The sequence below is a fragment of the Pseudomonas sp. HMSC057H01 genome, from assembly GCF_001836405.1.
Taxonomy (GTDB): Bacteria; Pseudomonadota; Gammaproteobacteria; order Pseudomonadales; family Pseudomonadaceae; genus Pseudomonas; species Pseudomonas aeruginosa.
The window spans coordinates 652,865-707,967 of record NZ_KV828512.1 but is presented as its reverse complement, the minus strand read 5'-3'; the positions used below and the strand labels follow the sequence as shown (position 1 = coordinate 707,967).

Below are 55,103 nucleotides of genomic sequence, written 5' to 3'. Positions count from 1 at the left end.
CTGGTGGCGGGGATCAAGATCCAGACGGTGTTCTGACCGTCGCGTTGCCTGCTCCGGTGTTGTGCCTGGGCCCGCCCGAGCGTTTCGGGCGGGCCGTTTTTTTCCGGCGACCGCTCTTCCCGGCTGCCTGTTACAAACCGACTACGCTTTTCCTGTGCCGATCATTTGGGGCTTGCGTGCGAAATGTAGTAAAACTACACGGATGCACGCCCGGGCTTTCCGGGAAGGGGAGAGGGTAGGACAATCGGACATGCTTGAGCATCCGCTGCAGCGTTTCTTTCATTCCATGCGGGCCAAGCGACCGTTCGACTGGGTACGCTTCCAACGTCGCGATCTGCTGTTGATCGACCATCCGCTGTGCCAGGCCGTATTCAGTCGGCAAGGAGCGCAGCTCCTGCATTTCCAGCCGCAGGGCGAACGCCCGTTGCTGTGGTGCGCCAGCGAATGGCCGGCCCTCAGCAGTGCGCCGGTGCGCGGCGGCATCCCGGTCTGCTGGCCGTGGTTCGGCAGCCATCCGAACGGCAGCGAATGGCCGCAGCAGGGCTGGGCGCGGCAACGCGAATGGCGCCTGCTGGATGCCTACGCCGACGAAAGCAAGGTGGTGGTGAGCTGGCAACTGGACCTGGAGGACTGGCACGTGCGCCTCGATGCGCGCCTTGGCCAGCGCCTGGAGCTGGAGCTGTGCAGCTACCATGAGGAAGACGACGATTGCCTGTTCAGCTTCGCCCTGCAGCCCTACTGGCGGGTCGGCGCGCTGAGCCGGGTGGTGGTGCACGGCATGGAGCTGGAGTCGGCTCGCGGCCAGCGCGGCGCTTCGCGGATTCCGGGAACCTGGATACCGCGCGGCGCGGTCAAGCAGGTGCTCTACCATCCCGGATCGCTGGTGCTGGAGGACGGCGGCTGGAACCGCCGCTTGCGGATCGACAAGAACGTCAGCGCCGGCAGCGTGATCTGGCACCCCGGCAGCCGCCCGGTGGAGCAGGTCGAGCCGGGCGAAGCGGAACGCTTCCTCTGTATCGGCGCCGCTGGCTACCGCCCGGGTGGGCTGATCCTGGCGCCCGGCGAACGCATGCGCCTGAGTCTCGCCGCCGGCCTGCAATAGGCAGGCGGTCAGTTGTCCTCGTCGAGGGGATAGCGGGTCGGCACCAGGCTTTCCTTGATCCGCCGCAGGTGCGGCTGGAAGTCCACGCCGCGGCGCAGGGTCACTCCGGTGGCCAGTACGTCGAGCACGGTGAGCTGGACGATCCGCGAAGTCATCGGCATGTAGATGTCGGTGTCTTCCGGCAACGGGATGTCCAGGCACAGGGTGCTGGCCCTGGCCAGCGGCGAGCCGGCGGCGGTCAGGCCGAGCACCGAGGCGCCGTTCTCCCGCGCAAGGTGCGCCACCTCCACCAGCTCGCGGGTGCGTCCGGTATAGGAAATCACCACGAACAGGTCGCCGGTATGCGCCACCGAGGCGATCATCCGTTGCATCAGCACGTCGGCCTGGGCGCTCACCGCCAGGTTGAAGCGGAAGAACTTGTGCTGCGCGTCGAGCGCTACCGAGGCCGAGGCGCCGAGACCGAAGAAGTGGATCTGCCGGGCCTGGATCAACAGGTCCACGGCGCGGTCGATGACGCGTGGGTCGAGCAGCTTGTGGGCGCTGTCGAGGGAGGCGATGGTGTTGCTGAAGATCTTCCGTGTATAGGCTTCCGGCCCGTCGTCCTCGGCTACCGCCTGGGTCACGAAGGCAGCGCCGCTAGCCAGGCTCTGGGCCAGCTGGATCTTCAGTTCCGGATAGCCGCTCATGCCGAAGGAGCGACAGAAGCGGTTCACCGTCGGTTCGCTGACCGCTGCCGCCTGGGCCAGGGCGGCGATGCTGAAGCGGGTGGCCTGCTGCGGGTTCTGCAGGATGACCTCGGCGACTTTGCGCTCCGCCTTGTTCAGTTCGTCCAGGCGGCTCTGGATCTGCTCCAGCAGGTTTTTCATCCGGGTTCCTCGTGTTCTGTCGGCCCGGCGGGGAAGGGCCGGCGGCGGCGCCTATCCTAACGTCAGGCCGGCATGCGACCAACAGCGTGGCGGGCTGGGAAAAATATGTTGTTTAATTACTACATATTTGTCTTAATTGCGCAGTGGATGGCTCAATATCACTCAATATTTGGTTGGTAACAACAAATGCCTGATGTCCGCGTTCTGCCTTGCACGTTAGCGCTGTTCGGTGCGCTGGGCGATCTCGCCTTGCGCAAGCTGTTCCCGGCGCTCTACCAACTCGATCGCGAGAACCTGCTGCACCGCGATACCCGCGTCCTGGCCCTGGCCCGTGACGAAGGCGCTCCCGCCGAACACCTGGCGACGCTGGAGCAGCGCCTGCGCCTGGCAGTGCCGGCGAAGGAGTGGGACGACGCGGTCTGGCAGCGTTTCCGCGAACGCCTCGACTACCTGAGCATGGACTTCCTCGACCCGCAGGCCTATGTCGGCTTGCGCGAGGCGGTGGATGACGAACTGCCGCTGGTCGCCTACTTCGCCACGCCGGCCTCGGTGTTCGGCGGCATCTGCGAGAACCTCGCCGCCGCCGGTCTCGCCGAGCGCACCCGGGTGGTGCTGGAGAAGCCCATCGGTCATGACCTGGAGTCGTCCCGCGAGGTCAACGAGGCAGTCGCCCGGTTCTTCCCGGAAAGCCGCATCTACCGGATCGACCATTACCTGGGCAAGGAGACGGTGCAGAACCTGATCGCCCTGCGCTTCGCCAACAGCCTCTTCGAGACCCAGTGGAACCAGAACCACATCTCCCACGTGGAGATCACCGTGGCCGAGAAGGTCGGCATCGAAGGCCGCTGGGGCTACTTCGACCAGGCCGGGCAACTGCGCGACATGGTGCAGAACCACCTGCTGCAACTGCTCTGCCTGATCGCCATGGATCCGCCCAGCGACCTTTCGGCGGACAGCATTCGCGACGAGAAGGTCAAGGTGCTCCGCGCCCTCGAGCCGATTCCCGCCGAACAACTGGCTTCGCGCGTGGTGCGTGGGCAGTACACCGCCGGTTTCAGCGACGGCAAGGCAGTGCCGGGCTACCTGGAGGAGGAACATGCGAATCGCGACAGCGACGCGGAAACCTTCGTCGCCCTGCGCGTGGATATCCGCAACTGGCGCTGGTCGGGCGTGCCGTTCTACCTGCGCACCGGCAAGCGCATGCCGCAGAAGCTGTCGCAGATCGTCATCCACTTCAAGGAGCCGCCGCACTACATCTTCGCTCCCGAGCAGCGTTCGCTGATCAGCAACCGGCTGATCATCCGCCTGCAGCCGGACGAAGGTATCTCCCTGCAAGTGATGACCAAGGACCAGGGCCTGGGCAAGGGCATGCAATTGCGTACCGGCCCGCTGCAACTGAGTTTTTCCGAGACCTACCACGCGGCGCGGATTCCCGATGCCTACGAGCGTCTGCTGCTGGAGGTCACCCAGGGCAACCAGTACCTGTTCGTGCGCAAGGACGAGGTGGAGTTCGCCTGGAAGTGGTGCGACCAACTGATCGCTGGCTGGGAACGCCTGAGCGAAGCGCCCAAGCCGTATCCGGCGGGGAGTTGGGGGCCGGTGGCCTCGGTGGCCCTGGTGGCCCGCGATGGGAGGAGTTGGTATGGCGATTTCTGAGTTGAAGCTGCCGGCCGGCGTCGGCCTGCAGGTCTGGGGCAGCGCCGCCGAGCAGGCCCGCGGCCTGGCCGCCGAGGTCGCCGGCCGGTTGCGCTCGGCGCTGGCCGAGCAGGGCCAGGCGCTGCTGGTGGTGTCCGGTGGGCGCAGTCCGGTGGCCTTCCTCGAAGCCTTGAGCGAGGAGCCGCTGGACTGGTCGCGGATCACCCTCAGCCTGGCCGACGAGCGCTGGGTGCCGGAGTCGCATGCCGATAGCAACGCCGGCCTGGTTCGCCGCCACCTGCTCCGTGGCGAGGCGGCGAAGGCGCGCTTCATCGGCCTCTACCAGCCGGCGGCGAGCCTGGAGGAAGCGGCCGAGCTGGCCGACCACCACCTGCACGAGCTGCCGTTGCCGATCGACGTGCTGGTCCTTGGCATGGGCGACGACGGCCATACCGCCTCGCTGTTCCCGAACAGCCCTGGCCTGGACCTGGCGATGGATCCCCAGGGCACGCGCCGTTGCCTGCCGATGTGGGCGCCGAGCGTGCCGCACCAGCGCCTGACCCTACCGCGCGCCGTGCTGGCGGCGGCGAAGGTGCAGCTGCTGGCGATCCAGGGCCAGTCCAAGCTGGCCACCCTGAACACCGCGCTGGCGGTCGAGGACGAACGGCGGATGCCGGTTCGCGCCTTCCTCCGCGCGCCGCTGACGATCCATTGGTACCCCTGAGTGGCGGAGCTGTAGCCATGCACAACCTTGAACAGAAGACCGCCCGCATCGACACGCTGTGCCGGGAGGCGCGCATCCTCCCGGTGATCACCATCGACCGCGAGGCGGACATCCTGCCGATGGCCGATGCCCTCGCCGCCGGCGGCCTGACCGCCCTGGAGATCACCCTGCGCACGGCACACGGGCTGACCGCCATCCGTCGCCTCAGCGAGGAGCGCCCGCACCTGCGCATCGGCGCCGGCACCGTGCTCGACCCGCAGACCTTCGCCGCCGCGGAAAAGGCCGGGGCGAGCTTCGTGGTCACCCCGGGATGCACTGACGAGTTGCTGCGCTTCGCCCTGGACAGCGAAGTCCCGCTGTTGCCCGGCGTGGCCAGCGCTTCCGAGATCATGCTCGCCTACCGCCATGGCTACCGCCGCTTCAAGCTGTTTCCCGCCGAGGTCAGCGGCGGCCCGGCGGCGCTGAAGGCGTTCTCGGGACCATTCCCCGATATCCGCTTCTGCCCCACCGGAGGCGTCAGCCTGAACAATCTCGCCGACTACCTGGCGGTACCCAACGTGATGTGCGTCGGCGGCACCTGGATGCTGCCCAAGGCCGTGGTCGACCGCGGCGACTGGGCCCAGGTCGAGCGCCTCAGCCGCGAAGCCCTGGAGCGCTTCGCCGAGCACCGCAGACACTGAGACTGCCCGCCTGGGCATGCCCGGCTTCGGCCGGGTTTTTTTATGCCGTCCGGATTATCCGGGGCATGGAACGGCTGACGTCATCGGCGTTATTCGCCGATGCGCCGGCGTTCCCGCAGATAGTCGCCGAGCCGGCTCTGCAGGTAGGGTACGGCCATGGCATGCGCGAGGTAGGCGTCCACCTCCATCAATCGCCAGTATTGTCCTTCGTCGCCGAAGCGGATGGCCTCGAATTCGCGGTCCTCCAGGCGCGCCACCAGGAAGTAGGCGAAGGGCGCGCTGCCGCTGGTGCTCGGATACTGTCGCTGCCATTCGATACGAGGTTCTTCCAGGCGGATGGAGAACTCTTCCTCGAGTTCGCGCAGGGCGCATTCGGCAGGCGTCTCCAGGCCCTCGCGGCCGCCGCCGGGAAAGTCCCAGTAGCCGGGGAAGGGAATGCCGGGTTTTTCGTCGCGTTTGTAGACGACCAAGTGGTCGCCATAGAACAGCGCCAGCTTGGCGCCGCTGAAGGGAGGGACATCGTGCACCGGGGCCTCCGGGTGGCGGGGTGGGTGAACCCGGCCTAGTCTAGCGGGATTGTCCGGGTTTCCGCCCGGGGACGGTGCTTTGTCCTGACGAAGCGCGTATGATGCGCGCCCTTCGATTCGTTGCCAGCCACACCGGGAGGTGCCCAGATGAACGATACCCCAGAGAATCCCCACGTACCGGTCGGGGAAAAACTGCAGAAAGTCCTCGCCCGTCTCGGCGTCGGTTCCCGGCGCGACGTAGAAGTGTGGATCGCCGAAGGTCGGGTCAACGTCAATGGCAGCGTGGCCAGCCTCGGCCAGCGGGTCGACAGCCACGATGCGATCACCGTCGATGGCCACCTGATCCGCCGCGAAGAGGCCGCCGAGAGTGTCCGTCGCGTGCTGATCTACAACAAGCCGGAAGGCGAGGTCTGCACCCGCGACGATCCGGAAGGCCGCCCGACCATCTTCGACCGCCTGCCGCGCCTGCGCACCGGTCGCTGGATCAATGTCGGTCGCCTGGACATCAATACCACCGGCCTGCTGCTGTTCACCACCGATGGCGAACTGGCCAACCGCCTGATGCATCCTTCCTATGAGATGGACCGTGAATACGCGGTACGGGTGCGCGGCGAGGTCACCGAAGAGATGATCGAGCGCCTGCTCAACGGCGTGATGCTCGAGGACGGCCCGGCCAAGTTCAGCGATATCCAGCAGGCGCCGGGCGGCGAAGGCTTCAACCACTGGTACCACTGCGTAGTGATGGAGGGCCGCAACCGCGAGGTGCGCCGGTTGTGGGAATCCCAGGGATTGGTGGTCAGCCGCCTGAAGCGAGTGCGTTTCGGCCCGGTGTTCCTGACCTCCGAGCTGACCATGGGCCGCTACCGCGAAATGGACCAGCGCGAAATCGACATCCTCAGCGAGGAAGTCGGCCTCAAGCCGGTGGCGCTGCCGGGCATGACCACCAAGGCGCGCGAGAAGGCCGAACGCCAGCAGCGCAAGCAGGCCCGTCCGCTGGCGCGCAGCGAGCGTCCGGAAGCCGGGCGCAAGCGTGCGCCAAGGCGCGAGGACGGCGAGAATGCCGCTCGTCGCGCGCCGGCTTCGCGTCCCGCGCGCGGTCCGCAGCCGAGCGCCGAGCGCAAGGGGCGCGAGCAGGGCACTCCGGTTGCCGAGCGGCCCCGCGAGAGCAACCGCAAGCCGCGCCCGAGCAAGCCGCGCGACGAGCGTCCGGCCAGCGCGCCGGGCGACAAGCCGGCGGCCCGCAAGCCGCAGGTCAAGCGGCGGCCGAAACCGGCCGGCGACGGTATGCGTCCGGGCTTCCGCCGCTGAGCGGAAAGCGCCCTGGAAAGGCCCCTTCGGGGGCCTTTTTCATGCCTGGGAATCGGTGTCTAATGGTCGCCCGCACACAAGGAGGTGGTGAAATGCACAGGATCCTGGCTATCGCGCTCTGCATGCTATGGAGCGTCGCCGGGCTGGCCGAGGATGCGGCGATGCCGGCGCAGAGCTGTGCAAGCCTTGGCGAGGCGACGGCCGGCCCCGAGGACAACTTCCGTCCGCCGCTGGAGGGCGAGGTGATCGACAAGGGGCGCGCCTATTTCCACAGCGCGCCGCGTGCCGACTGTGTCACCGGGGTCTTCGTGATTCCCGGCGACTTCGTTACTGTCTACAAGCCGAGCGGCGAGTGGCTGAACGTCATGTACCTGGCTCGAGGCGGCAAGGAAACCAGCGGCTGGCTGCTGGAGAAGCGCGTCCGCTTGCGCCAGGCCTATGGCGCCCCGGACGAGCCGGCGCAGCCATAAGAGGCAGGACCTTGGCGGAAACCGTGACTGCGCCGGTGAGAGCCGTTGCTACTGCCGTCGCCCGATGCGCCCGCTCCGCGCTTCGGGGTGTGCGAGTCGGCAAGCCTCAGGCGCAGCGCAGGCGGTTGCGGCCGTCGCGCTTGGCTTCGTAGAGCGCCTCGTCGACCCGTCGCAGCAGGTCGTCGCTGCCTTCGCCGGGCCGCAGGTCGGCGCAACCGAGGCTGATCGACAGCTTCAGCGGTTCGCCGGCGTGCCGGTAGTCCAGTTCCTCCACCGCCTGGCGCAGGCGTTCGCCGACCATGCAGGCAGCCTGCAGCGGCGTGCTGGACAGCAGGACGAGGAATTCCTCGCCGCCGAAGCGGAACACCATGTCGACATTGCGCAGGTGGTCCTTGATGGTTTCCGCCACGGCCTTGAGGGCTTCGTCGCCGACGGCGTGACCGTAGTGGTCGTTGACCCGCTTGAAGTGGTCGATATCGAGCATCAGCACCGAGAGCGGTTGCAGGTTGCGCCGGGCCAGTTCCAGTTCGCGGCCGAGCGCCTGGTCCATGGCGATGCGGTTGCCGGTGCCGGTCAGGGCGTCGCGCAGGGCGGTCTGGATCGCGGCGCGATAGAGCAGGGCGTTGCGCAGCGGGAACAGCAGGGTGCCGAGCAGGCTCTCCAGTTGCCGTTGTTCGTCTTCGCCGAGGCGCTGGCGGCGACGGAAGATCAGTTCGCCGAGGTAGTCGCTGTCATGGCTCAGGCGATAGCTCACCGAATGCTTGGCGCTGCTGCCGAACTCCAGGCGCAGGTCGGAGCCCGGATGGCGGTAGCCAAGGGCGTCCAGCGGGATCAGTTGGCGGACTTCCTCGAAGAACAGGCCGAGAATCCGCTCCGCCTCCAGGCTGCTCTGCAACTGTAGGGTCAGTTGCTGGCGCAACTCCGTCAGGTTGCTGGCGCGCGGCCCGCTGGCGTTGCCGCCGGGCTGGGGGCCGCGCTTCTGCTTGGCGGCGTCGAAATCGATGGTATTGGACTGCTTGGGAGGAGCCATGCGCGGAACCTCTGGCGCGAAAGACGGCGACAGTAGGGCTAAGGCGAGTTTCGTGCCAGCCAACTGAAGAACGGAGAAATCAGAGGCACAGACAGGTTTTCCTAGGAATGGTTTCCACATTCTGTAGGAATTTCGGAGAGATTTCGACGGAATAATGGCGTTTTGCTGGCGAGTGGCCGAGGCGCTCGTCGGAAAGCTGGCGCTCCGCTAGCGGAGCGCCGCCATGGTTCAACTGAAGGCGTTGATGAACCAGGTGATCGCCGGGATGGCGACGAGATCGATCAGTACCGCGCCGCACAGGGGCACGATGATGAAGGCCTTGTGCGAGAACACCCGATAGTGCTCGCAGACCGCGCCCATGTTGGCCACCGCGTTGGGCGTGGCGCCCAGGCCGTGGCCGAGGAAGCCGGCGCAGAGCACCGCCGCGTCGTAGTTGCGGCCGAGCAGGCGGAACAGCGCGAAGATCGTCAGCAGCAACAGCACCGCGACCTGGATGAACAGTACGCCGAGCAGCGGCAGGCCGAGGTTCTCCAGCTCCCAGAACTTCAGGCTCATCATCGCCATGGTCAGGAAGATGCCCAGGCAGACGTCGCCCAGGGTACCGACGGCGTGGTCCGGAATGCGCAGCCAGCCGAGCCGGTCGTCGAGGTTGCGCAGGACGATGGCGATGAACATCGCCCCGACATAACTGGGCAGCACCAGGCCCAGGCGTTCCTGGAGCGCGTCGCCGAGCCAGAAGCCGAGCACCATCACCAGCAGCACGCAGGTCAGCAGGCGCAGCAGGAGATTGCCGTCCAGCGTGGCCGCCGCATGCTGGCGTCGCTCCTGCTGGCCGAGGGCTTCCAGCCGGTTGTCGCTTTCCGCCTGCACCGGCAGGCGGTTGCGTTCGATCAGCCAGCGCGCCACCGGGCTGCCGAGCAGCCCGCCAGCGACCATGCCGAAGGTGGCCGAGGCCAGCGCCACGGTGGTCGCGCCCTGGGCACCGAGCCCTTCCGCAACCGGGCCGAAGGCCGCCGCCGCGCCGAAGCCGCCTTCCAGCGACACCGCGCCGGCCATGATCCCGAGCAACGGGTCGAGGCCGAGCAGTCCGGCGCTGCCGACGCCGATCAGGTTCTGCAGTATCGCCAGCGCCCAGCAGGCCGACAGGTAGACCAGCAGGGTCTTGCCGCCCTTGCGCAGCAGGCCGAGGCTGCCACCGAGGCCGACGGTGGTGAAGAACGCCACCATCAGGGGCGTCTGCATGCTGGTGTCGAGGCCGATGTCGAGCCAGCCGCGATCCCTGAGCAGCCAGACCAGGAAGGCGAAGCCGAAGCCGGCGATCACCGGCGACGGTACGCACAGACGTGTCAGCCAGCGGCTGCGCTTCTTCAATTGGCTGCCGAGGGCGAGCAGGAGCAGGGCGAGGGCGGTGGTGGACAGGGCGTCCAGGTGCAATGTCGGCATGGCGGGGCTCTATTGTTGTTGTGTGGGCGAAAGGGCGATCAGTTGACCAGGCTGTCGACCAGGCGCGCGGCGATCCGGGCGGTGCGCTGGTCGCTATCGAGTTGCGGGTTGAGTTCGGCGATGTCGGCCAGGCGCAGCTTGCCGCTGGCCTTGGCGCGGCGGACCAGGTGCTCCACCACCGACATCTCCACGCCGTGCGCCGAGGGCGCGCTGACGCCGGGCGCCTGGGCGGCCGGGAGCACGTCGAGGCAAACGGTCAGGTAGAGGTGGTCGACGGATTGCAGGAAGCTGTCGAGGAAGGCTTCGCTGCGTTCCAGGTTCCAAGGCTGCAACTGGCGGTCCAGCAGGTAGCGCACACCCAGGCGCTGGGCCTGGTCGAACAGCGCCGCGGTGTTGCTCAGGCGGCTGATGCCCAGGCAGCAGTAGGCGAACGGCCAGTCGCTGGCCTGGCAGAGTTCGGCGATCTGGCGGAACGGCGTGCCGGAGCTGGCCCGTTCGGCGTGGCGCAGGTCGAAATGCGCGTCGAAATTGAGGATACCGATGCGCGGCAGGCGCTCATGCCGACTCAAGTGGCGGGCGAGGCCGGCGAAGCTGGCGTAGGCGATTTCGTGGCCGCCGCCCAGGCCGACCACCCGGTGGCCGCGCGCGAGCAGGTCGGCGACGCGTTGCGCGTAGCATTCCTGGGCGGCTTCCAGATCGTCGCCGGCGACGATGTCGCCGGCATCGTAGATCGCTTGCTCGCCGTGCCAGGCCAGGTTGGCCAGCGCGCGACGCAAGGCTGGCGGTCCGTGGCGCGCGCCCTGGCGACCCTGGTTGCGGCGCACGCCTTCGTCGCTGGCGAAACCGAGCAGCACGCTGGCCGCTTCGGCGTCGTCTGCGTAGGGGCGCATCCATTGGTGCCAGCGCCGCGCGTCGGCGCCTTCCTGGCTATCGATCCGGCCTTGCCAGAGGCTCATGTCGGGGGCGGGGTACATCGAAACTCCTGTTGGTCAGTCCAGCCGCGCGGAAAGTCGCGCGGCGGCGTCGAGGGTCCATTGCCGCAAGCGTTCGCTGCGCGACTGGGCGCGCAAGGCGGGGGCCATCAGGCTGAGGGCGCCGTGCAGGCGCTGGCGGCTGTCCAGCAGCGGTACGCTGATGCCCCAGACGCCTTCGTCGATCTCGCCCTGGCTGACGGCGTAGCCCTGTTCGCGGATCAGCCGGAGTTCCTGCTCCAGCTTGTCGATACGCTCGGCGGAGAATTCCTGGGCGAGGTACAGCTCCTCGCGCCGTTCGTCCTCCAGGTGCGCCAGCAGGGCTTTGGCCGAGGCGCCATGCAACAGCGGCTGCGCCAGCCCTTTCTGGTAGCAGCAGCGCAGCGGCTGCGGACTGTCGAACAGTTCCAGGCAGATCGCCTGCTGGTTGCTGGCCACCATCAGCGCCACGCTCTCCTGGCTCAGGTCGGCCAGGCGCTTGAGTTCCGGTTTGGCGAGACCGATCAGCGAGGCCTCGCGATCGAATTTCTTCGCCAGTTGCAGGCAGGCCGGGCCGGGCAGGTAGCGGCCCTGGCCGGCCTGTTCTTCGGCCAGGCCCCAGCGCAACAGGGTCTTCAGGTGCCGGTAGGTGCTGCTCAGCGGCTGCTCCAGGGTCAGCGACAGCTCCTTGGCAGACAGGGCTTCGGGCGCCTGGCCAAGGGCAATGAGGATCTGCAGCAGGCGATCGGTGGGGGAATGCTTCGACATGGGAACTCCTTGACCCACAGGGTGAAGGCGATTTCCCGGAAAATGAAACCACTTTCCCACTCAGTGGGAAAAATATGTAAAAAGAATGGGAAGTTCCGGACGGGAAGAGGGAAGGGAAGGACAGGGCAGCCTCGCCGGGCGGCGAGGCTGCCGGGGAATCACTGGGCGTCGAAGGCCTGGCCGTTGACGCCGGCGCTGTCCGGCCCCATGAGGTACAGGTAGACCGGCATGATCTCCTCGCCGGTGGGGTTGTTCAGCGGGTTTTCCCCAGGGTAGGCGAGGGCGCGCATGCTGGTGCGGGTGGCGCCGGGGTTGACGCTGTTGGCGCGGATCGCGCTGGTACCGTCGAGTTCGTCGGCAAGGGTCTGCATCAGGCCCTCGGTGGCGAACTTCGATACCGAATAGGCGCCCCAGTAGGCGCGGCCCTTCCGGCCCACGCTGCTCGAGGTGAAGATGATCGAGGCGTCGCTGGAGAGCTTCATCAGCGGCAGCATGGCGGTGGTCAGCATGAACATGGCATTGACGTTCACCTGCATCACGCGCATGAAGTTCTCCCCGGAAATCTGTTGCATCGGCGAGCGCGGACCGAGGATCGAAGCGTTGTGCAGCAGGCCGTCGATGCGGCCGAACTCGTTCTCCAGGGTTGCCGCCAGTTCCTCGAACTGGTGCGGCTGGGCGGTCTCCAGGTTGAACGGGATCACGGCGGCCTGCGGATGGCCGGCGGCCTCGATGGCGTCGTAGACCTCGTTCAGGTACTCCTCGGTCTTGCCCAGCAGCAGCACGGTGGCGCCGTGGGCGGCGAAGGTCTTGGCGGCGGCGGCGCCGATGCCGCGGCCGGCGCCGGTGACCAGGATCACGCGGTCTTTCAGCAGGTCGGGGCGGGCGGAGTACTGGAACATGTCGAATCCTTTGAATGCATGACCCGCCTGGCGGCGGGTCGTTGTCTGTCGGCGGCGCTGCGGATCAGCAGTCGCAGAGCGCGCGGTCGAGAACGTCGATGAGTTCGCGCGGGTGGTCGACGATCACGTCGGCGCCCCAGTGCGCGGGGTTGTCTTCGGGGTGGATGTAGCCGTAGCGCACCGCCGCGGTCTTGGTTCCGGCGTCGCGGCCGGATTCGATGTCGCGCAGGTCGTCGCCGATGAACAGCACCCTCGACGGATCGATGCCGAGCTGGCTACAGGCCAGTAGCAGCGGCTCGGGATCGGGCTTGCTGCGGGTCACGTGGTCCGGGCAGACCAGCACCCTGGAACGCTCGGCGTAGCCCAGGCGCTGCATGATCGGTTCGGCGAAGCGCACCGGCTTGTTGGTCACCACGCCCCAGATCAACCCGGCTTTCTCGATCGCCGCAAGCAGTTCGGGGATGCCGTCGTAGGGCCGGCTGAGAACCGCGCAATGCTCCTGGTAGCGGTCGAGGAACTCCTGGCGCAGGGGTTCCAGTTCCGGGCTGTCCAGCGACAGGCCGAAGGCCGCGGCAACCATCGCGCGCGCGCCGCCGGAGACCACGTCGCGCACCCGTTGCTCGTCCACCGGCGGCAGGCCGTGGGCGGCACGCATGGCCTGGGTGATGGCGATGAAGTCCGGCGCCGTGTCGAGCAGGGTGCCATCCATGTCGAACAGTACCGCTTTGAGCCGCATGCGCTTCACGCCTCCCGCTGGGTCTGGACCATGTAGTTGACGTCGACGTCGTTGGCCAGCTTGTAGTGCTTGGTCAGCGGGTTGTAGGTCAGGCCGATGATGTCCTTGACCTCGAGACCGGCCTCGCGCGACCAGGCGCCGAGTTCCGACGGACGGATGAACTTGCGGAAATCGTGGGTCCCGCGCGGCAGCAACTGGAGGATGTACTCCGCGCCGATCACCGCAAACAGGTAGGCCTTGGGATTGCGGTTGATGGTCGAGAGGAAAACCTGTCCGCCCGGCTTGACCAGGCGGTGGCAGGCGCGGATCACCGAGGCCGGGTCCGGCACGTGTTCGAGCATCTCCAGGCAGGTGACCACGTCGAATTGCCCGGGCATTTCCTCGGCCATCTGCTCGGCGGTGATCTGCCGGTAGTCGACGGCGACGCCGGATTCCAGCTGGTGCAGGCGCGCCACCGCGAGCGGCGCTTCGCCCATGTCGATGCCGGTGACGTTGGCGCCGCGCTGGGCCATGGCTTCGCTGAGGATGCCGCCGCCGCAACCGATGTCGAGCACCTTCTTGCCGGCCAGGCCGGCGCGCTCGTCGATCCAGTTGACGCGCAGCGGGTTGATGTCGTGGAGCGGCTTGAACTCGCTCTCGCGGTCCCACCAGCGATGGGCCAGTGCCTCGAATTTGGCGATCTCGGCGTGGTCGACGTTGCTCATAATCGTTCCCGTTGAAGAGTGAAGCCTTTGGGGGAAGGGCCGCCGCGGCGGAATCCAATCCTTCATGTTGCCAGCTTTGGCAGAGGGATGGGGCCGGCGGCGGTTCGCCTTCCTATGTCAGTTTGTCGCAGCGGGCCGGCCCGCCGCGGTTCAGGACCTGTCGCTGGCGGCGATCTTCGCCCCCCATTCGCGGGCCCTGGCGATCAGGCGCTGTTCGTCGTGACGGAGCAGGCGGCCGTCGTCGAGGAGTTGCCTGCCGCCGACCCAGACATGCCGCACGCAGTCGCGGCCGCTGGCATAGATAAGTTGCGAAACCGGGTCGTAGACCGGTTGCTGGGCCAGGCCGGACAGGTCGAAGGCCACCAGGTCGGCGGCCTTGCCGGCTTCCAGGGAGCCGATCAGGCGCTCCAGGCCAAGCGCGCGGGCTCCGTTCAGGGTGGCCATGCGCAGCGCGCGGTGGGCGTCGAGGGCGGTGGCCTGGCCGTACACTGCCTTGGCCAGCAGCGCCGCGGTGCGGGTCTCGCCGAGCAGGTCGAGGTCGTTGTTGCTGGCCGCGCCGTCGGTGCCGATGGCCACGTTGACCCCGGCCTGCCAGAGCTTTTCCACCGGGCAGAAGCCGCTGGCCAGCTTGAGGTTGGATTCCGGGCAGTGGATCACCGAACTGTTGGTTTCCACCAGCATCGCCAGGTCGTCGTCGTCTACCTGGGTCATGTGCACCGCCTGGAAGCGCGGGCCGAGCAGGCCGAGGCGGTGCAGGCGGGCCAACGGGCGCTCGCCGTTGCGCTCCATGGCCTGCTCCACCTCGAAGGCGGTCTCGTGGACGTGCATCTGGATGCTGGCGTCGAGTTCCTCGGTGAGCACCAGGATCTGCTCCAGCTTGTCGTCGCTCACCGTATAAGGGGCGTGCGGGCCGAAGGCGATGCGGATGCGCGGGTGGTGCTTGAGGTCGTCGAACAGTGCCATGCCCTGGCGGATCGCCTCGGCGCTGTCGCGGGCGCCGGGGATCGGGAAGTCCAGCACCGGGATCGCCACCTGGGCGCGTACCCCGCTGTCATGGACCACGCCGCAGATGGCCTGTGGATAGAAGTACATGTCGGAGAAACAGGTGATGCCGCCCTTTACCTGTTCGGCGATGGCCAGCTCCGTGCCGTCGCGGATGAAGTCCTCGCTGACCCATTGGCCTTCGGCCGGCCAGATGTGGTCCTGCAGCCAGGTCATCAGCGGCAGGTCGTCGGCGAGACCGCGGAACAGACTCATTGCCGAATGGCCGTGGGCGTTGACCAGGCCGGGGGCGAGCAGCATGCCGGGCAATTCGCGGATTTCCGTGGCGCCATGGCGCATGGCCTGCTCGCGCGGCGCGACCAGGGCGATCTGGCCGTCGCGGATGCCCAGCGCGTGATCGCGCAGCACCACCCCGGCGGGCTCCACGGGGACGATCCAGGTCGGCAGCAGGAGGAGGTCGAAGGGGTTACGGACGTTGGGCATGGCGGCGCATCCTGGGCGCAGAGCGGGAAGCCGGAAGTATACCCGAGCGTCCGCGGCTGGGGCTCGTTATAATCCGCAGCTTTTCCGTGATTCAGCGAGAGGTGTGTGCATGCGAGAGCGACTGCTGGCGGCCGAGCGGGTCAAGGCGATCGAGTGGCGGGACGGTACGCTGCGGTTGCTGGATCAGCGCCTGCTGCCCCAGGAGGAGGTCTGGCTCGAACATGAGTCGGCGGCCGAGGTGGCCAAGGCCATTCGCGATATGGTCGTGCGCGGCGCGCCGGCCATCGGCATCAGCGCCGCCTACGGCATCGTCCTTGGCGCCCGCGCGCGCCTGGCGCAGGGCGGCGACTGGCGCGCCGCGCTGGAGGAGGACTTCCGCCTGCTGGCCGACTCGCGACCCACGGCGGTCAACCTGTTCTGGGCGCTGAACCGCATGCGCGACCGTCTGGAGCGAATGAAAGAGGGCGACCAGCCGCTGGCGGTGCTGGAAGCCGAGGCGATCTCCATCCATGAAAGCGACCGCGAGGCCAACCTGACCATGGCCCAGTTGGGCATGGAGCTGATCCGCAAGCAGCAGGGCAGCCCGCAGAACATCCTCACCCACTGCAATACCGGCGCCCTGGCGACCGGCGGGTTCGGCACCGCGCTGGGGGTGATCCGCGCCGCGCACCTGGAAGGCCTGGTCAATCGCATCTACGCCGACGAAACCCGGCCCTGGCTCCAGGGCTCGCGGCTGACCGCTTGGGAACTGGCCAACGAAGGCATCCCGGTCAGCCTGAACGTGGATTCGGCCGCCGCGCACCTGATGAAGACCGAGAACATCACCTGGGTCATCGTCGGCGCCGACCGCATCACCGCCAATGGCGATGTCGCCAACAAGATCGGCACCTACCAGTTGGCAGTCAACGCCATGCACCACGGCGTGCGCTTCATGGTGGTGGCGCCGAGTTCGACCATCGACATGAACCTGGAGAGCGGCGAGGACATCCCGATCGAAGAGCGCGACGGTCGCGAACTGCTGGAAATCGGCGGGCGACGGGTGGCGGCCGAGGTCGATGCCTACAATCCGGTATTCGACGTGACCCCGGCGGACCTTATCGATGCCATCGTGACCGAGCGTGGCGTCGTCGAGCGTCCCGACGCCGAGCGCATGGCCGCCCTGATGAGCCGCAAGCGCCTGCATTGAACGAGGCGACTGGAGGTCGTCCCCGCCAGGGCCTTTGCCTTGGGCTGGGGCGTGGGCTGTGGTAAGCTCCGACGGTTATTCGAGCGCCCCGCGGAGGGGCCTCGAGAGTGCGCGAATCCTTGACTCAAGTCGTTGATTTGTAGTGAGTTGGCGCTGCTCGGGCATGCGCCGACCTACTTCGTTTGCCTCAGGATCGAGGCGGCGAAGTTCCACCAGAAAAAGGAACCAGGCTTCTCATGGGCGAACTGGCCAAAGAAATTCTCCCGGTCAATATCGAAGACGAGCTGAAACAGTCCTATCTCGACTACGCGATGAGCGTGATCGTCGGGCGGGCCCTGCCGGATGCACGTGACGGCCTGAAGCCGGTGCACCGCCGTGTGCTTTATGCCATGAGCGAGCTGGGCAACGACTGGAACAAGCCCTACAAGAAATCCGCCCGTGTGGTCGGCGACGTGATCGGTAAGTACCACCCGCACGGCGACACCGCGGTCTACGACACCATCGTGCGCATGGCGCAGCCGTTCTCGCTGCGCTACATGCTGGTAGACGGCCAGGGCAACTTCGGTTCGGTGGACGGCGACAACGCCGCAGCCATGCGATACACCGAAGTGCGCATGGCCAAGCTGGCCCACGAACTGCTGGCGGACCTGGAAAAGGAAACCGTCGACTGGGTGCCCAACTACGATGGCACCGAGCAGATCCCGGCGGTCATGCCGACCAAGATTCCCAACCTGCTGGTCAACGGTTCCAGTGGTATCGCCGTGGGCATGGCGACCAACATCCCGCCGCACAACCTCGGCGAAGTGATCGACGGCTGCCTGGCGCTGATGGACAACCCCGACCTGACCGTCGATGAGCTGATGCAGTACATCCCCGGTCCGGACTTCCCCACCGCCGGCATCATCAACGGCCGCGCCGGGATCATCGAGGCCTACCGCACCGGTCGCGGGCGCATCTACATCCGCGCCCGTGCCGTCGTCGAGGAGATGGAGAAGGGCGGCGGTCGCGAGCAGATCATCATCACCGAGCTGCCGTACCAGTTGAACAAGGCGCGGTTGATCGAGAAGATCGCCGAGCTGGTGAAAGAGAAGAAGATCGAGGGTATTTCCGAGCTGCGCGACGAGTCCGACAAGGACGGCATGCGCGTGGTCATCGAGCTGCGTCGCGGCGAGGTGGGCGAGGTGGTCCTCAACAACCTCTATGCCCAGACCCAGCTGCAGAGCGTGTTCGGCATCAACGTGGTGGCCCTGGTCGACGGCCAGCCGCGCACGCTGAACCTGAAGGACATGCTCGAAGTGTTCGTCCGCCACCGCCGCGAAGTGGTGACCCGGCGTACCGTCTACGAGCTGCGCAAGGCCCGCGAGCGCGGGCACATCCTGGAAGGCCAGGCGGTCGCCCTGTCGAACATCGATCCGGTGATCGAGCTGATCAAGAGTTCGCCGACCCCGGCCGAGGCCAAGGAACGCCTGATCGCCACTGCCTGGGAGTCCAGCGCGGTGGAAGCGATGGTCGAGCGTGCCGGCGCCGACGCCTGTCGCCCGGAAGACCTGGATCCGCAGTACGGCCTGCGCGACGGCAAGTACTACCTGTCGCCGGAACAGGCCCAGGCGATCCTCGAGCTGCGCCTGCATCGCCTGACCGGCCTGGAGCACGAGAAGCTGCTCTCCGAATACCAGGAAATCCTCAACCTGATCGGCGAGCTGATCCGCATCCTGACCAACCCGGCGCGCCTGATGGAGGTGATCCGTGAGGAACTGGAAGCGGTCAAGGCCGAATTCGGCGATGCTCGCCGCACCGAGATCGTGGCTTCCCAGGTCGACCTGACCATCGCCGACCTGATCACCGAGGAAGACCGCGTGGTGACCATTTCCCACGGCGGCTACGCCAAGTCCCAGCCGCTGGCCGCCTACCAGGCGCAGCGTCGCGGCGGCAAAGGCAAGTCCGCCACCGGGATGAAGGACGAGGACTACATCGAACACCTGCTGGTGGCCAACAGCCATGCGACCCTCCTGCTGTTCTCCAGCAAGGGCAAGGTCTACTGGCTGCGTACCTTCGAGATTCCGGAGGCCTCGCGTACCGCGCGTGGCCGGCCGCTGGTGAACCTGCTGCCGCTGGACGAGGGCGAGCGGATCACCGCGATGTTGCAGATCGACCTGGAGGCGCTGCAGCAGAACGGCGGCGCCGATGACGACCTCGACGAAGCCGAAGGCGCGGTGCTCGAGGGCGAGGTGGTCGAGGCCGCCGAGGTCGAGGAAGTCGAGGGCGAGACCGCCGAGCTGGTGGCCGAGCCGACCGGCGCCTACATCTTCATGGCCACCGCCTTCGGTACCGTGAAGAAGACCCCGCTGGTGCAGTTCAGCCGTCCGCGCAGCAGCGGCCTGATCGCGCTCAAGCTGGAAGAGGGCGACACCCTGATCGCCGCCGCGATCACCGATGGCGCCAAGGAAGTCATGCTGTTCTCCAGCGCCGGCAAGGTGATCCGCTTCGCCGAGAGCGTGGTGCGCATCATGGGCCGCAACGCCCGCGGCGTACGCGGCATGCGCCTGGGCAAGGGGCAGCAACTGATCTCCATGCTGATTCCGGAGTCCGGGGCGCAGATCCTCACCGCCTCCGAGCGCGGCTTCGGCAAGCGTACCCCGCTGAGCAAGTTCCCGCGTCGCGGCCGTGGCGGCCAGGGGGTGATCGCCATGGTCACCAACGAGCGCAACGGCGCGCTGATCGCCGCGGTACAGGTCCAGGAAGGCGAGGAGATCATGCTGATTTCCGACCAGGGCACCCTGGTGCGGACGCGTGTCGACGAAGTCTCCCTGTCCGGCCGCAATACCCAGGGCGTAACCCTGATCAAGCTCGCCAGCGACGAGGTACTGGTCGGTCTGGAGCGTGTCCAGGAGCCGTCGGGCGGAGATGACGAGGACCTGCCCGAGGGCGAGGAAGCTGCCGAATCTCTGGGCGAGTCGGCCGAGTCCGAGCCCGCGGCGGAAGCGGAAGGCAACGAAGAGTAAGGCTCGGGGCGGGCGCCTGCGCCCGCCCGGCCGATGACGTCGGCGGATAACTCACGGCTATCCGCCCTACCTATAGCGAGAGTGGATGTGAGCAAGCGAGCCTTCAATTTCTGCGCCGGTCCCGCGGCGCTTCCCGACGCAGTTCTGCAACGTGCCCAGGCCGAGCTTCTCGACTGGCGGGGCAAGGGCCTTTCGGTCATGGAAATGAGCCACCGTAGCGACGACTACGTGGCCATCGCCAGCAAGGCCGAGCAGGACCTGCGCGACCTGCTCGACATTCCCTCGGACTACAAGGTGCTGTTCCTGCAGGGCGGCGCCAGCCAGCAGTTCGCCGAGATTCCGCTGAACCTGCTGCCCGAAGATGGCGTCGCCGACTATATCGATACCGGTATCTGGTCGAAGAAGGCCATCGAGGAGGCTCGTCGCTATGGCACCGTGAATGTCGCGGCCAGCGCCAAGGAGTACGACTACTTCGCCATTCCGGGTCAGAACGAGTGGACGCTGACCAAGGACGCGGCCTATGTGCACTACGCCTCCAACGAGACCATCGGCGGCCTCGAGTTCGACTGGATTCCCGAGACCGGCGACGTGCCGCTGGTCACCGACATGTCCTCCGATATCCTCTCGCGCCCGCTCGACGTGTCCCGCTTCGGCCTGATCTATGCCGGGGCGCAGAAGAACATCGGCCCGTCCGGCCTGGTGGTGGTGATCGTTCGCGAAGACCTGCTCGGCCGCGCCCGCAGCGTCTGCCCGACCATGCTCAACTACAAGATCGCCGCGGACAACGGTTCCATGTACAACACCCCGGCGACCTACTCCTGGTACCTGTCCGGCTTGGTCTTCGAATGGCTGAAGGAGCAGGGCGGGGTGACCGCGATGGAGCAGCGCAACCGCGCCAAGAAGGACCTGCTGTACAAGACCATCGATGCCAGCGACTTCTACACCAACCCGATCCAGCCGAGCGCCCGCTCCTGGATGAACGTGCCGTTCCGCCTGGCCGACGAGCGTCTCGACAAGCCGTTCCTGGAAGGCGCCGAGGCGCGCGGGCTGCTCAACCTGAAAGGCCACCGCTCGGTCGGCGGCATGCGCGCTTCCATCTACAACGCCCTTGGCCTGGACGCGGTCGAGGCGCTGGTCGCATACATGGCGGAGTTCGAGAAGGAGCACGGCTGATGGCGGACCAGGACCAGCTCAAGGCCTTGCGCTTGCGCATCGACAGCCTCGACGAGAAGTTGCTCGAGCTGATCAGCGAGCGTGCCCGTTGCGCCCAGGACGTGGCGCGAGTGAAGACCCAGACCCTGGGCGAGGGCGAGGCGCCGGTGTTCTACCGTCCCGAGCGCGAAGCCTGGGTGCTCAAGCACATCATGCAATTGAACAAGGGGCCGCTGGACAACGAAGAGGTCGCGCGGCTGTTCCGCGAGATCATGTCGTCCTGCCTGGCGCTCGAGCAGCCGCTGAAAGTGGCCTATCTCGGACCCGAGGGCACCTTTACCCAGGCTGCGGCACTCAAGCATTTCGGCAACGCGGTGATCAGCACGCCGATGGCGGCGATCGACGAGGTGTTCCGCGAGGTCGCCGCCGGCGCGGTGAACTTCGGCGTGGTGCCTGTGGAAAACTCCACCGAGGGGGCGGTCAACCATACCCTCGACAGCTTCCTCGAGCACGACATGGTGATCTGCGGCGAAGTCGAGCTGCGTATCCACCATCACCTGCTGGTCGGCGAAACCACCAAGACCGACAACATCACCCGGATCTATTCCCATGCCCAATCCCTCGCGCAATGTCGCAAGTGGCTGGACTCGCACTATCCGAGCGTCGAGCGGGTGGCGGTGTCGAGCAACGCCGACGCGGCCAAGCGGGTGAAGAGCGAGTGGAATTCGGCAGCGATCGCCGGTGACATGGCGGCCAGCCTGTACGACCTGAGCAAGCTGCACGAGAAGATCGAGGACCGCCCGGACAACTCCACGCGCTTCCTGATCATCGGCAACCAGGAGGTTCCGCCGACCGGCGACGACAAGACCTCGATCATCGTTTCCATGCGCAACAAGCCGGGAGCCCTGCACGAGCTGCTGGTACCGTTCCACAACAACGGTATCGACCTGACCCGCATCGAAACCCGTCCGTCGCGCAGCGGCAAATGGACCTACGTGTTCTTCATCGATTTCGTCGGCCACCATAAAGAACCGCTGATCAAGGACGTCCTGGAGAAGATCGGCCAGGAAGCCGTCGCCCTGAAGGTCCTGGGCTCCTATCCGAAAGCGGTGCTCTGAGCGCGCTGTCATTCCGAAGAGACGGGGCATCGATGAATGCCCCGTCCCGCGTCGAGGCTGAACTATCCATGTCCGATTTCCTTGCCCTGGCCCAGCCGGGGGTGCAAAAGCTGTCGCCCTACGTCCCTGGCAAGCCGGTGGACGAACTGGCCCGCGAGCTGGGCATCGACCCTGCGGCGATCGTCAAGCTCGCCAGCAACGAGAACCCGCTGGGTGCGAGCCCAAAGGCGCTGGAGGCTATCCGCGCCGAACTGGCGGAACTGACCCGTTATCCTGACGGCAACGGTTTCGAACTCAAGCGCAAGCTGGCCGAGCGTTGCGCGGTGGATGCGGCGCAGGTGACCCTGGGCAACGGCTCCAACGACATTCTCGACCTGGTCGCCCGTGCCTACCTCGCGCCTGGTCTGAACGCCGTGTTCAGCGAACATGCCTTCGCCGTCTACCCGATCGCCACCCAGGCCGTGGGCGCCGAGGGGCGGGCGGTCAAGGCGCGCGCCTGGGGGCATGACCTGGAAGCGATGCTCGCCGCCATCGATGGGCAAACTCGCGTGGTGTTCGTCGCCAACCCGAACAACCCGACCGGGACCTGGTTCGGTGCGGACGCCCTGGAGCGGTTCCTCGCCCAGGTGCCGGCGGAGGTGCTGGTGGTGCTGGACGAGGCCTATATCGAATACGCCGAGGGCGACGAGCTGCCCGATGGCCTGGACTACCTGGCGCGGCACCCCAACCTGCTGGTCTCGCGGACCTTCTCCAAGGCCTATGGCCTGGCTTCGCTGCGGGTCGGCTACGCGCTTTCGAGCAAGGCGGTGGCCGATGTGCTCAACCGCGTGCGCCAGCCGTTCAATGTCAATAGCCTGGCCCTGGCGGCTGCCTGCGCGGCGCTGGATGACCATGACTACCTGGCGCAGAGTCGCCGCCTAAACGATTCCGGCATGGCGCAGCTGGAGGATGGCTTCCACGCGTTGGGCCTGTCCTGGATTCCCTCGAAGGGCAACTTCATCGCCGTGGATCTGGCTCGCGATGCCGGTCCGGTCTACCAGGCGCTGCTGCGCGAAGGTGTGATCGTGCGTCCGGTGGCTGGCTACGGGATGCCGACCTTCCTGCGCGTCTCCATCGGGCTGCCGGAAGAGAACGATCGTTTCCTCCAGGCGCTGGGCAAGGTGCTGGCGCATGACTGAGGTCACGCCGCTGCAACAGTCGACCCCTAAGCTGGGCCGCCTGGTGGTGGTGGGGCTGGGCCTGATCGGCGGCTCCTTCGCCAAGGGGTTGCGGAGCAAAGGGTTGTTCCGCGAAGTGGTCGGCGTGGATCGGGATGCCGAGTCTTGCCGCCTGGCGGTGGAGCTCGGCGTGGTTGACCGTTGCGAGGAGGATCTTGGTCGCGCCTGCGTCGGCGCCGACGTGATCCAGCTGGCGGTGCCGATCCTGGCGATGGAGCGGGTGCTGGCCGACCTGGCGAAGCTCGACCTGGGCAAGGCTGTATTGACCGACGTTGGCAGCGCCAAGGGCAATATCGTGCGTGCCGCGCGTGCCGCGTTCGGCGGGATGCCGCGGTACCTGGTACCGGGGCATCCGATCGCGGGTTCCGAGCAGAGCGGAGTGACCGCGGCGAAGGCGACCCTGTTCCGCCGGCACAAGGTGATTCTCACGCCCTCCGCGGAGACCGATGCCGACGCGCTGGCGCTGGTCGACAGCCTGTGGCGCGCGCTGGGCGCGGACGTCGAGCACATGGAGGTCGAGCATCACGACGAGGTTCTGGCGGCCACCAGCCACCTGCCTCACCTGCTGGCCTTCACCCTGGTCGACTCCCTGGCCAAGCGCAGCGAGAACCTGGAGATCTTCCGCTATGCCGCCGGCGGTTTCCGTGATTTCACACGGATCGCCGGCAGCGACCCGGTGATGTGGCACGACATCTTTCTCGCCAATCGCGAGGCGGTGCTGCGTACACTGGATGTTTTTTGTGACGACCTCGACGCGCTGCGCGAGGCCGTCGACACTGGGGACGGGCACCAGTTGTTGGGCGTTTTCACGCGCGCCCGGGTAGCCCGTGAGCATTTCAGCAAAATCCTGGCCCGTCGGGCCTATGTGGACGCCATGCACAACAACGACCTGATTTATCTGGCCCAGCCGGGCGGCAGCCTGTCCGGAACCATCCGGGTACCGGGCGACAAGTCGATCTCCCATCGCTCGATCATGCTCGGCTCCCTGGCCGAAGGCACCACCGAAGTGGAGGGCTTCCTCGAGGGCGAGGACGCACTGGCAACCATCCAGGCGTTCCGCGACATGGGAGTGGTGATCGAGGGGCCGCAGAACGGCCGCGTCACCGTCCATGGCGTTGGCCTGCACGGCCTCAAGGCGCCGCCTGGGCCGATCTACCTGGGTAACTCCGGTACTTCCATGCGTCTGCTCAGCGGTCTGCTGGCGGCCCAGCCGTTCGACAGCACCCTGACCGGCGACGTTTCCCTTTCCAAGCGGCCGATGAATCGCGTAGCCAAGCCGTTGCGCGAGATGGGCGCGGTAATCGAGACGGGGCCGGAAGGCCGTCCGCCGATGACCATTCGCGGCGGCCAGCGCCTCACCGGTATGCATTACGACATGCCGATGGCCAGCGCCCAGGTGAAGTCCTGCCTGTTGCTCGCCGGGCTCTACGCCGCGGGTGAGACCTCGGTCACCGAGCCGGCGCCGACCCGCGACCACACCGAGCGCATGCTGCGCGGCTTCGGCTATCCGGTGGAGGTCGAGGGCAGCACCGCCAAGGTCGAATCCGGGCACAAGTTGAGCGCCACCCATATCGAGGTCCCGGCCGACATTTCCTCGGCAGCCTTCTTCCTGGTTGCCGCCAGTATCGCCGAGGGTTCGGAACTGGTCCTGCAGCACGTCGGCATCAACCCGACGCGCGTCGGCGTCATCGAGATCCTGCGCCTGATGGGTGGTGACCTGAGCCTGGAAAATCAGCGCGAGGTCGGCGGCGAGCCGGTCGCCGACATCCGCGTGCGCTCCGCGCGGCTCAAGGGCATCGACATTCCCGAGGACCTGGTGCCACTGGCCATCGACGAGTTCCCGGTACTCTTCGTGGCTGCCGCCTGCGCCGAGGGGCGCACCGTCCTGCGTGGCGCCGAAGAGCTGCGGGTCAAGGAGTCGGACCGTATCCAGGTCATGGCCGACGGCCTGAAGGCCCTGGGCGTGAAGGCCGAGCCGACCCCGGATGGCATCGTCATCGAGGGTGGTGCGTTCGGTGGCGGCGAAGTCTGGGCGCACGGCGACCACCGTATCGCCATGTCCTTCAGCGTCGCTTCGCTGCGCGCCAGCGGGCCGATCCGCATCCACGATTGCGCCAACGTCGCCACCTCCTTCCCCAACTTCCTCGCCCTGTGTGCCCAGACCGGTATCCGGGTCGCCGTGGAGAACAATTGATGAACGGCGCTGTACCGATGCTCGCCATCGATGGCCCCAGTGGCGCCGGCAAGGGCACGGTCGCCGGGCTGCTCGCCCGGCGCCTGGGCTGGAACCTGCTGGATTCCGGGGCGCTTTATCGGCTGTTGGCGTTCGCCGCGGTCAACCATGGTGTCGACCTGACCAATGAAGAGGCGCTGAAGGTCCTGGCTGCGCACCTCGATGTGCAGTTCGTCGCCGCCGATGGCAGCCATGGGCAGCGCATCATTCTCGAAGGCGAGGAAGTGACCGATGTGATCCGTACCGAGCAGGTCGGTGCCGGCGCTTCCCAGGTCGCGGCGCTGCCGGCCGTGCGCGATGCGCTGCTGCAGCGCCAGCGGGCGTTTCGCGAGGCTCCGGGACTGGTGGCCGACGGCCGCGACATGGGCACCGTGGTATTTCCCGATGCGCCTCTGAAGATCTTCCTCACCGCCTCGGCGGAGGAGCGTGCGCGTCGACGCTACCTGCAGTTGAAGGCGAAGGGCGCGGATGTCGACCAGTCTGCCTTGCTGGAAGAAATCCGCGAGCGCGACGAGCGCGACAGCCAGCGCGCGGTCGCGCCGCTGAAACCGGCCGATGACGCGATCCTGCTGGACTCCACCGAAATGAGCATCGAGGCGGTGGTCGAGACGATCATCCGGCACTGCGAGCGGCAGGGCTGGGACGTCTGAGGTTTCGGCGCGGGAATTGACGATACAGGGCCTGGTTGCTAATATTCCAGACCTTATGTTGTGGCGTTTTGCAGGTGCGGCGAGGGTTGCCTCCCGACTTGCCTGGCGCCATCGCAGAACAACCCAACTGGGCATTCCCATTCGGGAGTGCAATCAGAAGCTAGCAGGAAACCAGCAAATTGTCCTGCGGCTTCATTTAATGACTTGACCGCATTGGCTGGTGATGCGGAATCGGGCCCTTCCGGGCCTTTGACTACAGGTATGAACATGAGCGAAAGCTTCGCAGAACTCTTTGAAGAAAGTCTGAAATCCCTCGACATGCAGCCGGGTGCCATCATCACCGGCATCGTGGTCGACATCGATGGTGACTGGGTCACCGTCCATGCCGGTCTGAAATCCGAGGGCGTCATCCCGGTCGAGCAGTTCTACAACGAACAGGGCGAACTGACCATCAAGGTGGGTGACGAAGTCCACGTCGCACTGGACGCGGTAGAAGACGGCTTTGGCGAGACCAAGCTGTCCCGCGAGAAAGCCAAGCGCGCCGAGAGCTGGATTGTTCTGGAAGCGGCTTTCGCTGCCGACGAAGTGGTCAAGGGCGTCATCAACGGCAAGGTCAAGGGCGGTTTCACCGTCGACGTCAACGGCATCCGCGCGTTCCTGCCGGGTTCGCTGGTCGACGTGCGTCCGGTTCGCGACACCACCCACCTGGAAGGCAAAGAGCTCGAGTTCAAGGTCATCAAGCTCGACCAGAAGCGCAACAACGTTGTCGTTTCCCGCCGCAGCGTCCTGGAAGCCGAGAACAGCGCCGAGCGTGAAGCTCTGCTGGAATCGCTGCAGGAAGGCCAGCAGGTCAAGGGCATCGTCAAGAACCTCACCGACTACGGCGCATTCGTGGACCTGGGCGGCGTAGACGGCCTGCTGCACATCACCGACATGGCCTGGAAGCGCATCAAGCATCCGTCCGAGATCGTCAACGTTGGCGACGAGATCGACGTCAAGGTCCTGAAGTTCGACCGCGAGCGCAACCGTGTATCCCTGGGCCTGAAGCAACTGGGCGAAGACCCGTGGGTTGCCATCAAGGCGCGTTACCCGGAAGGCACCCGCGTCATGGCCCGCGTCACCAACCTCACCGACTACGGCTGCTTCGCCGAGCTGGAAGAGGGCGTGGAAGGCCTGGTACACGTCTCCGAAATGGACTGGACCAACAAGAACATCCATCCGTCGAAAGTCGTCCAGGTTGGCGACGAAGTGGAAGTTCAGGTTCTGGACATCGACGAAGAGCGTCGTCGTATCTCCCTGGGTATCAAGCAGTGCAAATCCAACCCGTGGGAAGACTTCTCCAGCCAGTTCAACAAGGGTGACCGTATCTCCGGTACCATCAAGTCGATCACCGACTTCGGTATCTTCATCGGTCTGGACGGCGGCATCGACGGCCTGGTCCACCTGTCCGACATCTCCTGGAACGAAGTCGGCGAAGAAGCCGTACGTCGCTTCAAGAAGGGCGACGAGCTGGAAACCGTCATCCTGTCGGTCGACCCGGAGCGCGAGCGCATCTCCCTGGGCATCAAGCAGCTGGAAGACGATCCGTTCTCCAACTACGCGTCCCTGCACGAGAAAGGCAGCATCGTCCGCGGTACCGTGAAGGAAGTCGACGCCAAAGGCGCTGTCATCAGCCTGGGCGACGACATCGAAGGTATCCTGAAGGCTTCCGAAATCAGCCGTGACCGCGTCGAAGACGCGCGCAACGTCCTGAAGGAAGGCGAGGAAGTCGAAGCCAAGATCATCAGCATCGACCGCAAGAGCCGCGTCATCAGCCTCTCCGTCAAGTCCAAGGACGTCGATGACGAGAAGGACGCAATGAAAGAACTGCGTAAGCAGGAAGTAGAAAGCGCTGGTCCGACCACCATCGGTGATCTGATCCGTGCTCAGATGGAGAATCAGGGCTAAGTCTCTGATCCATCATGAAAAAGGGCGGCCTAGGCCGCCCTTTTTCGTTTTCCCCTTCTTGGACCTGTTCAAAGACTGATCAGCATGCTAAAAGAGACCTGAGCTGATCTAGCCGCTTGAAAAAGAAGGGAAAACCATGACCAAGTCGGAGTTGATCGAACGGATCGTTACCCATCAGGGGCAACTGTCCGCGAAGGATGTCGAGTTGGCAATCAAGACCATGCTGGAGCAAATGTCCCAAGCCCTGGCGACTGGGGACCGGATCGAGATCCGTGGCTTCGGCAGCTTTTCCTTGCACTACCGCGCCCCGCGCGTCGGTCGCAACCCCAAGACCGGGGAGTCGGTACGCCTCGACGGCAAGTTCGTGCCGCACTTCAAGCCGGGCAAGGAGTTGCGGGATCGGGTCAACGAGCCGGAGTGATAGCGGTTCGATCAGCGTTATAGAGGGATTTCCATGCAATGGTTCAGGCGATCTGCCGCTATAGCGGTTCTGCTAGTGGTATCTATCGTAGTTGTGGTTTTCGTTCTGGAGAATCAGGGGCTGGTTCAGGTGGCCTTCCTCGGTCTTCAGTCTCCTCAGTGGCCCCTGGCCGTCTATCTCATCACAGCCTTTGTCCTTGGTGGACTCCTGGGGTTGGCCATCCAACTGCCTTCCCTGGCTATCTCGCGTGCACGAGCCAGTGGCCTGCGCGCGGAGTTGGAGCAGGCTCGTAAAGAGGTTGACAGCTTGCGGGTGCCTTCCAGTTCATCCTGACTGCTTTTCTATTTCGGTTCGAGTAAGGCATTTGGAGGCGGGAGCGGTGAACGAAAGCAACTAATCATTGTTCGCTCTGTCTACTGAGATTCTTCACTTAAAAGGCGAAGAGGCAGCATGCTCGTACCCCCGGGCTCATGGGGCGACATCAGTTTGTAATCTAAAGACAGGGTGTCAGAATACGTTTCATTTGCCAGGCTGGCTTCGGGGGCCTCTAGCTGCATATCATAAACAGCGAAGAATATAGGTTGAACTGTGACTGACGGTATTGACTCGCGACAGACGTCCAAGCGTAACGAAATCGATTTTATCGAGCTCATTCAAGGGCTCTGGTCACAAAAGTGGCTCGTTTTTTCCCTGACTTTTCTAGGTGCTGTTCTGGCGGGGAGCTATGCATTTTTAAGCAAGCCAGTCTACGAGGCTCGGGTTGCTCTTCTACCGCCATCCCTTAGCGATGTTGCCGGGTTCAACATTGCCCGTGGCCGAGACAGCGGTCTTCCACCTTTTACTGTGAGCCAAGTTTATTCTGTATTCACTCGGAATCTGCAGTCCGAAGGCACTCGGAGGCAGTTTTTTCGCGAAGTTTATTTGCCCTCCCTTGAGGAGCGAAAGGGCTCAATTGATGGCCTCTATAGGGCGTTTTCAGATGATGTAAGTGTTAATCGGCCGTCGAAGGACTTGCCTGAGCGGTATACTGTCATCCTCAACCGACAGGATCCTGAGCAGGCCGCAAAATGGGCTAAGCAATACGCCGATCTAGCTGCTCTGCGCTCGATGGATGAAATGCGAGGTAATGCTCAGCGCGAACTTGAGGTGAAGAGCCGCAATATTCTGCAGCAGATCGACACCCTGCGGCAGGTGGTCAAAGAGCGTCGTAATGATCGTATCGTCCGTTTGAAAGAGGCTCTGCAGGTTGCCAGAGCAGTGGGGGTAGAAAAACCTCCGCTTATAGGGGCACAGATTGATCAGCAACTGTCGGCAATCATGGAAGGCAGTCTGATGTATATGAGAGGGACGAAAGCGCTGGAGGCTGAAATCAAAGCCTTGGAAAAACGGACGTCGGATGATCCATTCATTCCCGCCTTGCGTGGTCTACAAGAGCAGCTTGCTCTTTATGAAAGTAAACAGTTGAATTTTGATAGAGTTGCGGTTTTTCGCCAAGATGGCGGTGTAGAAATTCCTGACGACCCTATCAAGCCAAAAAAGGCTCTCCTCCTTGCTCTTGGTATTTTAGCCGGTGGTGTGTTTGGCGTATTGCTTGCCTTGCTCCGCCTATTGTTACGTGATGGGCGAAACGGCATGGCGGACTTAAAGCATCCTATGACCAAGGATAAATGAAGGGATTCGATATGAGGAAATGAACGCAGTCTAGGTGCGGCCGTTCGAACAAGAAGGCCGTTTGGTGTTTCGTGATAGTCACGGCCCTAACCTATAGCTGTGTTGGGGTGATTTGTTCGCGAGTGGTGTTATAGATATTGTCGAATGGGGCGGTAATGCGAAAGAAGACTCTTTGTGTGTTTGGTACGCGGCCGGAGGCTATCAAAATGGCCCCGGTAACCCTGGCATTGGCGGACGATGATCGTTTCGAGGCGAGGGTATGCGTTACCGGCCAGCATCGTGAGATGCTTGACCAAGTCTTGAATCTCTTCAAGATCGTCCCTGACTTCGATCTCAATATCATGCGTTCGGGGCAGGATCTGACTGATGTAACTGTTGCCATTCTGCAAGGAATGAAAGACGTTTTCTCTCAGTTCAAGCCCGATATCGTTCTTGTCCATGGCGATACAGCCACGACGTTGGCTGCTAGCCTTGCTGCTTATTATCATCAGATCCCGGTTGCCCATGTCGAGGCGGGATTGCGGACAGGGAACATGTATTCTCCGTGGCCTGAAGAGGGCAATCGGAAATTAACTGGTGCCTTAGCCTGTCTTCACTTTGCTCCAACGGAGACTTCTAGGGACAACTTGCTTAGGGAAGGGATATCCGCCGAGCGAATTCGTGTGACCGGAAATACTGTTATCGATGCCTTGTTAAATGTTGTGCAACGCTTGGAGCAAGATATGGAGCTTGCCAGCGAGGCGGCGGCTCCGACTGAGTTTCTTGACTCCTCACGCAGGTTCATTCTTGTCACTGGCCATCGCCGTGAAAGCTTTGGCGGAGGTTTCGAACGCATCTGTCAAGCACTGGGCGTGGTTGCAAGGAATCACCCAGAGATCGATATTGTTTATCCCGTTCATCTGAATCCGAATGTACGAGAGCCGGTCAATCGTCTACTTTCAGATGTTCAGAACATTCATCTTATAGAGCCGTTGGACTATCTCCCTTTCGTTCATTTGATGAGCCGTGCTCATGTTATTCTCACCGATTCCGGTGGTATTCAGGAGGAAGCGCCTTCGTTAGGTAAGCCCGTTTTGGTCATGCGGGAGACGACGGAGCGCCCGGAGGCTGTTGCCGCAGGAACCGTCAAGTTGGTCGGGACAGAAATCAAGAATATAGTTAATGAGCTTGAGCGTTTACTGGTAGATGAATCTGCCTATCGAAAAATGAGTTTTGCCCATAACCCTTACGGTGATGGAATGGCGAGTAAGCGAATCATTGACAGCCTCTTGGATGCGAAGAGAGGCGAGTAATAGATTGTAAGAGGTCTCAGAGTATCCGTTGTTTGAGCTTCTCTATGAGTTTTTAGGAATTATAATAGATAGGGATAAATATGTCTTTCGATACTATTTCTGTAATTGGGTTGGGTTATATTGGTTTACCTACAGCTGCCGTTTTTGCTTCTCGTAGAAAACAAGTGATAGGGGTCGATGTAAACTCCAAAGCAGTTGAAACTATCAACCAGGGAAAGATTCATATCGTTGAACCGGACTTGGATATGCTCGTCCATGCGGCTGTGACTAATGGGTACTTACGAGCAGTTTCTGTACCTGAGCCTGCTGATGCATTTTTGATCGCCGTGCCCACCCCGTTTAAGGAGCAACATGAACCGGACTTGCGATACATTGAGTCAGCGTGCAAGGCAATTGCCCCTGTATTGAAAGCGGGCGATTTGGTAATTCTGGAGTCGACATCACCGGTTGGCGCAACCGAGCAAATGTCTGCGTGGCTGTCTGCTGAACGTCCAGATCTAACGTTCCCCCAGAGTCACGGAGATGCTTCTGATATACGTATTGCTCACTGCCCTGAGCGAGTCTTGCCTGGACATGTATTACGTGAATTGGTTCAGAATGATCGTGTAATTGGCGGTATGACCGCTACATGCTCGGCGGCGGCAGCTTCTTTATATAAGATATTTGTGGAGGGGGAGTGTGTAATTACTAATGCCCGTACCGCTGAAATGTGCAAGCTAACGGAAAACAGCTTCCGTGACACTAACATTGCTTTTGCAAATGAGCTTTCCATTATCTGTGACAAGTTGGACATCAATGTATGGGAGCTGATCCGACTCGCTAATCGTCACCCGCGAGTCAATATTCTCCAGCCAGGGCCGGGAGTGGGGGGGCATTGCATCGCAGTCGATCCTTGGTTCATCGTAAGTAAGACCCCTGGAGAGGCTCGCTTGATTCGAACTGCCCGTGAAGTCAATGATGGAAAGCCTTTGTGGGTTCTGAACAAGATTAAAATGGCTGTCGCGGAGTTTCTGCAAGCGAATCCGGAAAGAACTGCGAAGGATGTAACTATTGCGTGCTTCGGCCTGGCATTTAAGCCTGATATCGATGATCTTCGTGAGAGTCCAGCTGTTTCTATTGCTCAGAATGTTAAGATGTCTCACCCCGGTACTGTCTTGGTTGTGGAGCCTAACATTGCTGAATTGCCCGAAAAGCTGGCTGAGAGATTAGATCTGGTATCTATTAACTCTGCTCTTGAGAGATCAGAAGTGATAGTCCTACTGGTTGATCACAAAGAGTTTAAAGAGTTTTCTCCATGTGATCTCGGTGCTTATAAAGTAATTGATACCAGAGGTGTTTGGAACGCTTAAAGCTAGCCTCGAAGCGGAGATGGTTTTCTGAAATTTCTAGGCCGGAAACTACTATAAGGCTTTTGCGAGTTTAGGTGATGTTAGTGAAGCTTAATGAAAACTCTGTAAACGCTTTGTCTTTAGTTGCAATACAGGGCGCAAATGCACTGCTTCCATTGTTAGCTTTCCCATATTTGTTTGGCGTATTAGAACAGGGTGCTTTTGCGAGGCTAGTAGTGGCTGAAGCATTAGCTTTTTATGTTTTGACTGTGTGTCTTTATAGTTTTGATATAAGTGGCGTTCAAGTAATAGTCGATGCGAAAGAGGAAAGAGAGGTAGAAGCAAAGTTTTTTTTCAATATATTTGCTGCTAGGGTTGGATTATTAATTTTTTCTTCTGTTTTTTTGGTTGGAGGTGGATATCTATTTTGGGGCGCCGATGTGTTGTTGGTAGTTATATGGCTTTTTTTTGTTTTGGGTATGATTCTTCAGTCTAATTATTACTTCCAAGCAGTTGAAAATAACTGGTTGCTGGCAACATTTGTAGTCTCTTCAAGAGTTACTGCGGTTTTAGCCGTCTATGTCTTTGTACATAAGGGGACGGATGTTTTTCTTGCTTCCATCATATTGGCAGGTAGCTTTTTAGTTTCAGGGGGAGCGGTATTTGGAGTTCTACTTACTCGTTTTGGTTTGAGTGAATTTAAGAGGATTAGAGGTGATGTTGTTGTCTCATTACTGTGGAGTGGTCGTCATCTGTTTCTAGGGAACTTATCAGTTACTTTATTTCGTGGTGCAAATGTTTTAATTTTGGCTGGTGTTTCAAATAGTGCTGCTGTTGCAGTTTATGCACTCTCCGAGAAAATAATTAAAAGTACTCAAGCACTAGCGAGGCCATTGAATCAGTTATTTTTGCCAAAAGTTGTAAAAGCTTGGGCCTCTCTCTCTGAACGGGAAAGAAACAACGCCTTTGCTTTTAGACTTGTCTGGAAAAATACATATGCTCAAGTATTGCTTATGGTTTTCTTTCTTCCGGTTTTTATCTTTCTCTTATATTTCTGTTGGGTTTTAGGAGTGATTCCGGGTTTTAGTGAGAAAGTTTTCTTTCTAATTGTATTGATGTCGCCAGCCGTGATTTTTGGTGTTGCTAATTCTATGTTTGGTGCAGTAGGGCTGAGTTTAATCGGAGGGCAAACCTACTTTGCTTATTCTGTTTCTATCATTGGGGTTTGTGCTTTTTTGATTTCCCTGGTTATGTCTTATCTTCTCTCTGATACCGGGGCTGCGATGACTTTTGTGCTGGCGGAGGCTTTGCTTTTATTTGCCTTTCTCTGTAAATATCGTGGGAAGCCAAGACATGGATGAGTTTTTTTATTTAAAGCTTATTAATATATTTCTATCATCTTTCTTCCTGCTGGGCGCTTGGTGTGCACGGAAGATTTTTAGTGTATGGCTAAACCCGGTATCTATATTCTCGCTACTTTGGTTTTTTTATACGGTATTTCCACTTCTGGTTGCATTTGAGGCGCCGGTTAGTCCCTTTGCTATTCTCTATATATTAATATTCTGTTTTGTTTTTTCATTGTCTAGCTTCGTCTTTCCATGGGGGGTTGCATTTTCCCGTAATGAAAATAAGCCGAATGCAAGTTGTTATTTTGATGTGCCGTTAATGGTTTTGGCCTTTTATTCTTGTTCGGGAATTTCCGCCATAATGATTTTTTGGGGTGTTTTACAGCAGGGAATATCGCTTGAACAGTTGCTAAACAACCCTGTTTCTATAGGTGGTATCTATGCAGGTAAAAGATATTCCGGGGAAATTGTCTCAAGTGTATTTTCGCAAGTTGGCTTGCAGTGCAGTTATTATACGGCAGTATTTGGCGGCTTAATATATGGCGCTAGAAGTGAAGCGCGCGGTCGTTTTAAGTTACTGTTTTTTACTTTTTTACCTGCTTTGCTTGTTATGTTGTTGCAAAGTGCTAAAGGACTATTCTTTTTCTCAATATTTTTATTTTTTGGCGGGATGTTAGTTTCGCGAGTTTATAATAAAAACTATACGCTAGTAGGCTTTAAAGATTTCAGATTTTTGCTCTTATATGGACTTCTAATACTTCCTATATTGATTTTTTCTTTTCTGTCTCGTGGGATTTATCAATTGGATGATACTGCTTTGATGATAAATCGGCTCAGGTACTATCTTGTTACATATTCTTCTGTGCATTTGCCGGCTTTTTCAGACTGGTTCTCTGAACGCTATTTCGGTGAGTCGCTAATGCATTATAGACAAGAGTCATCAACTCTAGGTTTTTATACTTTCATGTCGTTTTTTCAGTTAGCCGGAGATGATAGAAGTGTAGCTATGGGAGTGTATGACGAGTTTTTTACCTATGGTGAATATGTAAAAGGAAACCTCTATACAGTTTTTCGAGGAATAATAACGGATTTTGGTTTGCTGGGTAGTTTATTTTTTGCTTTTATACTTGGTCTTTTCTGTAATCTTTGCTATTGGCGGCTTTTGTGTCGAAATGGCAGCGCATTTGCTATTTTATTTTTTTGCTATTTTGTCGCTATAAGCTATCAGACTTATATCATTAGTTCGCTGACCTGGCTTACTCTGCCATTTGTTTTTATTGTTCAGTGGTTTATGCTTGGTTTTCTGTTGAAGTTTAGGTTCTATACGAGGTCTAAGGTGTGAAAATTTGTCTGGTTCCTGTTTGTTATAATGCTCACGATGATGCAGTAAGGTTTCTTGACTCTGTAAATACCGCATTTAGCTTCTGCCTTGGGGTGGAACTAGAGGTGATATTATCTGACAACTCTACGCTCTCCTCAGTTATAACGTTTGATGCACGAAATTATTCGTATAACTTTCGCTATCTGCAGAATAGTAATATTGGGTATTTCCCTGCATTTGCTCGGGCGCTATCTACACTGACTGAACCTATTGATAGTTATGATTTTGTTATGGTTTGTAATGTTGACCTTGTTGTATCTAAGGATTTCTTTATAGCACTTTCATCTGTCTCTCCTGGTAAGGATGTAGGGCTTATTGCTCCGGGGATTTTTTCTGATAAAGATGGGCGAGACCTAAATCCAAAAATTATGCGTCGGCCAAGTCTGAGAAAAATGAAGTTCATGCGCATGGTTTGCTCAAGTACTGCTCTTTTTCGTTGGTACTCTATGCTGGTACGTGCTCGTGAACGTACTCGTGCTTGTACGCAGCGTAAAATAGCAAAAAAAGGGGGGGCGATAGGGGGGCAACCGGCTATGTACGGTGCGCATGGATCTTTTATTATATTCACTCAGCTATACTTTAAGCGAGGTGCTCATGTTTTATATCCTCGCTTTTTATTTGGTGAGGAGGTTTTTGTTGCGGAGCAGTTACGATTGAATAATATGCTTATTCAGCATGTTCCTGATGTTCGGGTGTCTGATAAGGAGCATGCGTCAACCTCTAAAATTAAATTAAAATTTATTTGCCCCGAGCATAGAAAGTCATATGAGTATTTGCTGTCAAAGTTTTTTGATGATTAATTTTTTCTTTGGTTTTATATTTTGTTTGACTGCATAAGGTTTCTGTGGGACTACGTGTGTAGCAAGGATGGAGTAAATTTTTTTCTTCTTAGTTGCTATTATTTTCGTTAGGAATGAGTTTCTGTATTGAGGGCGCTATGAAGCAAGTTCTTCAAGATATGGCTAAAGGTGGCACCAGTGTCACGGTCGCTCCGGCACCGCAGATATCGCGTGATCATGTGATTATCAATAGTACTGTCTCGCTGATATCGGCGGGGACCGAGCGTATGTTGGTTGGCTTCGGTAAGGCATCCTACCTTGATAAGGCTCGTCAACAGCCAGAGAAGGTCAAGATGGTCTTGGAAAAGATCAAAACCGATGGATTGATGACCACAGTAGAGGCTGTACAGTCCAAGCTCGCACAGCCACTTCCCCTAGGCTACTGCAATGTAGGAGTGGTGTCTGAGATCGGCTCTGGTGTTGAGGGCTTCAAGGTTGGTGATCGAGTTGTTTCCAACGGTCCTCATGCTGATCTAGTCAAAGTGTCGAAGAACCTCTGTGCACGTATTCCGGATGGCGTCGATGATGAATCGGCGGCATTTGTAGTCGTGGCGAGCATTGGTCTACAGGGTATCCGTCTTGCACAACCAACCTTGGGCGAGTGTTTTGTTGTCACAGGAGTTGGCCTCATTGGTCTACTCACTGTTCAGTTGCTACGGGCTCATGGCTGTCGGGTGTTGGCTATTGATTTTGATGATTCGAAGCTAGAACTTGCTCGACAGTACGGGGCGCAGACTTGTAACCCTGGTAAAGGTGAGGATCCGGTTGCTGCAGGCATGGCATTCAGCCGAGGAAAAGGTGTCGACGGCGTAATTATCACTGCCTCAACAAAGTCCAGTGACCCTGTAACTCAGGCTGCACGCATGAGTCGTAAGCGTGGACGGATTGTTTTGGTGGGAGTGGTGGGATTGGAGCTCAATCGCGCTGACTTTTATGAAAAGGAGTTGACTTTTCAGGTATCGTGCTCATATGGACCGGGGCGCTATGATCCTGAATACGAGGAGAAAGGAGGAGACTACCCTCTCGGCTTTGTCCGTTGGACTGAGCAAAGAAATTTTGAAGCTGTCCTAGACATGCTGGATAGCGGCCAACTGGAAGTGAAAACGTTGATTACTCATCGTTTTAAATTCGAGGACGCTCCGGCGGCTTATTCCACTTTAACTCAGGATAACTCTGGTCTAGGAATGCTCCTTCTGTATGCTTCGGATACGGCCGAGCGAGTTGTCCGTCATGTCCCACTATCCGATATGAAGGGCTTCAATGCTCAAAAGCCCGTGGTTGGTTTCATTGGAGCGGGAAATTACGCGTCTCGTATTCTGATCCCTGCCTTCAAGACGGCTGGAGCGCAATTCCATACTCTCGTTACCTCCGGCGGGATCAATAGTGTTATTCATGGTGAAAAAGCTGGATTCTCACAGGCATCAACCAATATTGATGCAGTGCTGAACGAGCGGATGATCAATACCATCGCTATTGTGACCCGACACGATACCCATGCGCGTTTAGTTGTCGATGCATTGCGCACCGGGAAGAACGTTTTCGTGGAAAAGCCTCTGGCTATCACCCATGCGGAGTTGGAGGATGTACAAGCAGTCCATGCTATTACGCATCAGACCGGTGGTGGTCCGCAATTGATGGTTGGTTTCAATCGGCGTTTTGCTCCCCATATACAGAAAATGAAGGGCTTGTTGGCGTCTGTAAGGGAGCCTAAGTCCTTCATCATGACGATGAATGCAGGCGCAATTCCGGTGGGTCATTGGACTCAAGATATTGCTGTAGGTGGCGGCAGAATCATAGGTGAAGCATGCCACTTCATCGATTTGATGCGCTACCTGGCAGGAAGCCGGATAGTTTCGGTTCAGGCACGACGCATGGGAGATTCCAACGCAATTGATACTTCTGAGGACAAGGCTTCGATTACTCTAGGTTTTGAGGATGGTTCCTTCGGTACTATTCTCTACTTGGCAAACGGTGCAAGTAGTTTCCCCAAGGAGCGTATTGAGGTCTTTACTGCGGGGCGAGTTTTGCAATTGGATAATTTTAGAAAGCTGAAAGGGTATGGTTGGCCAGGTTTCAACAAGATGAATCTATGGAAGCAGGACAAAGGCCAGCGGCAGTGTGTTGCGGCGTTCCTTGATTCAATTGAGAAAGGTGGAGAGCCGACTATCGCTTGTGAAGAAATTTTCGAGGTGACGCGAGTCTCTATAGAGGCGGCAGAGATACTGCGTAATCAATGGGATTGAGCTAGGGCATGGCACTTCAAAAACTCGTCCGTCTCTATCATACGCTTCGGTACCTGAGGCTCAAGCAGATAATATTTCGAGTGTATTATCGCTTTGCCCAGGTCCGAGTTCATATTTATCGAAATGTTGCTGTGCGTCGTTGGCGTAGGGACTGGTCTGCGCCCTCTTGGAGGAATTTGTCAACGAATGATGCTGTGGAGTTCACCTTTCTCGGGATAACAGGGAAAGTGCAGTGCCCCGAGGACTGGCAAGCTGATAGGAGCAGTAAATTATGGCTCTATAATCTGCACTATTTGGATGATCTGAACGCTAGGGACATTGGCAGTCAGCCTGGGCTAGCCGATAAACTAATTCAAAGTTGGATCCAGGCTAATCCACCGGTATCCGGTGAAGGTTGGGAGCCTTATCCTCTTTCCTTGCGTATCGTTAATCTTGTGAAATGGCTTGCTCGCCATGATGAGCGTTCGACCTTTCTGGCGGACAGTCTAGCTGTACAAGCGGACGCGCTGGTGCAACAAGTAGAATATCATATCTTGGGAAATCATCTATTCGCTAATGGGAAGGCGTTGGTGTTTGCCGGCGCTTATCTGTCAGGCGCGATGGCTGATCGTTGGCTTGCCAAGGGGTTACGGATACTTGACGAAGAGCTTCCTGAGCAATTTCTGAATGATGGTGGGCATTTCGAATTGTCTCCGATGTATCACGCCACTTTACTCTGGGATATGTGCGACCTGGTGAATCTCTCCACGCGGTCGGGCCTACCTGATTTGGCTGAGCGTCTACCGCAATGGCGAGAGGTTGTGGTCCAAGGATTGAAGTGGCTTCGTAGCATGCAGCATCCGGATGGTAGAATTAGCTTCTTCAATGATGCTGCATTCGGAATTGCACCTGAATATGAAGATATTGCAGCGTACGCCAAGCGCCTCGATATATCACCTCCAGCTCATGAAAACCACCTGGCGGCGATTTATAATTCGGCTACAGGTTATGCTGCTGTACTTCCTGCCGATGGCGTGAAAGCTATATTGGATCTTGCAAAGGTCGGTCCCGACTATCAGCCGGGACATGCGCATGCCGACACATTGAGTTTTGAGTTAAGCGTCTTTGGAAAACGCTTAGTAGTCAATTCCGGAACTTCTCAGTACGGTGATGACTCTGAGCGACAAAGGCAGCGTGGTACTGCGGCGCATAATACGGTGGGATTGCTTGGCTATGATTCCTCTGAAGTTTGGGCGGGATTTCGCGTTGCAAGGCGTGCGGCAGTAGTAATTGAGCGATTCGAGGTTGAACCTGAAATAACCTGTATTCAGGCCAGCCATGATGGATATGGAAGGCTTGTGAAGGGGCTACGGCATCGTCGCACCTGGACCTTCACTCGTACGAGTATGGAAATTTTCGATAGCATAACAGGTGATCAGGTTGTGGCTACTTCTCGATTCTTCTTTAGTCCAGAAGTAAAGGTTTCTATGAAGGCCGATGGATTTGTTGCCGATATGGGGGCGGGAAAGAAAGTCTCTATCGATTTCTCGGGAAGTGATGATGTTCGTTTGATTTCTTCAACGTGGCATCCGGAGTTTGGGTGTTCATTGGCCAATCAGTGTCTCGTGGCGACTTTTAGTGGTGATTCGCTGACTACTCGTATTTGCTGGGGTGGAATTTGAAGATATTGTTGCTTAGTTTTTATTTCCATCCGGATCTGTCGGCAGGGTCGTTCCGTACTTCAGCTCTTGTGAGTGCCCTGCTTGGGGCGCTTCCAGAAAACTCGCAGTTAGAAGTTATTACTACTCAACCTAACCGTTATAGTAGTTTTTCACTTGAAGCTCCATTGCTCGAAAAGCACTCGCGACTAATTATTCATCGGATTCCTATTTTTCAGCATAATAGTGGGATGTTAGACCAGTCGCGTGCATTTTTCAGCTACCTCAAGGGCGTTCTTGGTATCACTCGTAATAAGGATTATGATGTGGTATATGCAACTTCCTCTCGGTTGATGACGGCTTCTCTTGGTGCCTTGGTGGCGAGGCAATTGCGATGTCCTCTGTATTTGGATATTCGAGATATCTTCGTCGATACAATTAAGGATGTGTTGCCAAGTCGGATAAGTTTCTTTGTAAAGCCTATTTTCTCAATGATGGAGCGTATCACTGTTCGAACTGCTACCCGAGTTAATCTGGTCTCTGCAGGTTTTCTGCCTTACTTCAACTCGCGTTACCCTGGTGGTGATTTTGTTGTATTTACAAATGGAATTGATGATGAGTTTGTCAAGGTGCAGACTTCTTGTGAGCGTGAAGAAAGCTCTAGTCTGTATACGGTGCTTTACGCAGGTAATATGGGCGAGGGCCAGGGACTCCATTTGATTATTCCTCAGATTGCCCGGCATTTCGACGGCCATTTGAGGTTCCTCTGTATCGGTGATGGAGGAAGAAGAAAGCAGTTACAAGATGCCATTGAAGAGGCTGGTTGCACCAATGTTGAGATAACATCTCCTGTTCCCCGTAGTGAGTTGATCGCAGCCTATCAGAAAGCAGATGTTCTATTTTTGCACCTAAATGATTACGATGCTTTCCGAAAAGTTCTTCCCTCGAAGATTTTTGAGTATGCCGCCTTGGGAAAACCTATTTGGGCTGGAGTGGCCGGTTATTCAGCGGGGTTTATTCAGGATTTTATTTCGAATGCTGCGGTCTTTAGGCCTTGTAATGTCGAAGATGCGATAAAGGCATTTTCTTCTTTGTCCATGGTGACAAAACCTCGGAAAGAGTTTGTCGAACGCTTCGCACGCGAAAAGATCATGAAAGCACTAGCGGAGGATATTATCTTTGTGGTTCGCGGTGAGGTGAAATGAGAGTCTTTCTTACTGGTATAACGGGCTTTGTTGGGCTTGCTACTTCAAAGCGTCTACTGCAAGAGGGGCATTGTGTGCGAGCGGCAGTGCGTGATGCCAATCCAGCGCTTGCGCAAGAAGTTGAGCAGGTTGTTTTTGGGAATTTGGTAAAGCACGACTGGGCTTCTTCGCTTGAGGGGCAAGAGGTAGTGATACACTGTGCTGCTCGTGTTCATGTGATGAAGGATGCATCCCGCGACCCTTTGAGTGAGTTTCGACGGGTCAATGTTGAGGGTACCCTAAATCTAGCGCGCCAGGCGGCGAAAGCTGGCGTCAAGAGGTTTGTTTTCATTAGCTCAATAAAGGTCAATGGTGAAAGTACTAGACTGGGTGTTCCTTATACCGCTGATGATATTGCCATGCCGCTTGATCCATATGGCGTTTCCAAACTTGAGGCTGAACAGAAGCTGCTCTCTCTAGCCGCTCGGGTTGACATGGAAGTGAGCATAATACGGCCGGTTTTGGTATATGGGCCAGGTGTAAAGGCGAATTTTTTGAGCATGATGGAATGGCTGAAAAAAGGAATGCCATTGCCTCTTGGCGCTATTGATAATAAGCGTAGTCTGGTTGCGTTGGACAATCTGGTTGATCTTATTCTCACTTGTATGAAACATCCGGCTGCCGCAAATCAGATATTTCTCGTCAGCGACGATGAGGATCTTTCCACCACAGAATTATTGCGGCGTACCGGCAAAGCGATGGGGCGTCCAGCCAGGTTGATACCCATTCCATCTCGGTTTCTCGGTTTTTCCGCTCGCTTGCTCGGTAAGCCGGCTATTGTGCAGCGTCTGTGCGAGTCGCTACAGGTCGATATTGAAAAGACTCGAGACCTGTTAGGCTGGCAGCCTCCTGTCAGCGTAGATGAAGCCTTGCATAAGACTGTGCATCACTTCTTGGAGCATCAACAATAATGAACTTCTGGTTTTGGCTTCCCGTAGTTATGGGGCTTTCTTTAGTCTTGACCGGAGGTCTGCGTCGATACGCTTTGGCGCGTAGCTTGATGGACGTTCCCAATGCCCGTAGCTCTCACTCGGTACCTACACCCCGTGGGGGGGGGGTGGCTATCGTTATGAGTTTCCTACTGGTTTTGCTGATTCTGGCGGCCCTTGGTCAAGTGAGCTGGGACTATACGTGGGCGTTGCTAGGTGCTGGTATTGGCATTGCGGTTCTTGGCTTTCTAGACGATCATGGCCATATCGCAGCACGCTGGCGTCTTTTGGGGCACTTCTTGGCAGCAGCGTGGGGCCTATTTTGGATCGGCGGCTTGCCACCTTTGACAGTATTTGGCTTTTTTCTGGATCTGGGTTTGTTAGGGAGTGTACTGGCAGCGTTCTATCTGGTGTGGTTGCTTAATCTATACAACTTCATGGATGGCATTGATGGTATCGCTAGTGTGGAGGCAATTAGTGTTTGTCTCGGTGGGGCTCTACTTTTCCTGTTCGTCGGAGAGTTTAAGGTAGCACAGGTCACATTGGTACTGGCGGCAGCAGTTATGGGGTTTCTATTTTGGAATTTCCCGTCGGCTCGAATTTTCATGGGGGATGCGGGAAGTGGTTTCCTTGGTATCGTTCTAGGTATTCAATCTTTACAGGCAGCTTGGATTGCTCCTCAATTGCTATGGAGCTGGATTATTCTGCTCGGCGTGTTCATTGTGGATGCAACCTTCACGCTACTGCGCCGGCTGATACGCGGAGAGAAAGTCTACGAGGCTCACCGCAGTCATGCCTATCAGTTTGCTTCTCGTCATTATGGACGACATCTCCCGGTTACTCTTGCTGTATTTGCTATCAATTTCGTATGGTTGCTACCATTTGCAGTACTTGTAGCCCTTGGGAAGCTTGATGGTTTTTTGGGGGTTTTGTTTTCCTATGTTCCATTGTTGATGCTGGCGATCCGTTATAAGGCTGGTGAGCTGGAAAGGCTATAGTTTGAGCTGTGTTTTCTGATATAGGGCTATTATTAAACTCATTTGAGTTGGTGATGGGTCATTAGCTTCGGCGTTTTTAAAATATTGAGGATGAAAGGTAACTATATTCCAGTATCATCTTGCTGGATACAGTGGACTAGCGTTGAGCGCATAGTGCCGTCTCTACAAAAAGATCGTCTATTATCGTGTGATCTGAGAGGCAGCTTCTGCTGCTCGGAATACGGCTGATCTTGCTGGTGATACCGGTTTGAGTCTTGTCTGCTGTCTTTTCTCGGTAGCGCTACATTTTCTGCATCATCTTGGCGGAATTTGGGTCACCTATGCCGATTCTTGCTGTAGAGTTTCATGTCGATGAGTAAGAGTCCTTCCTTCCCAACTTGGTATGGTTGGCGATCAGAGCTGAAGGGGCAGTCGAAAAATGTATGGAGTGGGGTCAAAGGACGGATGTTTGATAAAGTGCGTATGAGGCTCCTCGGGATGCCTCGCAGGTACAAGAGGATGCTGCAGATCATCGCAGATGTGATTTTGGTATGGCTATCGCTCTGGCTAGCCTTCCTGGTCAGGCTGGGCACGGAAGACATGATCAGCCCCTTCGAGGGCCATGCCTGGCTGTTCATCGCCGCCCCGTTGGTGGCCATTCCCCTGTTCATCCGCTTCGGCATGTACCGGGCGGTGATGCGCTACCTAGGCAACGACGCCCTTATCGCGATCGCCAAGGCCGTCACCATTTCCGCGCTGGTCCTGTCGTTGCTGGTCTATTGGTACCGCTCCCCGCCGGCGGTGGTGCCGCGTTCCCTGGTGTTCAACTACTGGTGGTTGAGCATGCTGCTGATCGGCGGCTTGCGTCTGGCTATGCGCCAGTATTTCATGGGCGACTGGTACTCTGCTGTGCAGTCGGTACCATTTCTCAATCGCCAGGACGGCCTGCCCAGGGTGGTCATCTATGGCGCTGGCGCGGCCGGCAACCAGTTGGTTGCGGCATTGCGTCTCGGTCGGGCGATGCGTCCGGTGGCGTTCATCGATGATGACAAGCAGATCGCCAACCGGGTCATCGCCGGTCTGCGGGTCTATACCGCCAAGCATATCCGCCAGATGATCGACGAGACGGGCGCGCAGGAGGTTCTCCTGGCGATTCCTTCCGCCACTCGGGCCCGGCGCCGAGAGATTCTCGAGTCCCTGGAGCCGTTCCCGCTGCACGTGCGCAGCATGCCCGGCTTCATGGACCTGGCCAGCGGCCGGGTCAAGGTGGATGACCTGCAGGAGGTGGACATCGCTGACCTGCTGGGGCGCGACAGCGTCGCACCGCGCAAGGAGCTGCTGGAACGGTGCATCCGCGGTCAGGTGGTGATGGTGACCGGGGCGGGCGGCTCTATCGGTTCGGAACTCTGTCGGCAGATCATGAGTTGTTCGCCTAGCGTGCTGATCCTGTTCGAACACAGCGAATACAACCTCTATAGCATCCATCAGGAACTGGAGCGTCGGATCAAGCGCGAGTCGCTTTCGGTGAACCTGTTGCCGATCCTCGGTTCGGTGCGCAATCCCGAGCGCCTGGTGGACGTGATGCGTACCTGGAAGGTCAATACCGTCTACCATGCGGCGGCCTACAAGCATGTGCCGATCGTCGAGCACAACATCGCCGAGGGCGTTCTCAACAACGTGATAGGCACCTTGCATGCGGTGCAGGCCGCGGTGCAGGTCGGCGTGCAGAACTTCGTGCTGATTTCCACCGACAAGGCGGTGCGACCGACCAATGTGATGGGCAGCACCAAGCGCCTGGCGGAGATGGTCCTTCAGGCGCTCAGCAACGAATCGGCGCCGGTGCTGTTCGGCGACCGGAAGGACGTGCATCACGTCAACAAGACCCGTTTCACCATGGTCCGCTTCGGCAACGTCCTCGGTTCGTCCGGTTCGGTCATTCCGCTGTTCCGCGAGCAGATCAAGCGCGGCGGCCCGGTGACGGTCACCCACCCGAGCATCACCCGTTACTTCATGACCATTCCCGAGGCGGCGCAGTTGGTCATCCAGGCCGGTTCGATGGGGCAGGGCGGAGATGTATTCGTGCTGGACATGGGGCCGCCGGTGAAGATCCTGGAGCTCGCCGAGAAGATGATCCACCTGTCCGGCCTGAGCGTGCGTTCCGAGCGTTCGCCCCATGGTGACATCGCCATCGAGTTCAGTGGCCTGCGTCCTGGCGAGAAGCTCTACGAAGAGCTGCTGATCGGTGACAACGTGAATCCCACCGACCATCCGATGATCATGCGGGCCAACGAGGAACACCTGAGCTGGGAGGCCTTCAAGGTCGTGCTGGAGCAGTTGCTGGCCGCCGTGGAGAAGGACGACTACTCGCGGGTTCGCCAGTTGCTGCGGGAAACCGTCAGCGGCTATGCGCCTGACGGTGAAATCGTCGACTGGATCTATCGCCAGAGGCGGCGAGAACCCTGAGTCATCGTTCTCCGGAAAAGGCCGCCTAGCGGCCTTTTTTGTTTTCTCCGTACGATGTTTCCGGTGCCGGACCAGGAAGCGACTGCTTTGCTGGGGCTGTCGATCCAGGTGCGTTCCACGGCGATAAGGTGGTTTCGTGGATGGGCATGAAGCCCTCTACGTGGTCATTCATTTCTGAAGGAGTGCACCCATGCACCTAATCAAATCCGCTCTGCTTCTCATCCTGTTCGCCTGTCTTCCGTTTTCGGCTTCCGCCGCACCGGTCGCCGTCGCCAAGAATCCGCTGGCCTCAACGACACCTGCGACGACCGTGTCGCCGGGGGAGCAGGTCAATATCAATACGGTCGACGAGGCCGCCCTGATACGGGGGCTCAACGGTGTCGGCGAGGCCAAGGCCAGGGCGATCCTCGAGTATCGTGCGGCCCATGGTCCGTTCGTCTCGGTGGATCAACTGCTGGAAGTGAAGGGGGTAGGCCCGGCGTTGCTGGAGAAGAACCGGTCGCGGATCGTCATCGAGTGAGGTGCGATTGAAGGGCCGAACTTTCGTCCCGATAACGAAAAAGCCCCCGGCATGTGCCGAGGGCTTTGAATTTGGCTCCGCGACCTGGACTCGAACCAGGGACCCAATGATTAACAGTCATTTGCTCTACCGACTGAGCTATCGCGGAACAGCGAGGCGTATGTTACTGATTAAAAAGGGGAAGTCAAGCCTCTCCCGATGACTTCCCCTTTTTCCCTACAGGACCTGGACGATGGCCTTGGTGATGGTCTCCAGGTTCGATTTGTTCAGCGCGGCGACGCAGATACGGCCGGTGCTGACGGCATAGATACCGAACTCGGTCTTCAGGCGCTCGACCTGGTCGGCGGTCAGGCCGGAATAGGAGAACATGCCACGCTGGCGACCGACGAAGCTGAAGTCGCGCTTGGCGCCGTGGGCTGCCAGTTGCTCGACCATCGCCAGGCGCATGTCGCGGATGCGGTCGCGCATCTCGCCCAGTTCCTGCTCCCAGAGGGCCCGCAGTTCCGAGCTGTTGAGCACGGAGGAGACGACGCTGGCGCCGTGGGTCGGTGGGTTCGAATAGTTGGTGCGGATCACCCGCTTCACCTGGGACAGCACGCGGGCCGATTCATCGCGGCTTTCGGTCACGATCGAGAGGGCGCCGACGCGTTCGCCATAGAGCGAGAAGGATTTGGAGAACGAGCTGGAAACGAAGAAGCTCAGGCCCGACTGGGCGAACAGGCGCACCGCGGCGGCGTCTTCCTCGATGCCGTTGCCGAAGCCCTGGTAGGCGATGTCGAGGAACGGCACGTGGCCCTTGGCCTTGAGCACGTCCAGCACCTGTTTCCAGTCGTCCAGCTCGAGATCGACGCCGGTCGGATTATGGCAGCAGGCGTGCAGGACCACGATCGAGCGGGCCGGCAGGGCATTCAGGTCTTCCAGCAGGCCGGCGCGGTTCACGCCATTGCTGGCGGCGTCGTAATAGCGGTAGTTCTGCACCGGGAAGCCGGCGGCTTCGAACAGTGCGCGGTGGTTTTCCCAGCTCGGGTCGCTGATGGCCACGGTGGCGTCGGGCAGCAGGCGCTTGAGGAAGTCGGCGCCGAGCTTGAGGGCGCCGGTGCCGCCGACGGCCTGGGTCGTGACCACGCGGCCGGCGGCCAGCAGCTCGGATTCGTTACCGAACAGCAGTTTCTGTACGCCCTGGTCGTAGGCGGCGATCCCTTCGATCGGCAGGTAGCCGCGCGGCGCGTGGGCCTCGATGCGGGCCTTCTCGGCAGCCTGCACGGCACGCAACAGCGGAATGCGCCCCTCCTCGTTGTAGTACACGCCCACGCCCAGGTTGATCTTGCCCGGACGGGTATCGGCGTTGAAGGCTTCGTTCAGGCCAAGGATGGGATCACGCGGTGCCATTTCGACGGCAGAAAACAGACTCATTTTGCGGCTGCTCGGAGTGTGAAGAGAGGAGGGCAACGCAACCCGTTATGCGGGGGCGCAAAGGGTTGCGCAAACGGGGGGTTATTATAGACACCCCTTGATGCATGCGGCGACATTTAGGTGCATGCTTTCAGCTATTTCTGACGCCGGATTTTCCTTGGCGTCACAGCTCCCTGCGAGGTTTTTCATGGATACGTTCCAACTCGACTCGCGCTTCAAGCCCGCCGGCGACCAGCCGGAAGCCATCCGGCAGATGGTCGAGGGGCTGGAGGCGGGGCTTTCGCACCAGACCCTGCTGGGGGTGACGGGCTCTGGCAAGACTTTCAGCATCGCCAACGTGATTGCCCAGGTGCAGCGCCCGACCCTGGTCCTGGCGCCGAACAAGACCCTGGCGGCCCAGCTCTACGGGGAGTTCAAGACGTTCTTCCCGCACAATTCCGTGGAGTACTTCGTTTCCTACTACGACTACTACCAGCCGGAGGCCTACGTACCGTCTTCCGATACCTATATCGAGAAGGACTCCTCGATCAACGACCATATCGAGCAGATGCGCCTGTCGGCGACCAAGGCGCTGCTCGAGCGTCCGGATGCGATCATCGTCGCCACCGTATCGTCCATCTACGGCCTCGGTGATCCCGCGTCCTACCTGAAGATGGTCCTGCACCTGGACCGCGGCGACCGCATCGACCAGCGCGAACTGTTACGGCGACTGACCAGCCTGCAGTACACCCGCAACGACATGGATTTCGCCCGTGCGACTTTCCGTGTGCGTGGCGATGTGATCGACATCTTCCCGGCCGAATCCGATCTCGAGGCGATTCGTGTCGAGTTGTTCGACGACGAGGTGGAAAGTCTCTCGGCCTTCGACCCGCTCACCGGCGAGGTGATCCGCAAGCTGCCGCGCTTCACCTTCTACCCCAAGAGCCACTACGTGACCCCGCGCGAGACGCTGCTGGAGGCGGTCGACCAGATCAAGGCCGAACTCAAGGAACGCCTGGACTACCTGCGCAACAACAACAAGCTGGTGGAAGCGCAGCGCCTGGAGCAGCGCACGCGTTTCGACCTGGAGATGATCCTCGAACTGGGCTACTGCAACGGCATCGAGAACTACTCGCGCTATCTTTCCGGGCGGGCCCCCGGCGAGCCGCCGCCGACGCTCTACGACTACCTGCCGGCCAACTCGCTGCTGGTTATCGACGAATCGCACGTCAGCGTTCCGCAGGTCGGCGCGATGTTCAAGGGCGACCGCTCGCGCAAGGAGACCCTGGTGGAATACGGTTTCCGCCTGCCTTCGGCGCTGGACAACCGGCCGCTGCGCTTCGAAGAGTGGGAGGCGGTGAGTCCGCAGACCATCTTCGTCTCCGCCACCCCGGGCCCCTACGAGGCGGAACATGCCGGGCGGATCATCGAGCAGGTGGTGCGTCCCACCGGGCTGGTCGATCCGGAGATCGAGGTACGCCCGGCGATGACCCAGGTGGATGACCTGCTCTCGCAGATCCGCCAGCGGGTGGCCAAGGACGAGCGGGTGCTGGTGACTACCCTGACCAAGCGCATGGCCGAAGACCTCACCGATTATCTCGGCGATCACGACGTGCGGGTGCGCTACCTGCACTCGGACATCGATACCGTCGAGCGAGTGGAGATCATCCGCGACCTGCGCGCCGGTGCGTTCGACGTGCTGGTGGGGATCAACCTGCTGCGCGAAGGCCTGGACATGCCCGAGGTGTCGCTGGTGGCGATCCTCGACGCGGACAAGGAAGGCTTCCTGCGCTCGGAGCGCTCGCTGATCCAGACCATCGGTCGTGCCGCGCGCAACCTGCACGGCAAGGCGATCCTCTACGCCGACAACGTCACCGGCTCGATGCAGCGTGCGATCGACGAGACCGAGCGGCGTCGGGCCAAGCAGATCGCCTTCAACGAAGCCCATGGCATCGTGCCCAAGGGGGTGCGCAAGGACATCAAGGACATTCTCGAAGGCGCCGTGGTGCCCGGCGCGCGCGGCAAGCGCAAGGGCGTGGCCAAGGTGGCGGAGGAGAGCGGGCGCTACGAGAACGAACTGCGCTCGCCGAGCGAGATCAGCAAGCGCATCCGCCAACTGGAGGAAAAGATGTACCAGTTGGCCCGCGACCTGGAGTTCGAGGCGGCGGCGCAACTGCGCGACGAGATCCAGACGCTGCGCGAGCGCCTGGTCAACGTCTGATCCTCAGTGAGCCCCGGCGTCGGCGCGGGTGCCGATGCCGGCCGGCAGCGAGCGGGTCAGCAGCACCGCGAGCATGCTCACTGCGAGCACCATGCCGATGACATGGAAAGCATCGTTGTAGGCCATGATCATCGCCTGCTGGTGGGTGATCTCGCTGAGTTTGCCCAGCGCCGCCTGCTGGCTGCCCAGTTGCGCGGCGAGTTGCGCGAGGCGTTCGTCGACCTGCGGGTTGGTCGGCACCAGGGCTTCGCGCAGATAGTCGAAGTACACCTTGGCGCGACTGTCGAGCAGGGTCGCGAGCAGGGCGATGCCGATGGCGCCGCCGAGGTTGCGCAGGATGTTGAACAGGCTCGAGGCCGAGCCGGCATCCTGTGGCTGCAGGTAGGCGGTGGCGATCAGCGAAATGGTCACCATGATCATCGGCTGGCCGAGGGCGCGCAGTAGCTGGATCTGGTTGAACTGCGGTCCGGCGAAGTCCGGGTTGAGCACCCCGGAGAAGAAGCTGGCAAGGCCGAACAGGCCGAAGCCGGCGGCGCAGAGCAGGCGCGGCGAGACCAGCTTCATCAACTTCGGGACCAGCGGGATCAGGAACAGCTGGGGAATGCCCATCCACATGATCACCTCGCCGATCTGCATGGCGTTGTAGCCCTGGATTTGTGCCAGGTACAGCGGCAGTACGTAGATCGAGCCGTACAGACCCATGCCCAGGCCGATGCTGGAAATGCTCGCGAGGCCGAAGTTGCGGTTGCGCAGGATGCCCAGGTCGATCAGCGGGTTCGGCCGCGACAGTTGCAGGATGACGAACAGGACCAGGCTGAACAGGGCGACGCTGCCGAGGCTGACGATCAGTTGCGACTCCAGCCAGTCCTTGCGGTGACCTTCCTCGAGGAAGACCTGCAGGCAGCCCAGGCCGATGCCGAGGGTGACGATGCCGGCGTAGTCGGTACTCTTCAGCAGTTCCCAGTGCGGCGCCTTTTTCTCCAGGCCGTAGAGCAGCCCGGCGATCATCAACAGGCCCGGCGGCACGTTGATATAGAAGATGTATTCCCAGCCGAAGTTTTCCGTCAGCCAGCCTCCCAGGGTCGGTCCGATGGAGGGCGCGAAGGTGGCGGTGATGGCGAACAGCGCCATGCCCTTCGGACGGTGGTGTTCCGGCAACTTGACCAGGGCCAGGGTGAACGCCAGCGGAATCAGCGCGCCGCCGGTGAAACCCTGCATGGCGCGGAACACGATCATGCTTTCCAGGTTCCAGGCGAACGAGCAGAGCAGCGAGGACACCAGGAAGCCCACCGAGATCATCACCGCCAGGCGCCGTGCCGAGAGCAGCTGCACCAGCCAGGCGGTCATCGGGATCATGATGATCTCCGCCACCAGATAGGAGGTGGAGATCCACGAGCCTTCCTCGAGGGTCGCCGCCAGCGCGCCCTGGATGTCCTTCAGTGAGGAGTTGGTGATCTGGATGTCGAGCACCGCCATGAATGCGCCGAGCATGGCGCTGAGCACCGCGATCCAGTCGCGCCGGGTCGGTTCGCCAAGCGGCCGGGCCAGCGCCTCAGCGGTCACGGAGCTCGACCTCGGCTTCGACGGACATGCCGGGGCGGATGCGGCCATGCAACGGGTTGTCGGCCTCGAACACGATCTTCACCGGGATGCGTTGCACCACCTTGGTGAAGTTTCCGGTGGCGTTGTCCGGTGGCAGCAGGCTGAACTGCGCGCCGGAAGCGGCGAACAGGCTATCGATGCGGCCGTCGATAGGCGTGTCGGGGAAGGCGTCGAAGGTCAGGCGCGCCTTCTGCCCGTCGCGCATGCGGCCGACCTGGGTCTCCTTGAAGTTGGCCTGGACCCAGATGTCTTCGTCCGGCACCAGCGACAGCAAATGGGTACCAACCTGCACGTACTGACCGTTGCGTGCGCTGCGCTGGCCGACCAGGCCGTTGATCGGCGAATGGATCAGGGTGCGTGACAGGTTGATTTCGGCTTGCGCCAGTTCGGTGCGGGCGCTGGCGATCTGCGCTTCCAGGCGCTTGATCTCGGCGCCCAGGGTGTCGCGCTGGACGCGTTGTGCCTCGAGGTCGGCGCGGGCCTTGGCCAGTTGCGAGCGGGCCACGTGGTTGTCGGCGGTGAGGGTGGTGACCCGTTCCTCGGAAACGTAGCCGGGCTTGCGCAGGGCTTCGGCGCGGTTCAGGTCGATCTGTGCGCGGCCGAGGGTTGCCTGGCTGGCGTTGACGTCGGCGGCGCTGGCGGCGATCAGGCTGCCCTGCTGCACCAGCTTGCTGCGCGCCTGGGCCAGTTCCGCCTCGCGGGTGGCCAGCGCGGCCTGGGCGCGCTCGACGGCGAGCTTGAAGTCGGCGTCTTCCAGGCGTACCAGTAGCTGCCCCTTGTCCACGTGCTGGTTGTCGCGCACCAGGACTTCCTCGACCCGCGCGCCCAACTGGCTGGCCACCCGCGTGATCTCGCCCTGGACGTAGGCGTTGTCGGTGCTTTCCACGTGGCGGCCGATGAACCACCAGTGGAGGAAGAAGGCCAGGGCGATCAGGCCGACGGCCACCAGGAAGACGGTCAGGCGACGTTTGAGTTGGGCGGGCATGGGTGGAGTGTTCCGTCGGCAAAATTCGGCCAATCTAGCAGTGTTCCGCCGGACGTTATAGGCGCTACACTTCGGACTCTTTGTTGCTTATAGGGAACAATAATGGGGCTTGATGATGCGCTGATCTTCACCCGCGTGGTGGAGTACCACAGCTTCACCCAGGCCGCGCAGAGCCTGGGCATGCAGAAGTCCACGGTGAGCCGGCGCATCGCCCTGCTGGAGGAGCGCCTGGGCGTGCGCCTGCTCAATCGCACCACCCGTAAGTTGCGCCTGACCGAAGTAGGGCAGGCCTACTACGAGCGCTGCCGGCAGATCATGCACGATTTCGCCGAGGCCGAGCAGGCGGTCATGCAGTTGCAACAGGCGCCGTCGGGATTGCTGCGGATCACCTCGCCGATAGAGTTCGGCCAGATGTTCCTCGCCAGCCTGCTGGGCGACTTCATGCGCCAGTACCCGCAGATCACCGCCGAGGTCGAGCTGGCCTCGCGCAGCGTCGATCCGCTGCAGGAGGGCGTCGACATCGTGATCATGGTCGGCCAGCCGGAGGATTCCACCCTGGTGGCCCGTCGCCTGCTCTCTACCAGCCGCTGGCTCTGCGCCAGCCCCGACTACCTGGCGGCGCACGGCACGCCGACATCGGTGGCCGAGCTTGCCGGGCATCGCGCGGTCCTTCTGTCCACCGACTCCCAGCGCTACTGGCCGCTTTCCGGAGACAGCCTGCCCTGCCAGCGGGTGCTGTCCTGCAACAACATCACCTTCGCCCGCGAGGCGGTGGTCGCCGGTGCCGGCATTGCCGCGCTACCGGCGCTGATCTGTGCGGAGAGCGTGCACAGCGGGCGTCTGGTGCGTTTGCTGGCGGACGTGCCGTTGCCGGTCGGCGAACTGTATGCGGTCTATCCTTCGCGGCGTTTCCAGGCGATGAAGGTCAAGGCCTTCCTCGATTTCCTGATCAGCCGCCTGCCGGCCGACACCGGTCGTTTACTGGAGCCGGAGGCGGCCCGCCTGATAACATCGCGCCCCTGAATTTCCGTTTTAACTTCCGCTTGGCAAGAGAGTCTCCATGACCACTGTTCGTACTCGCATCGCCCCGTCGCCGACGGGCGACCCGCACGTCGGTACCGCATACATCGCGCTGTTCAACCTGTGCTTCGCGCGTCAGCACGGCGGTCAGTTCATCCTGCGCATCGAGGACACCGACCAGCTGCGTTCGACGCGGGAGTCCGAGCAGCAGATCTACGACGCCCTGCGCTGGCTCGGCATCGAGTGGGACGAGGGCCCGGACGTCGGCGGCCCGCATGGCCCGTACCGGCAGAGCGAGCGCGGGCACATCTACAAGAGGTATTCGGACGAACTGGTCGAGAAGGGCCATGCCTTCACCTGCTTCTGCACGCCCGAGCGCCTCGATGCGGTTCGCGCCGAGCAGATGGCGCGCAAGGAAACCCCGCGCTACGACGGCCACTGCATGCACCTGCCGAAGGATGAGGTGCAGCGCCGCCTCGCCGCCGGCGAGTCCCATGTCACCCGCATGAAGGTGCCGACCGAGGGTGTCTGCGTGGTGCCGGACATGCTCCGCGGCGATGTCGAGATTCCGTGGGATCGCATGGACATGCAGGTGCTGATGAAGGCCGACGGCCTGCCCACCTACTTCCTCGCCAACGTGGTCGACGACCACCTGATGGGCATCACCCACGTCCTGCGCGGCGAAGAGTGGCTGCCGTCGGCGCCCAAGCTGATCAAGCTCTACGAGTATTTCGGCTGGGAGCAGCCGCAGCTGTGCTACATGCCGCTGCTGCGCAACCCGGACAAGAGCAAGCTGTCCAAGCGCAAGAACCCGACCTCTATCACCTTCTACGAACGCATGGGCTACCTGCCGCAGGCGCTGCTCAACTACCTTGGGCGGATGGGCTGGTCGATGCCGGACGAGCGCGAGAAATTCACCCTCGCCGAGATGATCGAGCATTTCGACCTGTCGCGCGTCTCCCTGGGCGGACCGATCTTCGACCTGGAGAAGCTCTCCTGGCTGAACGGGCAGTGGATCCGCGAGCAGTCCGTGGAGGAGTTCGCCCGTGAGGTGCAGAAGTGGGCGTTGAATCCCGAATACCTGATGAAGATCGCTCCGCACGTGCAGGGACGGGTGGAGAACTTCAGCCAGATCGCACCGCTGGCCGGATTCTTCTTCAGCGGCGGGGTGCCGCTGGACGCTTCGCTGTTCGAACACAAGAAGCTCGATCCGACCCAGGTCCGCCAGGTTCTGCAACTGGTGCTGTGGAAACTCGAATCCCTGCGCCAGTGGGAGAAGGAACGCATCACCGGCTGCATCCAGGCTGTCGCCGAACACCTCCAGCTCAAGCTGCGCGACGTGATGCCGCTGATGTTCCCGGCCATCACCGGGCATGCCAGCTCGGTTTCGGTGCTGGACGCCATGGAGATCCTTGGTGCCGACCTGTCGCGCTATCGCTTGCGCCAGGCCCTGGAGCTACTGGGCGGGGCGTCGAAAAAGGAAACCAAGGAGTGGGAGAAGATCCGCGACGCCATTCCCGGCTGACCGGCTTTCTTCCACAGTCGATGACGAGGCCCGCCCAGTTGCGGGCCTCGTTTTTTGGGGAGGGGAGGTAAGTGATTGTTCTTCCGGTAAAATTTTTTAGGTTTCGATGAAAAATAATGTTGACAGCCTCAAGCCTCGCCCTTAGTATGCGCCCCGTCTTCACGACGAACTCAACGAAGTGAAGCGATCCAGCGGTACTTTGGGGCTATAGCTCAGCTGGGAGAGCGCTTGCATG

At 60.2% G+C, this 55,103-nt stretch carries 45 protein-coding genes and 1 tRNA gene; 32 read left to right on the top strand and 14 right to left on the bottom strand.

Annotation, left to right across the window (positions count from 1 at the left end):
• Positions 1-250 precede the first annotated feature (250 nt).
• Positions 251-1,102, top strand: coding sequence for a D-hexose-6-phosphate mutarotase (locus tag HMPREF2581_RS28160; protein ID WP_003112064.1), 852 nt, complete (start codon positions 251-253; stop codon positions 1,100-1,102).
• An 8-nt stretch (positions 1,103-1,110) separates the two neighbouring features.
• Here the strand turns inward: HMPREF2581_RS28160 and HMPREF2581_RS28155 are convergent, their stop codons facing one another.
• Positions 1,111-1,968 (bottom strand): MurR/RpiR family transcriptional regulator, encoded by an 858-nt coding sequence (locus tag HMPREF2581_RS28155; RefSeq protein WP_003091466.1) that lies wholly within the window; start codon positions 1,966-1,968, stop codon positions 1,111-1,113.
• Positions 1,969-2,154: 186 nt separating this feature from the next.
• Between HMPREF2581_RS28155 and zwf the strand changes: the two genes are divergently transcribed.
• The 3 genes from zwf to HMPREF2581_RS28140 are packed head-to-tail and all read left to right on the top strand — an operon-like array spanning position 2,155 to position 5,007.
• On the top strand, positions 2,155-3,624 hold the full coding sequence (gene zwf / locus HMPREF2581_RS28150) for a glucose-6-phosphate dehydrogenase (protein ID WP_003091465.1): 1,470 nt from the start codon (positions 2,155-2,157) through the stop codon (positions 3,622-3,624).
• Positions 3,611-4,327 (top strand): 6-phosphogluconolactonase, encoded by a 717-nt coding sequence (pgl, locus tag HMPREF2581_RS28145; RefSeq protein WP_003130495.1) that lies wholly within the window; start codon positions 3,611-3,613, stop codon positions 4,325-4,327. The genes zwf and pgl overlap by 14 nt, the downstream gene beginning before the upstream one ends.
• A gap of 17 nt (positions 4,328-4,344) precedes the next feature.
• Positions 4,345-5,007, top strand: a complete 663-nt coding sequence (locus HMPREF2581_RS28140; RefSeq protein WP_003138452.1) for a bifunctional 4-hydroxy-2-oxoglutarate aldolase/2-dehydro-3-deoxy-phosphogluconate aldolase — start codon at positions 4,345-4,347, stop codon at positions 5,005-5,007.
• A gap of 89 nt (positions 5,008-5,096) precedes the next feature.
• Here HMPREF2581_RS28140 and HMPREF2581_RS28135 read toward each other — a convergent pair whose 3' ends face one another.
• The gene (locus HMPREF2581_RS28135; RefSeq protein WP_003107683.1) at positions 5,097-5,534 is read right to left on the bottom strand and encodes an NUDIX hydrolase; all 438 of its coding nucleotides are present in this window, start codon (positions 5,532-5,534) and stop codon (positions 5,097-5,099) included.
• A 147-nt stretch (positions 5,535-5,681) separates the two neighbouring features.
• On the opposite strand from HMPREF2581_RS28135, the gene rluB reads away from it, so the two are divergent.
• Together rluB and HMPREF2581_RS28125 are read left to right on the top strand one after the other, a co-directional pair.
• On the top strand, positions 5,682-6,842 hold the full coding sequence (rluB, locus tag HMPREF2581_RS28130; RefSeq protein ID WP_003113439.1) for a 23S rRNA pseudouridine(2605) synthase RluB: 1,161 nt from the start codon (positions 5,682-5,684) through the stop codon (positions 6,840-6,842).
• A gap of 92 nt (positions 6,843-6,934) precedes the next feature.
• The gene (locus HMPREF2581_RS28125) at positions 6,935-7,312 is read left to right on the top strand and encodes a hypothetical protein (RefSeq protein WP_003138455.1); all 378 of its coding nucleotides are present in this window, start codon (positions 6,935-6,937) and stop codon (positions 7,310-7,312) included.
• Positions 7,313-7,418: 106 nt separating this feature from the next.
• Here the strand turns inward: HMPREF2581_RS28125 and HMPREF2581_RS28120 are convergent, their stop codons facing one another.
• From HMPREF2581_RS28120 to HMPREF2581_RS28085, 8 genes are all read right to left on the bottom strand, one after another.
• A complete protein-coding gene (locus HMPREF2581_RS28120) occupies positions 7,419-8,342 on the bottom strand; it encodes a GGDEF domain-containing protein (RefSeq protein WP_003105929.1) in 924 nt (307 codons plus the stop codon).
• Positions 8,343-8,570: 228 nt separating this feature from the next.
• On the bottom strand, positions 8,571-9,785 hold the full coding sequence (gene gltS / locus HMPREF2581_RS28115; RefSeq protein ID WP_003138457.1) for a sodium/glutamate symporter: 1,215 nt from the start codon (positions 9,783-9,785) through the stop codon (positions 8,571-8,573).
• A 38-nt stretch (positions 9,786-9,823) separates the two neighbouring features.
• Positions 9,824-10,759 (bottom strand): formimidoylglutamase, encoded by a 936-nt coding sequence (hutG, locus tag HMPREF2581_RS28110; RefSeq protein ID WP_003138458.1) that lies wholly within the window; start codon positions 10,757-10,759, stop codon positions 9,824-9,826.
• A 15-nt stretch (positions 10,760-10,774) separates the two neighbouring features.
• On the bottom strand, positions 10,775-11,503 hold the full coding sequence (locus HMPREF2581_RS28105; RefSeq protein ID WP_003138460.1) for an IclR family transcriptional regulator: 729 nt from the start codon (positions 11,501-11,503) through the stop codon (positions 10,775-10,777).
• Between the two features lie 158 nt (positions 11,504-11,661).
• Positions 11,662-12,402 carry a YciK family oxidoreductase gene (locus tag HMPREF2581_RS28100; protein WP_003091453.1) on the bottom strand — a complete coding sequence of 247 codons (741 nt, stop codon included), beginning with the start codon at positions 12,400-12,402 and terminating at the stop codon, positions 11,662-11,664.
• Between the two features lie 64 nt (positions 12,403-12,466).
• The gene (gene mupP, locus HMPREF2581_RS28095) at positions 12,467-13,147 is read right to left on the bottom strand and encodes an N-acetylmuramic acid 6-phosphate phosphatase MupP (RefSeq protein WP_003119716.1); all 681 of its coding nucleotides are present in this window, start codon (positions 13,145-13,147) and stop codon (positions 12,467-12,469) included.
• Positions 13,144-13,842, bottom strand: a complete 699-nt coding sequence (gene ubiG / locus HMPREF2581_RS28090) for a bifunctional 2-polyprenyl-6-hydroxyphenol methylase/3-demethylubiquinol 3-O-methyltransferase UbiG (RefSeq protein WP_003091451.1) — start codon at positions 13,840-13,842, stop codon at positions 13,144-13,146. The genes mupP and ubiG overlap by 4 nt, the downstream gene beginning before the upstream one ends.
• A gap of 150 nt (positions 13,843-13,992) precedes the next feature.
• Positions 13,993-15,327 (bottom strand): TRZ/ATZ family hydrolase, encoded by a 1,335-nt coding sequence (locus HMPREF2581_RS28085; protein ID WP_003091450.1) that lies wholly within the window; start codon positions 15,325-15,327, stop codon positions 13,993-13,995.
• A gap of 109 nt (positions 15,328-15,436) precedes the next feature.
• Here HMPREF2581_RS28085 and mtnA point away from each other — a divergent pair, with 109 nt between their 5' ends.
• From mtnA to HMPREF2581_RS27970, 23 genes are all read left to right on the top strand, one after another.
• On the top strand, positions 15,437-16,513 hold the full coding sequence (mtnA, locus tag HMPREF2581_RS28080) for an S-methyl-5-thioribose-1-phosphate isomerase (RefSeq protein WP_003091449.1): 1,077 nt from the start codon (positions 15,437-15,439) through the stop codon (positions 16,511-16,513).
• Positions 16,514-16,749: 236 nt separating this feature from the next.
• Complete coding sequence (gyrA, locus tag HMPREF2581_RS28075; RefSeq protein WP_003116419.1) at positions 16,750-19,515, top strand: DNA gyrase subunit A; 2,766 nt, start codon at positions 16,750-16,752, stop codon at positions 19,513-19,515.
• Between the two features lie 87 nt (positions 19,516-19,602).
• The gene (serC, locus tag HMPREF2581_RS28070; protein WP_003111764.1) at positions 19,603-20,688 is read left to right on the top strand and encodes a 3-phosphoserine/phosphohydroxythreonine transaminase; all 1,086 of its coding nucleotides are present in this window, start codon (positions 19,603-19,605) and stop codon (positions 20,686-20,688) included.
• Entirely contained in the window at positions 20,688-21,785 is a 1,098-nt protein-coding gene (pheA, locus tag HMPREF2581_RS28065; protein ID WP_003091446.1) for a prephenate dehydratase, read from the top strand. Before serC ends, pheA begins: the two co-directional genes overlap by 1 nt.
• Before the next feature lie 68 nt (positions 21,786-21,853).
• Positions 21,854-22,963 (top strand): histidinol-phosphate transaminase, encoded by a 1,110-nt coding sequence (hisC, locus tag HMPREF2581_RS28060; protein WP_003115433.1) that lies wholly within the window; start codon positions 21,854-21,856, stop codon positions 22,961-22,963.
• The gene (locus HMPREF2581_RS28055; RefSeq protein ID WP_011666597.1) at positions 22,956-25,196 is read left to right on the top strand and encodes a bifunctional prephenate dehydrogenase/3-phosphoshikimate 1-carboxyvinyltransferase; all 2,241 of its coding nucleotides are present in this window, start codon (positions 22,956-22,958) and stop codon (positions 25,194-25,196) included. The genes hisC and HMPREF2581_RS28055 overlap by 8 nt, the downstream gene beginning before the upstream one ends.
• Positions 25,196-25,885: a (d)CMP kinase gene (gene cmk / locus HMPREF2581_RS28050; RefSeq protein ID WP_003106707.1), complete on the top strand. Its 690-nt coding sequence runs from the start codon at positions 25,196-25,198 to the stop codon at positions 25,883-25,885. The genes HMPREF2581_RS28055 and cmk overlap by 1 nt, the downstream gene beginning before the upstream one ends.
• A 267-nt stretch (positions 25,886-26,152) precedes the next feature.
• A complete protein-coding gene (gene rpsA / locus HMPREF2581_RS28045; RefSeq protein ID WP_003091442.1) occupies positions 26,153-27,832 on the top strand; it encodes a 30S ribosomal protein S1 in 1,680 nt (559 codons plus the stop codon).
• A gap of 136 nt (positions 27,833-27,968) precedes the next feature.
• Positions 27,969-28,253: an integration host factor subunit beta gene (gene ihfB / locus HMPREF2581_RS28040; protein WP_003091441.1), complete on the top strand. Its 285-nt coding sequence runs from the start codon at positions 27,969-27,971 to the stop codon at positions 28,251-28,253.
• Positions 28,254-28,286: 33 nt separating this feature from the next.
• On the top strand, positions 28,287-28,586 hold the full coding sequence (locus HMPREF2581_RS28035) for a lipopolysaccharide assembly protein LapA domain-containing protein (protein ID WP_003138470.1): 300 nt from the start codon (positions 28,287-28,289) through the stop codon (positions 28,584-28,586).
• A gap of 255 nt (positions 28,587-28,841) precedes the next feature.
• Positions 28,842-29,924 carry an LPS O-antigen chain length determinant protein WzzB gene (locus HMPREF2581_RS28030; protein ID WP_003138471.1) on the top strand — a complete coding sequence of 361 codons (1,083 nt, stop codon included), beginning with the start codon at positions 28,842-28,844 and terminating at the stop codon, positions 29,922-29,924.
• Positions 29,925-30,079: 155 nt separating this feature from the next.
• On the top strand, positions 30,080-31,216 hold the full coding sequence (gene wecB, locus HMPREF2581_RS28025; RefSeq protein WP_003138472.1) for a non-hydrolyzing UDP-N-acetylglucosamine 2-epimerase: 1,137 nt from the start codon (positions 30,080-30,082) through the stop codon (positions 31,214-31,216).
• Between the two features lie 80 nt (positions 31,217-31,296).
• Positions 31,297-32,565 carry a UDP-N-acetyl-D-mannosamine dehydrogenase gene (gene wecC, locus HMPREF2581_RS28020; RefSeq protein ID WP_003138473.1) on the top strand — a complete coding sequence of 423 codons (1,269 nt, stop codon included), beginning with the start codon at positions 31,297-31,299 and terminating at the stop codon, positions 32,563-32,565.
• Positions 32,566-32,642: 77 nt separating this feature from the next.
• A complete protein-coding gene (locus HMPREF2581_RS28015; protein ID WP_003138474.1) occupies positions 32,643-33,905 on the top strand; it encodes an oligosaccharide flippase family protein in 1,263 nt (420 codons plus the stop codon).
• On the top strand, positions 33,898-35,232 hold the full coding sequence (locus HMPREF2581_RS28010) for an O-antigen polymerase (RefSeq protein WP_016254249.1): 1,335 nt from the start codon (positions 33,898-33,900) through the stop codon (positions 35,230-35,232). Before HMPREF2581_RS28015 ends, HMPREF2581_RS28010 begins: the two co-directional genes overlap by 8 nt.
• Entirely contained in the window at positions 35,229-36,071 is an 843-nt protein-coding gene (locus tag HMPREF2581_RS28005) for a glycosyltransferase family 2 protein (RefSeq protein ID WP_003138476.1), read from the top strand. Before HMPREF2581_RS28010 ends, HMPREF2581_RS28005 begins: the two co-directional genes overlap by 4 nt.
• Positions 36,072-36,208: 137 nt before the next feature.
• Entirely contained in the window at positions 36,209-38,353 is a 2,145-nt protein-coding gene (locus tag HMPREF2581_RS28000) for a bi-domain-containing oxidoreductase (RefSeq protein ID WP_016254248.1), read from the top strand.
• 8 nt (positions 38,354-38,361) lie between these two features.
• Complete coding sequence (locus tag HMPREF2581_RS27995) at positions 38,362-40,014, top strand: heparinase II/III family protein (RefSeq protein WP_003138478.1); 1,653 nt, start codon at positions 38,362-38,364, stop codon at positions 40,012-40,014.
• A 68-nt stretch (positions 40,015-40,082) separates the two neighbouring features.
• Entirely contained in the window at positions 40,083-41,195 is a 1,113-nt protein-coding gene (locus HMPREF2581_RS27990) for a glycosyltransferase family 4 protein (RefSeq protein WP_003138479.1), read from the top strand.
• A complete protein-coding gene (locus tag HMPREF2581_RS27985; RefSeq protein ID WP_003138480.1) occupies positions 41,192-42,145 on the top strand; it encodes a UDP-glucose 4-epimerase family protein in 954 nt (317 codons plus the stop codon). Before HMPREF2581_RS27990 ends, HMPREF2581_RS27985 begins: the two co-directional genes overlap by 4 nt.
• Positions 42,145-43,161: an MraY family glycosyltransferase gene (locus HMPREF2581_RS27980; protein WP_003138482.1), complete on the top strand. Its 1,017-nt coding sequence runs from the start codon at positions 42,145-42,147 to the stop codon at positions 43,159-43,161. Before HMPREF2581_RS27985 ends, HMPREF2581_RS27980 begins: the two co-directional genes overlap by 1 nt.
• Before the next feature lie 444 nt (positions 43,162-43,605).
• A complete protein-coding gene (locus HMPREF2581_RS27975) occupies positions 43,606-45,603 on the top strand; it encodes a polysaccharide biosynthesis protein (RefSeq protein ID WP_003138484.1) in 1,998 nt (665 codons plus the stop codon).
• Between the two features lie 190 nt (positions 45,604-45,793).
• Positions 45,794-46,123 carry a ComEA family DNA-binding protein gene (locus HMPREF2581_RS27970; RefSeq protein WP_003138486.1) on the top strand — a complete coding sequence of 110 codons (330 nt, stop codon included), beginning with the start codon at positions 45,794-45,796 and terminating at the stop codon, positions 46,121-46,123.
• Between the two features lie 72 nt (positions 46,124-46,195).
• Here HMPREF2581_RS27970 and HMPREF2581_RS27965 read toward each other — a convergent pair.
• Positions 46,196-46,271 (bottom strand) — tRNA-Asn (locus HMPREF2581_RS27965).
• Positions 46,272-46,339: 68 nt separating this feature from the next.
• On the bottom strand, positions 46,340-47,536 hold the full coding sequence (locus HMPREF2581_RS27960) for an amino acid aminotransferase (RefSeq protein ID WP_003110849.1): 1,197 nt from the start codon (positions 47,534-47,536) through the stop codon (positions 46,340-46,342).
• A gap of 187 nt (positions 47,537-47,723) precedes the next feature.
• Here HMPREF2581_RS27960 and uvrB point away from each other — a divergent pair, with 187 nt between their 5' ends.
• Positions 47,724-49,736: an excinuclease ABC subunit UvrB gene (gene uvrB, locus HMPREF2581_RS27955; protein WP_003138489.1), complete on the top strand. Its 2,013-nt coding sequence runs from the start codon at positions 47,724-47,726 to the stop codon at positions 49,734-49,736.
• A gap of 3 nt (positions 49,737-49,739) precedes the next feature.
• Here uvrB and HMPREF2581_RS27950 read toward each other — a convergent pair whose 3' ends face one another.
• Both HMPREF2581_RS27950 and HMPREF2581_RS27945 read right to left on the bottom strand, forming a co-directional pair.
• Positions 49,740-51,239: an MDR family MFS transporter gene (locus tag HMPREF2581_RS27950; RefSeq protein ID WP_003119736.1), complete on the bottom strand. Its 1,500-nt coding sequence runs from the start codon at positions 51,237-51,239 to the stop codon at positions 49,740-49,742.
• 49 nt (positions 51,240-51,288) lie between these two features.
• Positions 51,289-52,323: an HlyD family secretion protein gene (locus HMPREF2581_RS27945; RefSeq protein WP_003091421.1), complete on the bottom strand. Its 1,035-nt coding sequence runs from the start codon at positions 52,321-52,323 to the stop codon at positions 51,289-51,291.
• Positions 52,324-52,425: 102 nt separating this feature from the next.
• Here HMPREF2581_RS27945 and HMPREF2581_RS27940 point away from each other — a divergent pair, with 102 nt between their 5' ends.
• Both HMPREF2581_RS27940 and gltX read left to right on the top strand, forming a co-directional pair.
• Positions 52,426-53,346 (top strand): LysR family transcriptional regulator, encoded by a 921-nt coding sequence (locus HMPREF2581_RS27940; RefSeq protein WP_003091419.1) that lies wholly within the window; start codon positions 52,426-52,428, stop codon positions 53,344-53,346.
• 37 nt (positions 53,347-53,383) lie between these two features.
• Positions 53,384-54,868, top strand: coding sequence for a glutamate--tRNA ligase (gltX, locus tag HMPREF2581_RS27935; RefSeq protein WP_003130541.1), 1,485 nt, complete (start codon positions 53,384-53,386; stop codon positions 54,866-54,868).
• Positions 54,869-55,103: the final 235 nt, after the last annotated feature.

Excerpts from the sequence above, each read along its gene's own strand:
- cmk (WP_003106707.1), top strand. The coding sequence starts at position 25,196 with ATGAACGGCGCTGTACCGATGCTCGCCATCGATGGCCCCAGTGGCGCC.
- HMPREF2581_RS28160 (WP_003112064.1), top strand. The coding sequence starts at position 251 with ATGCTTGAGCATCCGCTGCAGCGTTTCTTTCATTCCATGCGGGCCAAG.
- hisC (WP_003115433.1), top strand. The coding sequence starts at position 21,854 with ATGTCCGATTTCCTTGCCCTGGCCCAGCCGGGGGTGCAAAAGCTGTCG.
- HMPREF2581_RS28035 (WP_003138470.1), top strand. The coding sequence starts at position 28,287 with ATGCAATGGTTCAGGCGATCTGCCGCTATAGCGGTTCTGCTAGTGGTA.
- pheA (WP_003091446.1), top strand. The coding sequence starts at position 20,688 with ATGGCGGACCAGGACCAGCTCAAGGCCTTGCGCTTGCGCATCGACAGC.
- HMPREF2581_RS27980 (WP_003138482.1), top strand. The coding sequence starts at position 42,145 with ATGAACTTCTGGTTTTGGCTTCCCGTAGTTATGGGGCTTTCTTTAGTC.
- HMPREF2581_RS27945 (WP_003091421.1), bottom strand. The coding sequence starts at position 52,323 with ATGCCCGCCCAACTCAAACGTCGCCTGACCGTCTTCCTGGTGGCCGTC.
- HMPREF2581_RS27970 (WP_003138486.1), top strand. The coding sequence starts at position 45,794 with ATGCACCTAATCAAATCCGCTCTGCTTCTCATCCTGTTCGCCTGTCTT.
- gltS (WP_003138457.1), bottom strand. The coding sequence starts at position 9,785 with ATGCCGACATTGCACCTGGACGCCCTGTCCACCACCGCCCTCGCCCTG.
- HMPREF2581_RS28085 (WP_003091450.1), bottom strand. The coding sequence starts at position 15,327 with ATGCCCAACGTCCGTAACCCCTTCGACCTCCTCCTGCTGCCGACCTGG.
- gltX (WP_003130541.1), top strand. The coding sequence starts at position 53,384 with ATGACCACTGTTCGTACTCGCATCGCCCCGTCGCCGACGGGCGACCCG.
- rpsA (WP_003091442.1), top strand. The coding sequence starts at position 26,153 with ATGAGCGAAAGCTTCGCAGAACTCTTTGAAGAAAGTCTGAAATCCCTC.
- HMPREF2581_RS28100 (WP_003091453.1), bottom strand. The coding sequence starts at position 12,402 with ATGTTCCAGTACTCCGCCCGCCCCGACCTGCTGAAAGACCGCGTGATC.
- HMPREF2581_RS27995 (WP_003138478.1), top strand. The coding sequence starts at position 38,362 with ATGGCACTTCAAAAACTCGTCCGTCTCTATCATACGCTTCGGTACCTG.
- gyrA (WP_003116419.1), top strand. The coding sequence starts at position 16,750 with ATGGGCGAACTGGCCAAAGAAATTCTCCCGGTCAATATCGAAGACGAG.
- HMPREF2581_RS27975 (WP_003138484.1), top strand. The coding sequence starts at position 43,606 with ATGTTTGATAAAGTGCGTATGAGGCTCCTCGGGATGCCTCGCAGGTAC.
- HMPREF2581_RS28055 (WP_011666597.1), top strand. The coding sequence starts at position 22,956 with ATGACTGAGGTCACGCCGCTGCAACAGTCGACCCCTAAGCTGGGCCGC.
- mtnA (WP_003091449.1), top strand. The coding sequence starts at position 15,437 with ATGCGAGAGCGACTGCTGGCGGCCGAGCGGGTCAAGGCGATCGAGTGG.
- HMPREF2581_RS28155 (WP_003091466.1), bottom strand. The coding sequence starts at position 1,968 with ATGAAAAACCTGCTGGAGCAGATCCAGAGCCGCCTGGACGAACTGAAC.
- ubiG (WP_003091451.1), bottom strand. The coding sequence starts at position 13,842 with ATGAGCAACGTCGACCACGCCGAGATCGCCAAATTCGAGGCACTGGCC.
- uvrB (WP_003138489.1), top strand. The coding sequence starts at position 47,724 with ATGGATACGTTCCAACTCGACTCGCGCTTCAAGCCCGCCGGCGACCAG.
- HMPREF2581_RS28010 (WP_016254249.1), top strand. The coding sequence starts at position 33,898 with ATGGATGAGTTTTTTTATTTAAAGCTTATTAATATATTTCTATCATCT.
- rluB (WP_003113439.1), top strand. The coding sequence starts at position 5,682 with ATGAACGATACCCCAGAGAATCCCCACGTACCGGTCGGGGAAAAACTG.
- HMPREF2581_RS27985 (WP_003138480.1), top strand. The coding sequence starts at position 41,192 with ATGAGAGTCTTTCTTACTGGTATAACGGGCTTTGTTGGGCTTGCTACT.
- pgl (WP_003130495.1), top strand. The coding sequence starts at position 3,611 with ATGGCGATTTCTGAGTTGAAGCTGCCGGCCGGCGTCGGCCTGCAGGTC.
- HMPREF2581_RS27960 (WP_003110849.1), bottom strand. The coding sequence starts at position 47,536 with ATGAGTCTGTTTTCTGCCGTCGAAATGGCACCGCGTGATCCCATCCTT.
- HMPREF2581_RS28105 (WP_003138460.1), bottom strand. The coding sequence starts at position 11,503 with ATGTCGAAGCATTCCCCCACCGATCGCCTGCTGCAGATCCTCATTGCC.
- wecB (WP_003138472.1), top strand. The coding sequence starts at position 30,080 with ATGCGAAAGAAGACTCTTTGTGTGTTTGGTACGCGGCCGGAGGCTATC.
- HMPREF2581_RS28015 (WP_003138474.1), top strand. The coding sequence starts at position 32,643 with ATGTTAGTGAAGCTTAATGAAAACTCTGTAAACGCTTTGTCTTTAGTT.
- zwf (WP_003091465.1), top strand. The coding sequence starts at position 2,155 with ATGCCTGATGTCCGCGTTCTGCCTTGCACGTTAGCGCTGTTCGGTGCG.
- HMPREF2581_RS28000 (WP_016254248.1), top strand. The coding sequence starts at position 36,209 with ATGAAGCAAGTTCTTCAAGATATGGCTAAAGGTGGCACCAGTGTCACG.
- HMPREF2581_RS28120 (WP_003105929.1), bottom strand. The coding sequence starts at position 8,342 with ATGGCTCCTCCCAAGCAGTCCAATACCATCGATTTCGACGCCGCCAAG.
- HMPREF2581_RS28140 (WP_003138452.1), top strand. The coding sequence starts at position 4,345 with ATGCACAACCTTGAACAGAAGACCGCCCGCATCGACACGCTGTGCCGG.
- HMPREF2581_RS27940 (WP_003091419.1), top strand. The coding sequence starts at position 52,426 with ATGGGGCTTGATGATGCGCTGATCTTCACCCGCGTGGTGGAGTACCAC.
- wecC (WP_003138473.1), top strand. The coding sequence starts at position 31,297 with ATGTCTTTCGATACTATTTCTGTAATTGGGTTGGGTTATATTGGTTTA.
- HMPREF2581_RS28125 (WP_003138455.1), top strand. The coding sequence starts at position 6,935 with ATGCACAGGATCCTGGCTATCGCGCTCTGCATGCTATGGAGCGTCGCC.
- hutG (WP_003138458.1), bottom strand. The coding sequence starts at position 10,759 with ATGTACCCCGCCCCCGACATGAGCCTCTGGCAAGGCCGGATCGATAGC.
- ihfB (WP_003091441.1), top strand. The coding sequence starts at position 27,969 with ATGACCAAGTCGGAGTTGATCGAACGGATCGTTACCCATCAGGGGCAA.